The 57,671-nt window shown below is 53.6% G+C and carries 49 protein-coding genes and 1 tRNA gene (2 of these 50 cut by a window edge); 30 read left to right on the top strand and 20 right to left on the bottom strand.

Features of this window, described 5'->3' with window-relative positions; translation table 11 throughout:
- Positions 1 to 1,467, top strand: partial view of an efflux RND transporter permease subunit gene (locus HBA55_RS24490; RefSeq protein WP_166996833.1) — the 3' end only. It extends 1,653 nt beyond the left edge of the window; the window shows 1,467 of its 3,120 coding nt (coding positions 1,654-3,120); its start codon lies off the left edge, out of view; the stop codon is at positions 1,465 to 1,467.
- A 9-nt stretch (positions 1,468 to 1,476) separates the two neighbouring features.
- Here the strand turns inward: HBA55_RS24490 and HBA55_RS24485 are convergent, their stop codons facing one another.
- Both HBA55_RS24485 and pyrE read right to left on the bottom strand, forming a co-directional pair.
- Complete coding sequence (locus HBA55_RS24485) at positions 1,477 to 2,082, bottom strand: hypothetical protein (RefSeq protein WP_166996831.1); 606 nt, start codon at positions 2,080 to 2,082, stop codon at positions 1,477 to 1,479.
- Between the two features lie 122 nt (positions 2,083 to 2,204).
- Positions 2,205 to 2,846 (bottom strand): orotate phosphoribosyltransferase, encoded by a 642-nt coding sequence (gene pyrE / locus HBA55_RS24480; RefSeq protein WP_166996829.1) that lies wholly within the window; start codon positions 2,844 to 2,846, stop codon positions 2,205 to 2,207.
- Between the two features lie 262 nt (positions 2,847 to 3,108).
- Between pyrE and HBA55_RS24475 the strand changes: the two genes are divergently transcribed.
- Positions 3,109 to 3,882: an exodeoxyribonuclease III gene (locus HBA55_RS24475; protein WP_166996827.1), complete on the top strand. Its 774-nt coding sequence runs from the start codon at positions 3,109 to 3,111 to the stop codon at positions 3,880 to 3,882.
- 128 nt (positions 3,883 to 4,010) lie between these two features.
- On the opposite strand, the gene HBA55_RS24470 is transcribed toward HBA55_RS24475, so the two are convergent.
- Positions 4,011 to 4,454, bottom strand: coding sequence for a c-type cytochrome (locus tag HBA55_RS24470; protein WP_166996825.1), 444 nt, complete (start codon positions 4,452 to 4,454; stop codon positions 4,011 to 4,013).
- Positions 4,455 to 4,879: 425 nt separating this feature from the next.
- Between HBA55_RS24470 and HBA55_RS24465 the strand changes: the two genes are divergently transcribed.
- From HBA55_RS24465 to HBA55_RS24445, 5 genes are all read left to right on the top strand, one after another.
- A tRNA-Arg gene (locus HBA55_RS24465) sits at positions 4,880 to 4,956 on the top strand.
- Between the two features lie 245 nt (positions 4,957 to 5,201).
- On the top strand, positions 5,202 to 6,338 hold the full coding sequence (locus tag HBA55_RS38075) for a helix-turn-helix domain-containing protein (RefSeq protein WP_166996823.1): 1,137 nt from the start codon (positions 5,202 to 5,204) through the stop codon (positions 6,336 to 6,338).
- 149 nt (positions 6,339 to 6,487) lie between these two features.
- Positions 6,488 to 7,468, top strand: a complete 981-nt coding sequence (gene surE, locus HBA55_RS24455; protein ID WP_166996821.1) for a 5'/3'-nucleotidase SurE — start codon at positions 6,488 to 6,490, stop codon at positions 7,466 to 7,468.
- A gap of 224 nt (positions 7,469 to 7,692) precedes the next feature.
- Positions 7,693 to 9,168 (top strand): arylsulfatase B, encoded by a 1,476-nt coding sequence (locus HBA55_RS24450; protein WP_166996819.1) that lies wholly within the window; start codon positions 7,693 to 7,695, stop codon positions 9,166 to 9,168.
- Positions 9,165 to 10,349 carry an MFS transporter gene (locus HBA55_RS24445; RefSeq protein WP_166996817.1) on the top strand — a complete coding sequence of 395 codons (1,185 nt, stop codon included), beginning with the start codon at positions 9,165 to 9,167 and terminating at the stop codon, positions 10,347 to 10,349. Before HBA55_RS24450 ends, HBA55_RS24445 begins: the two co-directional genes overlap by 4 nt.
- 18 nt (positions 10,350 to 10,367) lie before the next feature.
- Here HBA55_RS24445 and HBA55_RS24440 read toward each other — a convergent pair whose 3' ends face one another.
- Positions 10,368 to 11,039, bottom strand: a complete 672-nt coding sequence (locus tag HBA55_RS24440) for a TetR/AcrR family transcriptional regulator (protein ID WP_166996815.1) — start codon at positions 11,037 to 11,039, stop codon at positions 10,368 to 10,370.
- Positions 11,040 to 11,161: 122 nt separating this feature from the next.
- Here HBA55_RS24440 and HBA55_RS24435 point away from each other — a divergent pair, with 122 nt between their 5' ends.
- The gene (locus tag HBA55_RS24435; protein WP_166996813.1) at positions 11,162 to 11,797 is read left to right on the top strand and encodes a redoxin family protein; all 636 of its coding nucleotides are present in this window, start codon (positions 11,162 to 11,164) and stop codon (positions 11,795 to 11,797) included.
- Complete coding sequence (locus HBA55_RS24430; RefSeq protein ID WP_166996811.1) at positions 11,794 to 12,348, top strand: TlpA family protein disulfide reductase; 555 nt, start codon at positions 11,794 to 11,796, stop codon at positions 12,346 to 12,348. The genes HBA55_RS24435 and HBA55_RS24430 overlap by 4 nt, the downstream gene beginning before the upstream one ends.
- Positions 12,349 to 12,393: 45 nt before the next feature.
- Here the strand turns inward: HBA55_RS24430 and HBA55_RS24425 are convergent, their stop codons facing one another.
- Positions 12,394 to 12,693 carry a DUF2834 domain-containing protein gene (locus tag HBA55_RS24425; RefSeq protein WP_166996809.1) on the bottom strand — a complete coding sequence of 100 codons (300 nt, stop codon included), beginning with the start codon at positions 12,691 to 12,693 and terminating at the stop codon, positions 12,394 to 12,396.
- A gap of 135 nt (positions 12,694 to 12,828) precedes the next feature.
- Here HBA55_RS24425 and HBA55_RS24420 point away from each other — a divergent pair, with 135 nt between their 5' ends.
- A complete protein-coding gene (locus HBA55_RS24420) occupies positions 12,829 to 13,644 on the top strand; it encodes a helix-turn-helix domain-containing protein (RefSeq protein WP_166996807.1) in 816 nt (271 codons plus the stop codon).
- A 22-nt stretch (positions 13,645 to 13,666) separates the two neighbouring features.
- Here the strand turns inward: HBA55_RS24420 and tmpT are convergent, their stop codons facing one another.
- On the bottom strand, positions 13,667 to 14,302 hold the full coding sequence (gene tmpT / locus HBA55_RS24415) for a thiopurine S-methyltransferase (protein ID WP_166996805.1): 636 nt from the start codon (positions 14,300 to 14,302) through the stop codon (positions 13,667 to 13,669).
- A gap of 124 nt (positions 14,303 to 14,426) precedes the next feature.
- Between tmpT and HBA55_RS24410 the strand changes: the two genes are divergently transcribed.
- A complete protein-coding gene (locus HBA55_RS24410) occupies positions 14,427 to 14,840 on the top strand; it encodes a helix-turn-helix domain-containing protein (protein ID WP_166996803.1) in 414 nt (137 codons plus the stop codon).
- Here HBA55_RS24410 and HBA55_RS24405 read toward each other — a convergent pair.
- The 6 genes from HBA55_RS24405 to HBA55_RS24380 form a co-directional block, all read right to left on the bottom strand.
- Positions 14,837 to 15,103, bottom strand: coding sequence for a hypothetical protein (locus tag HBA55_RS24405; protein ID WP_166996801.1), 267 nt, complete (start codon positions 15,101 to 15,103; stop codon positions 14,837 to 14,839). The two genes, HBA55_RS24410 and HBA55_RS24405, sit on opposite strands and share 4 nt — an antisense overlap.
- A 120-nt stretch (positions 15,104 to 15,223) precedes the next feature.
- The gene (locus tag HBA55_RS24400; protein WP_166996799.1) at positions 15,224 to 15,976 is read right to left on the bottom strand and encodes a peptidylprolyl isomerase; all 753 of its coding nucleotides are present in this window, start codon (positions 15,974 to 15,976) and stop codon (positions 15,224 to 15,226) included.
- Between the two features lie 6 nt (positions 15,977 to 15,982).
- Positions 15,983 to 16,666 carry a respiratory nitrate reductase subunit gamma gene (narI, locus tag HBA55_RS24395; RefSeq protein ID WP_166996797.1) on the bottom strand — a complete coding sequence of 228 codons (684 nt, stop codon included), beginning with the start codon at positions 16,664 to 16,666 and terminating at the stop codon, positions 15,983 to 15,985.
- A complete protein-coding gene (narJ, locus tag HBA55_RS24390) occupies positions 16,663 to 17,397 on the bottom strand; it encodes a nitrate reductase molybdenum cofactor assembly chaperone (protein WP_166996795.1) in 735 nt (244 codons plus the stop codon). The genes narI and narJ overlap by 4 nt, the downstream gene beginning before the upstream one ends.
- Complete coding sequence (narH, locus tag HBA55_RS24385) at positions 17,397 to 18,953, bottom strand: nitrate reductase subunit beta (RefSeq protein ID WP_166996793.1); 1,557 nt, start codon at positions 18,951 to 18,953, stop codon at positions 17,397 to 17,399. Before narH ends, narJ begins: the two co-directional genes overlap by 1 nt.
- Positions 18,953 to 22,735 carry a nitrate reductase subunit alpha gene (locus tag HBA55_RS24380; protein ID WP_166996791.1) on the bottom strand — a complete coding sequence of 1,261 codons (3,783 nt, stop codon included), beginning with the start codon at positions 22,733 to 22,735 and terminating at the stop codon, positions 18,953 to 18,955. Before HBA55_RS24380 ends, narH begins: the two co-directional genes overlap by 1 nt.
- Positions 22,736 to 23,053: 318 nt before the next feature.
- Between HBA55_RS24380 and HBA55_RS24375 the strand changes: the two genes are divergently transcribed.
- A complete protein-coding gene (locus HBA55_RS24375; protein ID WP_166996789.1) occupies positions 23,054 to 24,883 on the top strand; it encodes an ATP-binding protein in 1,830 nt (609 codons plus the stop codon).
- Between the two features lie 35 nt (positions 24,884 to 24,918).
- Here HBA55_RS24375 and HBA55_RS24370 read toward each other — a convergent pair whose 3' ends face one another.
- Positions 24,919 to 27,963, bottom strand: coding sequence for a TonB-dependent receptor (locus tag HBA55_RS24370; protein WP_166996787.1), 3,045 nt, complete (start codon positions 27,961 to 27,963; stop codon positions 24,919 to 24,921).
- Between the two features lie 329 nt (positions 27,964 to 28,292).
- Here HBA55_RS24370 and HBA55_RS24365 point away from each other — a divergent pair, with 329 nt between their 5' ends.
- On the top strand, positions 28,293 to 29,597 hold the full coding sequence (locus HBA55_RS24365) for a glycoside hydrolase family 2 TIM barrel-domain containing protein (RefSeq protein ID WP_166996785.1): 1,305 nt from the start codon (positions 28,293 to 28,295) through the stop codon (positions 29,595 to 29,597).
- A 147-nt stretch (positions 29,598 to 29,744) separates the two neighbouring features.
- Here HBA55_RS24365 and HBA55_RS24360 read toward each other — a convergent pair whose 3' ends face one another.
- Positions 29,745 to 30,035 carry a type II toxin-antitoxin system RelE/ParE family toxin gene (locus HBA55_RS24360; RefSeq protein WP_166996783.1) on the bottom strand — a complete coding sequence of 97 codons (291 nt, stop codon included), beginning with the start codon at positions 30,033 to 30,035 and terminating at the stop codon, positions 29,745 to 29,747.
- 449 nt (positions 30,036 to 30,484) lie between these two features.
- Here HBA55_RS24360 and HBA55_RS24355 point away from each other — a divergent pair, with 449 nt between their 5' ends.
- Together HBA55_RS24355 and HBA55_RS24350 are read left to right on the top strand one after the other, a co-directional pair.
- Positions 30,485 to 30,733 (top strand): hypothetical protein, encoded by a 249-nt coding sequence (locus HBA55_RS24355; protein ID WP_166996781.1) that lies wholly within the window; start codon positions 30,485 to 30,487, stop codon positions 30,731 to 30,733.
- Positions 30,734 to 31,099: 366 nt separating this feature from the next.
- On the top strand, positions 31,100 to 31,585 hold the full coding sequence (locus tag HBA55_RS24350; protein ID WP_166996779.1) for a hypothetical protein: 486 nt from the start codon (positions 31,100 to 31,102) through the stop codon (positions 31,583 to 31,585).
- Positions 31,586 to 32,772: 1,187 nt separating this feature from the next.
- On the opposite strand, the gene HBA55_RS24345 is transcribed toward HBA55_RS24350, so the two are convergent.
- Entirely contained in the window at positions 32,773 to 34,440 is a 1,668-nt protein-coding gene (locus tag HBA55_RS24345) for an MFS transporter (RefSeq protein WP_166996777.1), read from the bottom strand.
- Between the two features lie 339 nt (positions 34,441 to 34,779).
- Between HBA55_RS24345 and narL the strand changes: the two genes are divergently transcribed.
- Entirely contained in the window at positions 34,780 to 35,448 is a 669-nt protein-coding gene (gene narL, locus HBA55_RS24340) for a two-component system response regulator NarL (RefSeq protein ID WP_338109451.1), read from the top strand.
- A 23-nt stretch (positions 35,449 to 35,471) separates the two neighbouring features.
- Here narL and ubiM read toward each other — a convergent pair whose 3' ends face one another.
- Positions 35,472 to 36,659: a 5-demethoxyubiquinol-8 5-hydroxylase UbiM gene (ubiM, locus tag HBA55_RS24335; protein WP_166996775.1), complete on the bottom strand. Its 1,188-nt coding sequence runs from the start codon at positions 36,657 to 36,659 to the stop codon at positions 35,472 to 35,474.
- Positions 36,660 to 36,928: 269 nt separating this feature from the next.
- Between ubiM and HBA55_RS24330 the strand changes: the two genes are divergently transcribed.
- Positions 36,929 to 37,408 (top strand): CBS domain-containing protein, encoded by a 480-nt coding sequence (locus HBA55_RS24330; protein WP_166996773.1) that lies wholly within the window; start codon positions 36,929 to 36,931, stop codon positions 37,406 to 37,408.
- 94 nt (positions 37,409 to 37,502) lie between these two features.
- On the opposite strand, the gene HBA55_RS24325 is transcribed toward HBA55_RS24330, so the two are convergent.
- Complete coding sequence (locus tag HBA55_RS24325) at positions 37,503 to 39,251, bottom strand: bifunctional protein-serine/threonine kinase/phosphatase (RefSeq protein ID WP_166996771.1); 1,749 nt, start codon at positions 39,249 to 39,251, stop codon at positions 37,503 to 37,505.
- Between the two features lie 8 nt (positions 39,252 to 39,259).
- The gene (locus HBA55_RS24320; protein WP_166996769.1) at positions 39,260 to 40,735 is read right to left on the bottom strand and encodes a NarK family nitrate/nitrite MFS transporter; all 1,476 of its coding nucleotides are present in this window, start codon (positions 40,733 to 40,735) and stop codon (positions 39,260 to 39,262) included.
- Between the two features lie 303 nt (positions 40,736 to 41,038).
- Here HBA55_RS24320 and HBA55_RS24315 point away from each other — a divergent pair, with 303 nt between their 5' ends.
- From HBA55_RS24315 to HBA55_RS24295, 5 genes are all read left to right on the top strand, one after another.
- Positions 41,039 to 42,343 carry an MFS transporter gene (locus tag HBA55_RS24315; RefSeq protein ID WP_338109450.1) on the top strand — a complete coding sequence of 435 codons (1,305 nt, stop codon included), beginning with the start codon at positions 41,039 to 41,041 and terminating at the stop codon, positions 42,341 to 42,343.
- 173 nt (positions 42,344 to 42,516) lie between these two features.
- The gene (locus tag HBA55_RS24310; RefSeq protein WP_166996767.1) at positions 42,517 to 43,779 is read left to right on the top strand and encodes an alginate export family protein; all 1,263 of its coding nucleotides are present in this window, start codon (positions 42,517 to 42,519) and stop codon (positions 43,777 to 43,779) included.
- Positions 43,780 to 43,944: 165 nt separating this feature from the next.
- Positions 43,945 to 46,110, top strand: a complete 2,166-nt coding sequence (locus tag HBA55_RS24305; RefSeq protein ID WP_166996765.1) for an adenosylcobalamin-dependent ribonucleoside-diphosphate reductase — start codon at positions 43,945 to 43,947, stop codon at positions 46,108 to 46,110.
- Between the two features lie 21 nt (positions 46,111 to 46,131).
- Entirely contained in the window at positions 46,132 to 46,845 is a 714-nt protein-coding gene (locus HBA55_RS24300; RefSeq protein ID WP_166996755.1) for a TSCPD domain-containing protein, read from the top strand.
- Positions 46,846 to 46,981: 136 nt separating this feature from the next.
- Positions 46,982 to 49,072 (top strand): EAL domain-containing protein, encoded by a 2,091-nt coding sequence (locus HBA55_RS24295; RefSeq protein ID WP_166996753.1) that lies wholly within the window; start codon positions 46,982 to 46,984, stop codon positions 49,070 to 49,072.
- A 57-nt stretch (positions 49,073 to 49,129) separates the two neighbouring features.
- Here the strand turns inward: HBA55_RS24295 and HBA55_RS24290 are convergent, their stop codons facing one another.
- Positions 49,130 to 49,564, bottom strand: coding sequence for a hypothetical protein (locus HBA55_RS24290; RefSeq protein ID WP_166996751.1), 435 nt, complete (start codon positions 49,562 to 49,564; stop codon positions 49,130 to 49,132).
- Positions 49,564 to 50,763, bottom strand: a complete 1,200-nt coding sequence (locus tag HBA55_RS24285; protein ID WP_166996749.1) for a porin — start codon at positions 50,761 to 50,763, stop codon at positions 49,564 to 49,566. The genes HBA55_RS24290 and HBA55_RS24285 overlap by 1 nt, the downstream gene beginning before the upstream one ends.
- Before the next feature lie 158 nt (positions 50,764 to 50,921).
- Between HBA55_RS24285 and HBA55_RS24280 the strand changes: the two genes are divergently transcribed.
- The 8 genes from HBA55_RS24280 to HBA55_RS24245 form a co-directional block, all read left to right on the top strand.
- Positions 50,922 to 51,539, top strand: coding sequence for a chemotaxis protein (locus HBA55_RS24280; protein WP_166996747.1), 618 nt, complete (start codon positions 50,922 to 50,924; stop codon positions 51,537 to 51,539).
- A 15-nt stretch (positions 51,540 to 51,554) separates the two neighbouring features.
- Positions 51,555 to 52,289: an oxygen-binding di-iron domain-containing protein gene (locus HBA55_RS24275; protein WP_166996745.1), complete on the top strand. Its 735-nt coding sequence runs from the start codon at positions 51,555 to 51,557 to the stop codon at positions 52,287 to 52,289.
- Between the two features lie 503 nt (positions 52,290 to 52,792).
- Positions 52,793 to 53,581, top strand: coding sequence for a putative hydro-lyase (locus tag HBA55_RS24270; protein WP_166996743.1), 789 nt, complete (start codon positions 52,793 to 52,795; stop codon positions 53,579 to 53,581).
- Between the two features lie 13 nt (positions 53,582 to 53,594).
- Positions 53,595 to 54,329 carry a 5-oxoprolinase subunit PxpA gene (locus tag HBA55_RS24265; protein ID WP_166996741.1) on the top strand — a complete coding sequence of 245 codons (735 nt, stop codon included), beginning with the start codon at positions 53,595 to 53,597 and terminating at the stop codon, positions 54,327 to 54,329.
- The gene (pxpB, locus tag HBA55_RS24260; protein WP_166996735.1) at positions 54,326 to 55,021 is read left to right on the top strand and encodes a 5-oxoprolinase subunit PxpB; all 696 of its coding nucleotides are present in this window, start codon (positions 54,326 to 54,328) and stop codon (positions 55,019 to 55,021) included. Before HBA55_RS24265 ends, pxpB begins: the two co-directional genes overlap by 4 nt.
- Positions 55,018 to 55,959, top strand: coding sequence for a 5-oxoprolinase subunit C family protein (locus HBA55_RS24255; RefSeq protein WP_166996726.1), 942 nt, complete (start codon positions 55,018 to 55,020; stop codon positions 55,957 to 55,959). The genes pxpB and HBA55_RS24255 overlap by 4 nt, the downstream gene beginning before the upstream one ends.
- A 9-nt stretch (positions 55,960 to 55,968) precedes the next feature.
- On the top strand, positions 55,969 to 56,835 hold the full coding sequence (locus HBA55_RS24250; RefSeq protein WP_166996724.1) for a DUF4392 domain-containing protein: 867 nt from the start codon (positions 55,969 to 55,971) through the stop codon (positions 56,833 to 56,835).
- Between the two features lie 77 nt (positions 56,836 to 56,912).
- Positions 56,913 to 57,671, top strand: partial view of a LysR family transcriptional regulator gene (locus tag HBA55_RS24245; protein WP_166996722.1) — the 5' portion only. Its footprint extends 135 nt past the window's final position; the window shows 759 of its 894 coding nt (coding positions 1-759); the start codon lies at positions 56,913 to 56,915; the stop codon falls past the right edge of the window.

The raw sequence follows: 57,671 nt of genomic DNA, 5'->3' as shown, positions 1-57,671 counted from the left end.
TTGCAAAAAACGTTTATGCCCGTTGTTCCTTCGGACTTTGTGCAAATTAAAGTCACGGTTCCGGAAGGTACCCACTTCAGCGTGCAGTCATCTATCATTGAGCGCCTGGAACAGGGCATCGAAGACCTGAAACAGGATCCGCTGTTCGACGGTGATCACCGCGGATTACTCCACAATGTGCAATCGTGGGCCTGGGAAAACAACGCACTGGTCTCGGTCTCACTGAATGACAAATCCGAACACAACGTCAGCGCAGATGCACTGGTCAAACGCTGGGCGCAACTGGTGGGGCCGATTCATGAAGCGGAGACCTATAAACAGGACGCCACCATCAATGAAATCAGTGAAGCCATTAATCTTCGAATCACGCTGGAGGATGAAGAGCTGCTGGCCCAGGCCGTCGAGGAAACCAAGCAAGCCCTGGCTCGCTATCCGGGAGTCTACGATGTGCGCGACTCACTGACAGCCGCACGAACCGAGATCGAATTATCGCTCAAACCCCACGCGGAAACTCTGGGTCTGGGACTTGCCGATATCGCCAGGCAAGTAAGGCAGGGATTTTATGGCGAAGAAGCCCAGCGCATTCCCAGAGGCAAAGAAGATGTCAAAGTCATGGTGCGCTACACCCGTGATGAACGCAAAGACATCGAACAACTGGGAGAAATGCGAATACGTACCTCCGACGGCCGCGAAATCCCTCTGGAAAGCGTAGCTGAAATTCGCTTCGTGCCTGGCTACAGCAAAATTACCCGTGTCGACCGCAAGCGGGCGATCACCGTCACCTCAGAGGTGGAAATCGGCCGCACAGACCCCGGTGCGATTGTGGGCGAAATTCTGGAGAACAATCTTCCACAATGGCAACAACGCTTTCCCGGGCTGCAGATAACCGTCGGTGGCGACATGGAAAGCGAAAGCGACTTTATGACCTCGGCGCTGCGGAACTTCGGTTTTGCCCTGTTGGTGATTTACGGTCTGATGGCGGTGGCGTTTCGCTCTTACTGGCAGCCGCTGCTGATTTTGACCGCCATCCCCTTTGGTTTTATGGGGGCGGTTATTGGACACATTCTGATGGGGCGCGAGGTCAGCATGATGTCGATGCTCGGTTTCTTTGCCTGCGCCGGTGTGGTGGTAAACGATAATCTGGTGCTGCTCGATAGAATCAACCAGCTTCGTCATCAGGGGATGGAAGTGTTTGCAGCAGTGGTACAGGCCGGGCGCGATCGATTCCGTCCCATCGTCCTGACGTCAGTCACCACTTTTATCGGCCTGGTGCCAATTATGGCTGAAACCAGCACCCAGGCCCGCTTTCTGATTCCTATGGTGATCTCATTGTCTTTCGGGGTACTGTTTGCCACCACCGTCACCCTGATACTGGTGCCGGGGTTATACCTGTTAGGTGAGCGGGCGAAAGCCCGTTTGGCGGGCACCCGCGTGGATCGTGGGCCCCTGGAATTTGAACAAGCCTAACGTCGTGACTTAATTGCGGCCGGGGCGGATAATGCGAAAACGGTCCTTGTCCCGTTCAAATTTCTGGACAATTTCCTGATACTGCTGCTCGCGCTGAGCGACTTGCTCTTCAGTGAGTTTCAGCTCCTTCTCCAGCCCCGCAAGGGTATCCAATACCATTTTGGGGACTTCCCGGCCCAGACGTTCGCTGTTAGCCGCCCGGGCATGCTGTTCCGAGATCTGAGCCTTGATTGTACGAATGTTGCTTCTGAGGATGGAAATATTGCTGTTTACCTGCACCAGCTTACGCTGCTTGGCCGCTTCGATATCGGAGACGCTACTGTAGCGCCGCTTGAGCTCGGCATCCCACTTAGCCAGCTCCTCTTCTCGCATCATCTGCCGCTCCATTTTGGCAGCTTCTTCAGGCGAGGGCGCCGGAGGAACCACCTTGAGTACCTCGCCACGGGCGGTCACAATTTCATAGCCTCTTTGAGCATACTCCGGCGGAATCTGGTGATTTATGACCTTGACTCCCTGGTCATTAACATAGCGGTAAAAGTTACGGGCGGTCGCCGCTTCGGCCAGAGAAAAACACAGGATACCAACGAGCCACCCTGTCCTCAGAGCAGTTGACATCTTTCGTCCGCTAGCTGTGTGTTTTTTGTCCATACTCGGTCTTTGCTGCCTATTGTCTAACCTCAAGTGTAGATGCTGGCCGTGAACCGCACCTGAACAGTTGGACGCTGTCACCCGGAGCCTCAAACCCCATAAGTTTGGCGGTATTCGCGAATTTTCTCGACCATTTGTTGAGGATCACCCTGCTCCTGCAAGAAGGTGATGATGTCTTCCAGATTCACAATACTGACCACCGGAATGCCATAATCCCTCTCAACTTCCTGAATCGCCGACAGCTCACCCTGGCCCTTCTCCTGACGATTGAGACCGATCAGTACGGCAGCCGGTTCCGCTCCCTCAGCCTTAATTATGGACATAACCTCGCGAACTGCCGTTCCCGCAGTGATAACGTCGTCCACAATCAGGATTTTACCCTTCAGCGGAGCGCCCACCAGGCTGCCGCCCTCACCATGATCCTTGGCCTCTTTGCGGTTGAAACAATAGGGCAGGTCCCGACCGTGTTGGTCCGCCAACGCAACCGACGTGGTCGCTGCCAGGGGAATGCCCTTGTAGGCCGGGCCAAAAACAACATCAAACTCAACCCCTGAGTTAACCAGGGCATCAGCATAGAAACGGCCAAGAGCGGCAAGTGCCACACCGGTCTGAAATTTGCCTGCATTAAAGAAATAGGGGCTGGTACGACCGGACTTAAGGGTAAATTGCCCAAAACAGAGGGCTTGGTGGTCAATGGCCAGTTGAATAAAGTCGCGCTGATACTGCTGCATGCTCAAATCTCGTGCATTCCGGTGATAGTGGGCATTAATTTGGACTCGATGATGAGCCCCGGGATCAGGGCGCTATGATACACAGCCGCCCCCCACCCTGTCACACTGCTGCAGCAATTGTTCGGTGACAATGGGTTAAAAATGATCTAGTTTAAATAAATCCTCGTATTATCAGACAGATAAATCCCCTGTTTGACAATTAGAGTTAACAAAAATAACGAAAGCTCGGGTATCATACGCAGCCTGTTATCAAGGGGCTATCATGCGAATCATCAGTCTTTGTGTGGACGGTATACATCAAGCGGCTCAGCGAGGTTTATATGAGTGGCTGGCCGACCAGGACGCAGACATTATCTGCCTACAGGATCTAAGGGCATTGGAGTACGAGCTGGACGGCGATCCGTTTCAGCTGGACGGCTATTTCGCCTACTTTTTTGACTCCGGCGAGAAGCACTACAACGGCGTTGCCATCTATACACGCCTGCAACCCAAGGCCCTTATTTTTGGTCTCGGCTTCAGCAGCGGTGTCGATATGGAAGGGCGCTACCTGCAGGCGGACTTCGAACAGATCAGTATTGGCTCACTGCTGGCGCCCACCGCCAGCTCGGAAATGGAATCCCAGGAAGTCAAAATCCAGTTCTTCGACGATATGCAGGCACACCTGCATAAGATTACCCGCAAGCGTCGCGAGTTTATCTTCTGCGGCAATTGGGCAATGGCTCACAGGCGCGGCGATGTGCAGAACTGGCAGGATAACGACAGCGTCTCAGGCTTTTTACCCCACGAACAGCAGTGGATGGACCAGCTGTTCAATCAGGTGGGCTACGCGGATGCTTTCCGGCTCGGCAACACCGACAAGGACGAATACACCCACTGGCCCAGTGGCATTATCGGTGAAGGGGACGGCTGGCGTACGGATTATCAGGTTGTTTCAGAGACCCTGGCCAACCGCGTGGAGTACGCCACCACCTACAAGACCAAACACTTTTCCAGCCACCTGCCGATCATTATCGACTACGACCTGGAGGTCTACTAAACCAGAGCCATGTGGCAACTGGCCATAGAAGATCAGGTAATGGAAAGCCACCCAATAAAAAAGCCGCTATTGAAGCGGCTTTTTTATTGGGTGGCCAGAAACGGCTCTGGCCGGCGTGGCAACCGAACTTACTTGGAGCCATCCACCATGTGATCAACGGCGGCTTTGATCTCGTCGTCAGAGCAATCCATGCACAGGCCTTTGGCAGGCATGCCGTTGAAACCGCTGATCGCGTTGGTGTAGAGGGTATCGATACCCTTGCCCACGCGGTTACTCCAGTCGGCCGCATCGCCAAGCTTGGGAGCACCGGCAGCACCTGAAGCATGACAAGTGAAGCACTTGGTCTCATATACCTGGGCTCCGCTGCGAGGCTCGGCGGCAGCGGCGGCTACAGGAGCAGCGGCGCAATCATCACCAGACATGCACAACTCACCAACGGGCTTGAGACGCTCTTCAATTGCTTTGTTCAGGTCAGCGCTGACAGCTGCGGCTGATACCATCAGGCCCAGACCGGCAGCGGCCAGCAGGCTGATTGTCTTGTTTACATGACTCACGGTATAAGTCCTCTCCATTATCGGCATTGGCCCGGTTGGCCAGAAGCGCCGCATTATAGCCAAAAACCTTGGCAAGAGAAAAACCTTATGCCAGTTGGGGTAAAAATGGGGGAAATTGTCGCTCGCGCAATCAGTCATATTGGGCCAGCCGCGCAAAAAACGCCCAATGGCTACCGTTCTTGAATTCCTTTATGGAAATCGTGGACGTTATGCAGTTTGATGAGTATTATTGCGCCCTCTGCGATATCCGGTATTCATAGTGGTATTGCTCGTTACCCGCCCTTAGCTCAGCTGGGCGGAAGCGGATTAAGCGAACACTGCTTCGCCCGCTGAAGCGGCTTGAAGCTGTGCTTCAAGACCGGCCCCGAAGGGGAGCGTTGCGGAAGCCGAAGGCTTCCCAGAACGTCACGCTGGCATTTGAGCAATTTGGTATTGCTCTCTACCCGCCCTTAGCTCAGCTGGATAGAGCGTTGCCCTCCGGAGGCAAAGGTCAGAGGTTCGAATCCTCTAGGGCGGGCCATTCCGCTTCGCTACATGTCCCTGAGGATTTCCGGCCACCAAGCATAGCTTGGCGTCGTTCGCCCGCACGTGAAGCTGCGCTTCACAAACGTTTGACTCACCCTCTAGGGCGGGCCATCTCTATAGGGTGCATACCACCCAGTCTCCTCGCACAATTTATCATTCTGTATAATTATCCTCGTTATTGATCTCGCCTAACCTCTACGTGTTGACGCCGGAGGAGATAATGCTGAAACGGAGCGACTGGTGCAGTTTTTAAGCTATCTGGCAATTGCAGCAATACTGATGGGCATGCTGCTCATTGCCGCATTAATAATTCACAACGGACCACGCGGGGGCGCGCATCGCTGGCTGGCTGCCTCTTTGGCTTGCGGTCTGGGTTACTTCATCAATCTTGTGCTGTTAACCGAAGGGCTAACAAAATCCTCAACCGGCACCTTGTTGGTTTCCCACCTACTCTATCTAAGCCCGGCCGCTCTCTACTTCTATGTCCGACAACTCGTCAACAACACCCCCCAACGGCGCTGGCAGTATTTTGTCCATTTACTGCCATTCTTAGTTCTTGCCGGCTGCATGATATGGATTAGTACCGGCCCCCGCCAAGCCGACTGGTTCAATCTGGAGGATGCCCAGGGCGGTTGGCCTCCCAATGGTGCCGCCATTTACGGCATGCTCTACTACCTGATTTGCGTCAGCTACCTGTTTCTGTCGCTACGCTGGTTGAGATTTGAAACACCTCCCCCCATTAAACCCAGCGCCAAAGCCCTGACCTTGCTATTGAGCGTACACCTGCTGCTGTCTTTTACCGGTTTGGTTATCGCTCTGTTACGACTGATACCGGATGTGGCCCTATGGCCCAGAGGTTTCTACAGCACCAGCGCGACCCTGGTTATCTACTACACCATCGCCCTGATAGGCCTGCTTGACCCGGACATGCTGACCTCAGGCGAGAATATCAAACCGACAGAACCAAAACCCGGAAAAGAAAACCAAGAACCACCGATTAAATACCGAACCAGTGCACTGACGCCTGAGGTCGCGAAAACATACTGGGAAAACCTGCAGCAATTAATGGTTAAAGAACGACCATTTCTGAACAACAAGCTCCGAATCGCAGACTTGTCCAAGCAACTTGACGTCCCTGAAAATCACCTCAGCCAGATTATCAATCAGTTCTCGAGGAACAGCTTTTTTGAATTTGTTAACGGCTACCGAGTGGAAGAAGCCAAACACCTGTTAAACGACCGCGATCTCAATATTGGCCATGTTGCCATGGAATCCGGCTTTAATTCCCAGTCAGCGTTCTATCGATGCTTCAAACAGGCCACTGGCCTTACCCCCCGTCAATACCAACAAAGCTCAGACAAACTGACCACTTCTTAAACAAAAACACCCTTTTTTCCATCTATTTTGTCCTTTTTTAGAAAGCTGGAAGATAGCTGGAGGCCACATTTTATAGTTTTCGGGTTCGAATCGCCTCACAGCGCGGTTCGAAACGATCAATAAAACGATAACTTTTAGTGGACACCACAATGACTATCAAAGCTTCAACCCGAAAAACTCTTTCGAAAGGTCTCCTGGGCTCAATATTGGGTTCAGCGCTGATCTGCAGCAGCTTCTCCGCTTCGGCACTCAATATCGCGTTAACCAATGACGATGGCTGGACCTCCGTCGGTATTCATGCCTTAAAATCCGCCCTTGAGGCCGACGGCCATCAGGTCACCCTGGTAGCATCATCCACTCAACAAAGTGGCAGCAGTGCCGGCCTGAATGTCGGCCCGGTTGCTGTCACCAAACAAGCCGCGGGCGTATTCTCCGTTGCACGGGCAGACGGTTCCGACGGCGCCGAACCAGCCACCTGTGCTCTGATAGCGATTGATGTTGCGGGTGACCCCGATCTGTTGATCAGTGGCATTAACGATGGTGCCAATATCGGCTCGTTCACCCAGATTTCGGGGACGGTCGGGGCCAGCGTCGCGGCATTGAGTTCCACGCTGAATGGCTCCGTGCCCGCCATCGCCGTCAGCACCGATGAAATGGATTGCGACGAAACCGAGGATCCGGAGACCTGCCAACAACAACACTTTAATCGTGTGGCGCGCTTTACAGCCGACCTGGTGGCTCACCTGGAACGTAAGCCCGGATTCCTGCGCAAAGAAGAGAAACTATTGCCTCCCGGCGTGGGATTAAACGTCAATTACCCCCCCGTGGAATTACCTCTGGGCATCAAACTCAGTCGCCAGGGCCAGACCGCCAGCTTGCCGGGCTTGCCTTTTGCAGCACAGCTGAAGCTGGGCTGTAATGACTGTGCCACCCTCCAAGTAGGAGAAACCACCAGCGCAGGATTGGACTTTGGCGCCACAGTCCCCGACTCCAACAAGGAAGCCAGAGACAGCGATACCAAAAACTACAACGCCGGTTACATTACCATCGTTCCCACCCAGCCCGATTACACTTACCCACTTTATCGCCGCTTCAGCGGTGCTTTGCACCTTTTGTCGGCTGATTTGTAACCTTGGATAGACGTGGGCGGGACAGTTATCTCGCCTCCGTCGAAGCTATTTTTCAGTTGTTGTGCGTCAGAGCGAAATAAGATCCTGGTTTTTTATTACTTTTTAACATCGAGCAGCGCTCTTTAATTGCTGCAGCACAATTGCATGGATTATTCATTATTGAGAGCAATCTCATTTATGGTATATTGAGAACATTCTTCTTGATAACCGTGGCTACCCCTGAAATGAGAAAGCTTCTGACGCTATGTGGTGTTTTGATAGCAGCAGCGCTGTCTGACGCTCACGCTGATCAATCAACACCTCCGAATATCGTCCTGATTTTGGCGGATGACCTTGGCTGGAATGACGTCGGCTACCATGGCAGCGAGGTGGCAACGCCCAATATGGACCTACTGGCCAACGAGGGCGTCACGCTCAAACGCTTTTATGTGCAACCCACCTGCAGCCCCACCCGGGCTTCGCTGATGACGGGGCAGGCAGCCATAAAGCTGGGAGTGGTGCAGCCCATGTCAAAGATCAATCCTGCCGGACTGCCGCTGGAGTATCCCCTGTTGCCGCAGCTATTGAAGGAAAAAGACTACCAGACCGCTCTGGTGGGCAAGTGGCATCTGGGCTACCGTCAGCAAGCCTATGGCCCCAGGGCGCGGGGTTTCGATCATTTCTATGGTCACCTCACCGGAGGGATCGGATATTGGGACCACGTCCACGGAGGTGGTCTCGACTGGCAACGCAATGGCAAAACACGGCGTGAAGAAGGCTACAGCACCCACCTGCTGGCCGACGAAGCGATACGGGTTATTAAGTCGCGGGAAAGAAGCAAACCCCTGTTTTTATACGCCTCTTTTAACGCCCCCCATTTGCCCAACGAAGCCCCTGAAGAGAGCGTAGAGCAATACGCGCACCTGCCTGACCCCAGGCGCAGGATCCACGCGGCCATGGTCACGGAACTGGACACTGCTATCGGTCGAATCGTAGCCAGCCTGGAAAAAGAAGGCATACTCGACAATACCTTGATCTGGTTTATGAGTGACAATGGCGGGCTGAATCCTTCCTCCTATTCCGATAATACCGTTGCCATAGCGGAAACCATTGATGACTGGTTTGCTCCGGGCGAAGCGCCTCTGACGGTTCTTGAATTTTTGCGCGTTAACGTGTTGGAAGGGGCTGCAGACAATACTCCATTGCGAAAAGGCAAACAGTCTATTTACGAAGGTGGCGTCCGGGTACCTTCCTTTGTGTACTGGCGAGGAAAACTATCTGCCAACGAAATATCAGGCATGATGACCGTAGAGGATGTCACACCGACGCTGCTTACCATTGCTCAAACAACGCATACCGAAGATCAATTTGACGGCAAGAATCGCTGGAACGATCTTCAATCTGCAAGGACAGATCCGACTACTGAAGAAAGCGGTTATGTTGTCAAATCGACAGAGGGTGAAGCAATCTATCTGTATCCCTGGAAGCTGCTGCGCCTGTCTTCGGGAGAGATTGAACTTTACGATATAGAAACAGACCCGACCGAAAGCACAAATCTCACCCAAAACCATCCTGAAAAAGCCTTTGCAATGCAACAAAAGCTGGACGCGGTCGAACGTGGCGAAAGCATCCATGTGCCGATATACCGGGCTGTTTTTAATATGGATTTTTTCGGTGGTGAAGAAATATACCCTCCCTGGGCGGAACAAGTCGAACCATGAAAATACTCTTTCGCAACCTGACCGTCTTGCTGGGCGGCACCTGTTCCGTGCTCGCCGCCATCATGATTTCTCCCGCTCTGCCCGGCATGGCTGACGCCTTTGCTGAGGTTCCGAACGCCGACTTTCTGGTCAAACTTGTGCTCACCACTCCTGCGCTTTTCGTTGCTGTTGGCGCACTATTGGTGGGGCCCTTGCTTGATCACTGGGGTCGCAAGCCTGTGTTGATCGCCACGCTCATTCTTTATTCCGCAGCCGGTAGCGCCGGTTTTTTTCTCGACTCACTATCCGCCATTCTGGTCAGTCGCGCATTACTGGGGCTGGCCGTTGCCGGCATTATGAGCGGATTTATGGCGTTGATATTTGACTACTTTGAAGGCGATGCACTCAATCGGTTTTTAGGGTTAAACGGCGCCTGTGTCTGCCTGGGTGGAATCGTTGGGCTTGTGGCGGCAGGGGTTCTGGCCGATTTTGGTTGGCGCTACCCCTTTTTGATTCACCTTATCGCATTGATTATTTTGCCCGGTGTTGTCTTCGCTATTCAAGATCCCCGAAGAGCAACAAACTCGACAACTGAACCGGTTACTTCAAATCACCTGCCCTGGAAAAGGCTGACACCAGTTTACGTTACGGCGTTCACCTGTACTGTGCTGTTTTTTATCCTGCCTGCGCAATTGCCTTTTTATTTGATGGACAATAATAATGTCGGTGCGTCTCAAGTGGGAATGGCGTTGGCCCTGCCAACCGTTGTGGGCTTAGTGTTTGCGTTGCTGTATCAACCGTTACGGGCCAGGTTATCTTTTATCGCCATTGCTGGCATCATTTTTCTGGCCTATAGCGTGAATCATTTGATTCTTTCGGTTTCCGGCAGTTACTGGATCGTGATTTTCGGTTTGATTTTTGGGGGAATCGGTATGGGTCTGCTTTCACCAAACAACTCCGGTTGGCTGGCGAGCCTGGCGCCCGAAAGAGTACGAGGCAAGGCTGTGGGAATATTGACCTGCTCAATTTTCCTGGGACAGTTCTTATCTCCTATTCTTCTTCAACCCTTTATTCAAAATCTGGGGTTGGTCGAGAGTTTTCGACTCATGTTTGGACTATCCCTGACAATCTCGATATTGTTCTTTGCCATTGAGGTTAAACAAACCCGCAACGAGCCTGACCTGTTGGCAACGAACAAATAAGTTCCGTCTGCCGGTGGGCTATAAGAGCTCATTCAGCTTTTTGATAAGGCGGGAGACATCTTCACGTTTAACGTCTTCCGTACCCGCGGAGATTCCCTCAAATACCAAATTGGTTAAGTCTGCGGCAACAGCATCAATATCCGTATCTACCCCACCACCGACCAGATCCCACAGATAGTGCTCAATGGTGCCAAAAATCGTATTGCGAACCAGCGTTGCCGACGTATCCGCCTGAATGTCACCCTGCTCAATGCCCTCGCGAATCACTTCCACGACGATGTGGGTATAGCGCTTATTGAGTTCGTGCACCTGTTGCGCCAACTCAATATCCAAACCTCGTGACTCACGGAGGATAACGCCACACAAGGCACTGTTATTTGCAACAATGTTAAGGTGATTCCAAATAACATAATGCAGACGGTTGCGGGTGCCCTCTACACCCTTGATTCCGCTCTCAATCAGCTCGGTGATTTGTTCGTAGAATTGCTCCATCACCTTCAACACCAAGGTGCGCTTGGAGCTGAAGTAGCTGAATACGGTGCCTTCCACCACGTCGATCTTTTCGGCGATTTCAGCAACGGTGGCTTTATCATAGCCGCGCTCTTCAAACACCTCCCGGGCGGCCTCCAGAATAGCCTTGATTCGAACCTCTCTCGATTGGCGGGTAACCTTTTTGCGCGCTGCGGCCATCAAAAACCTCAAGTTAGTGGAGTGACAGCTCGGGATTCTAACGGGTTTGGGAAGATTCTTCGAGTTGAGTCTGACTCAGCTATACTCAATGGCATCACTTTCACAACCTGAGGAGCCGGGAAATGCGACCAACAAAACATGCAGTGACCTTACTGGGGCTACTGTTGCTGTGGCTGTCTGCCGCGACCCATAGCGGTGCCTACAACAAGGTATTGAATATTGGCGACACCATGCCGGACTTTCACCAGCTGCCAAGCACTGAAGATACCCGGATATCCTCGTCTGATCTCACAGAATCGGTGGTGGTGCTGGTCTCGCTCGCCAACCACTGCCCCTGGGTCAAGGGCATGGACGCTGAGCTGGTCGCCCTGGTGGACTCCTTTAAGGACGCCGATGTGCGAATCCTCGGCTTTGGCGTCAATCATCGTGAAGATGATCGCCTTCCGGCAATGAAAGAGCATGCCCGCCACAACGGTTACAATTTCAGTTATGTCTTTGATGAAAGCCAGCAACTGGGACGGCAACTGGGCGCCACCCGTACACCGGAATATTTCGTCTTTAACCGTCATCGCAAGCTGGTTTACATGGGACTGTTAACCAACTCTCCCGCAATGAAGCGAGGGGGCAAGATTCGCCACATCAACGGCGAACCGAGCGAATTTTATGTCAGCGACGCGATCAAAAATACCCTGCAAGGCGAACCGGTGGACCCACAAGAAACCCGCGCCCACGGCTGCACGGTCAAATACGAGTCATGATCATCCGATGGTTTCTGGCGGCAGCGCTGACCGCGATACTTGGCTGCGACAGCCCCGACAATACGGAGACAGAGGTTAACCCGGCATCCCCCAAACTGATGAAGGTTGTGGATTTTGGCGGCTGGGACTCAGTGCGCCGTGAACACCAGAGCCAGGTCCTGGTGGTGGATATCTGGGCCATGTGGTGCGTGTCCTGTATTGAACGCTTCCCGGAAATGGTGAGCCTTCACCAGCAGTTTAAGGATCAGGGCATCACTTTTGTTTCCCTGAATGTGGACCCCACCGACGATAACGAAGCCCTGGCAGAAGCGGAGACGTTTTTGCGACAATCCGGTGCCGCCTTTGAGCACTACCACTTGCAAGAGAACATGATGGCGGCGTTTGAGCACTTTAATCTGCTGGGCATTCCAGCGATTATTTTCTATGGCCGGGAGGGCGAAGAGCTACTCCGATTAACCGGGGATGATCCCAACAACCAATACGATGAGGCTGCCATCCGACGCACCTTGTTGAGGCTCCTTCAATCCGGACAACCTGAAGGGGCCTCATAGACGGCCGAAAGTCTTTGAAGCGTCGGCACAGGGACGGCAAGGCCATCAGGCTCCCGAGCCTTCACTCTTGTCAAACAACAGATAAAACAGGGGGCCAAAAGAGCCCGTCAACAATGTCGCCACCACCCATGGCCAGGGGTTACGGCCTTTTTTGCGGGCATCCGCCACCAGCCACACCAATACCAGCAGTAGTGCTATCACCAGGTCCGCAATCACCTGCCAGCCCGCCGGGCTATGGCGATGGTAGTCAAAAATCCCCAGGTAACCCACCTGCGCAAGCGTATACAAAGTAAGCAGGCCAAAGGGAAGCAACAGCAGTATCAACATGGGTTTGAAGAGTTTCATTGTGATTTCCTCGTAGTGATGACGAGGTTTATGCTGCGACTTCGGCTGACTACCCGCAATAACCTCAGAGGTTATTGAATGGTGATGGTGGCAAGGTGATACTGACAGCTACCCCATTGGACTGGAGAGTTGCCCATGACATCCGCTGCCAGCAGCTTCCCCGATCTGTGCCGGGAATGGCGCAACTACCGCCAGTTGTCACAACTGGACCTGGCACTGGCGGCAGAGGTTTCCCAAAGACACGTCAGCTGGCTGGAAACCGGTCGCAGCCAACCGAGCCGCACCATGGTACTGCGGTTGTCAGAGGCCCTGCAGATTCCACTGCGCGAACGTAACAAACTGCTGCAAGCGGCCGGTTTTGCGCCGGCCTACCGGGAATCGGAACTGGATGCCCCCACCATGGCCCCCGTGCTGGAGGCCCTGAAACAGGTACTGGATAACCACGAACCGCTACCAGCAGTGGTGCTGGACAGGTTCTGGAACGTCAAGATGCAGAACAACGCCGCCGGTCTGATGATGGCCCTGGGAGAAGGCATTGATCAGTCGCAATTTATCGGTACCGGCGGTGAACTCAACCTGGCCCTGATGACCCTGCATCCACAGGGCTTTCGGCGCTATATCAGTAACTGGGCGGAGGCCGCACCGCCCTTTGTGCAGCGACTCAAGGCGGACGCAGCCGCCTCGGGTGATCGCGAGGTAAAAGACATGATTCAGCAGCTGCTGAGCCTCACGGAAATGGATCATATTACGGCGTCCCCGTCCTCATCCTTGCTGCCGATATTGCCTTTGGAACTGGATTTGGGTGACTTGCACCTGAGCCTGTTTTCCGTGATATCCACCTTTGGCACACCACAGGACATCACCACCGACGAGCTGCGTATCGAGGCCTTTTACCCCACCGACGACGCCACCCGGGCGTTTTTCCAGATGCAGCCGTCCGCGAGTGGCTAGCACCCAATCCGGAGCAGACCCTTTAGGCCCGGAGCAGCCAAACCTGCTCCAGGGCTTCGCACTGGCCTTTCAACTTCCCTTTGACGGGTTCGCTGTCCAAAGGGGTTATCTCAAAGTTCTGATCGTAGTACCCCCTGACCATGGCCTCCGAAATTGAAAACGGCGGGCCCGCCATCGCGTTCTGGTCATAATCAAATACCAGCAGTAACTGGGGCCGGCAGGAGGTTATCTCCATAAGGTGTCTGGTATATCGGCTACGCATCTCCTCCGGCAGAGCCACCAGCGCCGCCCGGTCATAGACTGCATCCACGGGGCCCAATTGTTCTGCGGACAACGCGAAGATATCCCCTTGGAAAATGTCGATATTGGGGCCTTGATAGTGGACGATTCCGCCTGCTTCAGTGATCTCCGGAGAGACGCCCAGCTCCTCAAACAGCTGCTGGACGGCAAGCTCGCTCAACTCAGCTCCCGCGACCCGAAAACCCTTCGAAAGCAGCCAGGCGATGTCCAGCGTTTTGCCACACAAGGGCAAAAACAGGCGGCTGCCCGGCTCAAGCCCCAATTGATCAATATACTTTACCAGCATCGGGTTGGCCTGGGATTCGTGAAACCCCAGCTCGTTACTCTCCCAAATCTCATGCCAGAATTCGGCTTCCATAGTGCATCCTCAACATCAGTCAACAATCGATCACCCCCTTCGAACAGCAGTTTGCCATTGTCCCAGGGGCAGTGTCAGGGTTAGCATACGACTTAAAGTCCACTTCAAGTCAAGGAGAGCCGCCATGGATATCGCCGTAGTTGCCAGGGAGTCTGGCCTGCCGCCCTCTACCTTGCGGTACTACGAGAAAAAAGGTCTAATCAGGTCCAACGGCCGCAACGGCCTGCGCAGAACCTTCGATTCCGGAGTGCTTGAGCGCCTGGCCCTGATTTCGCTGGGGCGCAGCGCCGGGTTTTCGCTGGACGAAATCGGAGCCATGTTTACGCCCCAGGGACCTGACATCGACAAGCAATTGTTGACCCGGAAGGCCGATGAACTGGACAGGAAAATCAAACAGTTAACGACGATGCGTAACGGCCTTCGGCACGCCGCCGCATGCCCGGCTCCAAGCCATATGGAGTGCCCGACGTTTCGGCGCCTGTTACGGTTAACGACAAAACACGTTAGCAGAACGTCTCATGAGCTGGACAATCACTAGTCCAGTATCTCAATACCGATACCGACACCCACACCAATCATCAATCCGATCATAAAGAAGAACAGGAACAGGTAATAAATCCAGACCGCCCCTTTGGGGTGACCAAAGTTGATCGTCCAACCCTGACGGGGGTCACGTTTGGGAACCGTGGACCTGGAATCGCGCTTACTGAAGTAAATAGTGCTCCAGTTGTTGGGATCCTCCCATTCGCTTTGGTTTTTGGCATCCTGGCTTTCGTGGCTCGGAGCCTTGTCGTTTTGCATAACCGGTATCAACCCCCTGCACAGACACTGCATAGGAATATGATAGGCCGATAGACGAAAGGATAGAACTGGTGCCCTGTCTGGTTAATTCGTTGAATAAGCCAGGCAGGGCACCGGAGATTACTGCAGCAGCGGCCCCTGAGGCTGTTCAAAATCAAACCCCTCGATATCCGCCTCTGCAATCAAGGTCTGGATGTACTGGGCCACCGCTTTGCGCTTGACCCGATCATGCAGATAATCGTGAATGCGCTGACTGACCAGTTCGTAGGGCAGCTGTCGCCCATCCACCTTTTGGTCAACCATGGCGACATGAAAGCCGTAACGACTGGGGATGGGATCGGGCACTAGCCCGGGCTCACAGCGAAACAACTGCTGCTCAAATTCCGGGACCGTCTGGCCCCGTGACAGCTGCCCGAGTTCGCCCCCGGTTTCTTTTGACGGGCAACTGGAATGCTGCCGCGCCAGTTCCGCAAACAACTCCGGCGAGTTTTTCAGCTGTTCCAGAATGGCCTTTGCCTTATCCTCGGCCTGTAATCGTTCGGTTTCATCATCCTTGGCGGCGACAATCAAGATATGCCGCGCGGCCACCAGGGGGCTGGAGCAAAACCGCTCGGGATTCTGCTCATAGTAACGGCGGCAGTCCTCTTCGCTGGCTTCAGGCACAGTGACTTCTGCATCCAACAATGCGTCCAGAAACTCGCCGTCGGCACCTGCTTCCAGCCCCAGCTCGGCAGCGCGCTGGCGAACCAGTTCGCCAATGACCAGAGACTCACCGGCCCTGATCATGGCTTCACGCTGATCAGCGCCCTGGTGATACTGCATTTCCTGCAGTATCGCCTCTTCCTCCAGGGTTATGCCATTCACTCGTATCATCGTGGCTTACCCCCTGGCCCGTACAACCTGATAGTTACGGCTGACGTACTTCACTGGCACGCTCCAGATATGCACCAGGCGGCTGAATGGAAACACCGCAAACAGAACCATGCCCAGGAATACATGCAACTTAAAGATGATATGCACTGAAGCAATGCTAGCGGCCGCTTCGGTCCCGTCCAGAGTGACAATGTTCTGGGCCCAGCTCATCAGCTTAAGCATCTCCTGACCATCCAAGTGACCGAAGGAAACAAAAATGGAGATCAACCCCAGCAACAGTTGCGCCAACAGCAGGAACAACAGAGTAATGTCCATGCGGGAACTGGTTGCCCTCACGCGATCGTTGTTGAGCCGGCGGTTGATCAGTATCACCAGGCCATAGAGACAGACCAGACCAAAGAAGCCACCCATGGCCATGGCGAACACCTGCTTCATGGGAGCGGTAATACCCAGGAAATCCCAAACCTGATGAGGCGTCAACAGGCCAACAAAATGCCCCAGCAGCACCATAATAATGCCAACGTGAAACGGCAGGCTGCCCTTTCTCAACTGTTTGCTTTCCAGCATCTGGCTGGAGCCGGTCTTCCAGGTGTATTGTTCGCGGTCATAGCGCACCAGAGACCCCAATACAAAAATGGTCAGCGCGATATAGGGAAAGAGACCGAAAAGAAAATGATTAATGCCGCTCATTGTGACACTCCTTCTGAGATTGCCGGGGCCATGTCAAAACCCACCCAGTTCACTGGTACCTCCTGATCCCGACGCTGGGATTCCGAGGGTTTGCGATTGAGTCCGCAGCTATCGCTGGCGGATTGCGCGCCGAAGGTAATTTCTTCTTCCTGCCACTCTTTGTCGATCGCCTTTACGGTATTGTCCGGCTTCTCACCGGAAACCTGATAGCGGGTTTCGGAAAGATCCAGTTCGCTACCGGCAATTCGCAACAACGCTTGAAACAGTACTGCGTAATCGCTGTCGCGTTTTTCCAATCGGCATTGCAGTAACGCCAGAATATGCTCCACCTCCAGCAGCCATTGCCGTGCATTGTCCTCGCCCTGAGTCGAGAGGAACTCCAGGAACAAGGGAATATAATCCGGCAGCTGATGTTGTGACAGCTCCAAACCTGCCTCGCGATACTTTTCGGTCAGATCCACCATGGCCTGGCCTCGATCGCGTGATTCACCGTGCACGTGTTCGAACAGCCATAAACCCAACGAACGCCCACGCTCAAACATGGCATCGTACTGCGCCTGCCAATCGAGCAGATCCTGATCCATGCGCTGGCAGAGAAACTTCAGCAGCTTGTCTTTAAGATCGGCGTCGATGTGAGCACTGGAGATGATATGAATGATATCCGCTTCCAGTTTTTGCAAATCCTCGCCCGGGTAGTCCAGCAGGCGGGAGATAACAGCTAATACTTCCATCACTCTTCCTCCAACTGAACCACTTTGATTTCACGGGCCAGCTCACCCTGTTGGCGGTAGCCGTGCTTAGGGTGCCCAAAAAGGCTGGTTTCATTGTTGCCATCGCTGCAGCCATTACCAAAGCTGAAACCACAGCTGCTCTTCATGCTGTAGGCTTCCTCGGCATAGGCTTTGTGGCTGGTTGGAATCACGAAACGGTCTTCGTAATTGGCAATCGCCATATAGCGATACATTTCCTCCACCTGATGCTGAGTCAATCCCGCTTTCTGCAATACTTCCAGGTTTTCCTCGCCGTCAACCTGCTGGGAACGTTTGTAGGAACGCATGGCCAGCATCCGCTCCAGTGCCGACAGTACCGGCGCTTCGTCACCGGCAGTTAACAGGTTGGCCAGGTAGCGAATGGGGATACGCAGAGACTTCAGGTCAGGGATAACGCCATCCATGCCGATATGGCCTTTTTCCGCCGCATTCTGAATCGGAGACAGGGGCGGGATGTACCAAACCATGGGCAGAGTGCGATATTCAGGGTGCAGTGGCAACGCCACCTTCCAATCCATCGCCATCTTATACACCGGTGATTCCTGCGCGGCATCTATCCACGCCTGTGGAATTCCTTCGGCACGAGCCGCCTGTTGGACGGCCGGATCATTGGGGTCCAGGAAGATATCCAGCTGAGACTGGTACAAGTCTTTTTCCAGGTTGGTACTGGCGGCAGTTTCGATTTTGTCCGCGTCATAAAGCAACACACCCAAATAGCGAATACGCCCTACACAGGTTTCTGAACACACAGTGGGCTGCCCGGATTCGATCCGTGGGTAACAGAATATACATTTCTCAGACTTGCCGGTTTTCCAGTTGTAGTAAATCTTTTTGTAGGGGCAACCGGAAACACACATACGCCAGCCACGACACTTGTCCTGGTCGATCAGCACAATACCGTCTTCTTCGCGCTTGTAGATCGCACCGCTGGGGCAACTGGCCACACAGGCTGGATTGAGACAATGTTCACAAAGACGCGGCAAGTACATCATAAAGGTCTTTTCGAACTCGCCGTAGATTTCCTTCTGCGCCACCTCGTCAAAGTTCTTGTCGGCCTTGCGCTTTTCGAACTCGGTACCCAGGATCTCTTCCCAGTTGGGGCCCCAGTGAATTTTCTCCATACGCTTGCCGGTCACCAGCGAACGCGGGCGCGCCACCGGCTGATGCTTCGACTCGGGCGCGTTGTGCAGGTGCTCGTAGTCGTAGTCAAACGGCTCGTAGTAGTCATCGATCTCGGGCAGATCCGGGTTGGCGAAAATGTTCGCCAACACCCGCAGCTTACTACCCTGGCGCGGTTCCAGCTTGCCGTTCTTGCGTACCCAGCCGCCGTTCCACTTGTCCTGATTCTCCCACTCTTTGGGATAACCGACACCGGGCTTGGATTCCACATTGTTAAACCAGGCGTATTCCACACCATCGCGACTGGTCCAAACGTTTTTACAGGTGATGGAGCAGGTGTGACAACCAATACACTTGTCCAGGTTCAACACCATGCCAATTTGCGCGCGAACTTTCATTATTTTGCCCCCTCCTGCTCGGTAACATAAGTTTGGGCTGCTTCATGCTCCTGGTCGAGCCAGTCCACTTTATCCATCTTGCGTACGATGACGAATTCATCGCGGTTACAACCCACGGTGCCGTAGTAGTTAAAGCCGTAGGCCTGTTGAGCGTAGCCACCGATCATATGAGTGGGTTTCATAATTGCCCGGGTCACCGAGTTGTGCATACCACCGCGGGTTTTGGTCACTTCACTGCCAGGTACGTTCACGATGCGCTCCTGGGCGTGGTACATCATGCTCATACCCTCAGGGACACGCTGGGAAACAACGGCCCGCGCTGCAATCGCACCGTTAACGTTAAACACCTCGATCCAGTCGTTGTCTTCGATACCGGCGGTTTTGGCGTCCACCTCACTGATCCAGACAATCGGCCCGCCTCGTGACAAGGTCAGCATCAACAGGTTGTCCGAATAGGTGGAGTGAATGCCCCACTTCTGGTGCGGGGTAATCCAATTGAGCACCAACTCGGTATTGCCATTAGACTTTTTGCCCAACACAGGCGCCACAGTTTTGAGATTGACCGGCGGCTTATAGAGACACTGAGTCTCACCAAAGTCCCGCATCCATTCGTGATCCTGATAGAACTGCTGACGGCCGGTGAGCGTCCTCCAGGGAATCAACTCGTGCACGTTGGTGTAACCGGCGTTGTACGACACGTGCTCATCTTCCAACCCGGACCAGGTGGGCGAACTGATAATCTTGCGCGGCTGTGCCTGGATATCCCGGAAGCGGATCTTCTCTTCCTCTTTCGGCTTGGCCAAATGAGTGTGATCGCGACCGGTGACTTTGCTCAGCGCCTCCCAGGCTTTCACGGCCACGTGCCCATTGGTTTCCGGTGCCAGGGACAGAATCACTTCCGCGGCGTCTATAGCAGACTCAATTTTGGGCCGACCTTTGTGGGGCCCTTCCTCATGGTGGCGATAATTCAGTTTGCCGAGGAAGTCGACTTCCTCCTCAGTATTCCAGTTAATGCCCTTGCCGCCGTTACCCAGTTTTTCCATCAATGGGCCCAGTGAGGTAAAGCGGTTATAGGTGTTGGGATAGTCCCGCTCTACCACCACCATGTTGGGAGCGGTCTTGCCGGGAATCAGTTCGCACTCGCCCTTCCACCAGGCTTTAACGCCATCTGGCTGCGCCAACTCTGCGGGGGTATCGTGTAGCAATGGCAGGGTCACCAGGTCTTTTTCCACACCCAGATGGCCAGGCACCAACTCCGAGAAGCGCTTGGCGATGCCTTTAAAAATTTCCCAGTCGCTGCGGGATTCCCACACGGGATCCACCGCCTTGGACAGGGGATGAATAAAGGGATGCATGTCTGAGGTATTCATATCGTCTTTTTCGTACCAGGTAGCGGTCGGCAAGACGATGTCTGAATAGATACAGGTGGACGACATGCGGAAGTCCAGGGTCACGACCAGATCAATTTTGCCCTCAGGCGCGTCGTCGTGCCAGGTTACGTCTTCGGGTTTCTTGCTGCCGCTTTCACCCAGATCCTTGCCCTGCAAACCGTGCTTGGTACCGAGCAGGTGGCGGAGCATATACTCGTGCCCCTTACCGGACGACCCCAGAAGGTTCGAGCGCCAAATAAACAGATTGCGCGGAAAGTTTTGGGGATCATCCGGATCTTCACAAGCAAATTTCAGGTCACCGTTTTTCAGCAGCTTGACGGCGTAATCTTTCGGATCCATCTCCATCTTTTCGGCGGACTTGCACAGTTTCAGTGGATTGGTGCCCAACTGAGGTGCTGAGGGCAGCCAGCCCATACGTTCCGCGCGGGTGTTGTAATCGATGATGGAGCCGGACCACTTGGACTTGTCCGCCAGCGGAGACACCACCTCTTCCATCTCCAGCTTTTCGTAGCGCCATTGGTCGGCGTGGTTGTAAAAGAAGGAGGTACCGTTCATCTGCCGTGGCGGACGCTGCCAATCGAGACCAAAGGCCAGAGGCAGCCAGCCACACTGAGGACGCAGTTTCTCCTGCCCCACATAGTGCGCCCAACCGCCGCCGGACTGGCCCACACAACCGCACATCATCAGCATATTGATGACGCCCCGGTAGTTCATATCCATGTTGTACCAGTGGTTCATGGCCGCGCCGATAATGATCATGCTGCGACCGTGAGTTTTGTCCGCATTGGTGGCAAATTCACGGGCGATTTTGATGATCTGATCCCTTGGCACCCCTGTGATTTTTTCCTGCCAGGCTGGGGTGTAAGGCGCATCATCGTCAAAACTGGTAGCGCAGCTGGCACAATCCAGGCCGTTGTCGACACCATAGTTGGCGAGAGTCAGATCAAATACAGTGGCAACCAACGCCTCGCTGCCATCGGCAAGGGTGATCTTTTTGACCGGTACCTTACGCGCCTGCAACTGATCATGTTCAGTGTGATTGAAGTAATCGTATTCGTGTTTCTGGCCGCCAAAATACGGGAACAACACCTCAGCAACATCGTCACTGCAGCCCTTAAGCGACAATTGCAGTTGTACCTCTTCTCCATTGCCGCCGTCTCGCTGCTCGATATTCCACTTGCCACGCTGGTCGGAGCTTTCTCCCCAGCGATAGCCGATAGAGCCATTGGGAGAAATCAGGCTATTGGTGGCACTGTCCAGAGCGATGGTTTTCCACTCTGGGTTGTTTTCCTGGCCCAGATTGTTCGCCAGATCCGAGGCGCGCAGGAAGCGCCCTTGAACCAGCCCCTCTTTGCTCTGATCCAGTTTAACCAGATACGGGAAATCGGTTTTGGTGCGGACATAGTTGTTGAAGTACTCACTGGGCTTGTCCACGTGGAATTCTTTCAGAATCACGTGCCCCATGGCCATGGCCACCGCAGAGTCGGTACCCTGCTTCGCCGCTACCCATTCATCGGTGAGTTTGGCCACTTCGGAATAATCCGGAGTGATGGCCACGGTTTTGGTGCCCTTGTAACGGACTTCGGTAAAGAAGTGGGCATCCGGCGTACGAGTCTGGGGAACGTTTGAGCCCCAGGCAATGATATAACCGGAGTTGTACCAGTCTGCGGATTCGGGCACGTCGGTTTGCTCACCCCAGATCTGAGGTGAAGCCGGTGGCAAGTCACAATACCAGTCGTAAAAGCTCAGGCAGTTACCGCCGATCAGAGACAGGTAACGAGCACCAGCGGCGTAGGACACCATGGACATGGCCGGAATCGGCGAGAAACCGGTAACGCGGTCGGGGCCGTAAGTTTTGGCGGTGTAAATATTCGAGGCGGCGATCAGTTCGTTGACCTCACTCCAGTCCGAACGCACCATGCCGCCAAGGCCACGACTGGACTTGTAGGACTTGGCCTTGACCGGATCGGAAACAATCGAGCCCCAGGCGTCCACGGGATCAGCGTGCTGGGCGCGGGCCTCACGCCAAAGCTTCAGCAGGGATTTGCGAACCTTCGGGTACTTGAGTCGGTTGGCACTGTAGATATACCAGGAGTAGCTGGCACCTCGCGGGCAGCCGCGCGGCTCATGGTTGGGCAGGTCCGGGCGGGTTCGGGGGTAATCGGTCTGCTGGGTCTCCCAAGTCACCAGGCCGTCTTTGACGTAGATCTTCCAGCTACAGGAGCCGGTACAGTTGACGCCATGGGTCGAACGCACAACTTTGTCGTGTTGCCAACGGCGGCGGTAACCCTCTTCCCAGCTACGGTCTTCGTCAGTGGTGACCCCGTGGCCTCCGGCAAAGTCTTGTTTTTTCACATTGAAAAAACGCAACTTATCCAAGAATTGACTCATTTTCGTATCCTCACCTTTGCAGTCTCACTGCGGTGTTTTATGGCCTGTAATCACGGTCGGAGAACGGCCTGCCGGTAAGGCGATGCCGTTGTGTGGACCAATTTCGTAAACTCTGCAGCCAATATAGAAGCCTGAGTTTCCGCGGACTTGACGCAGGTCAATTCGCTCAGGGGGGTAAATGGCGTTTAATAGACCGTCTACCCCATTGTGGGTACTCCGTAGTTTTTCCTAACTTGCTGTTATATAAAGAAATTCTGAAATCCAGTGGTTCAATACCGGCCTCCACCGGCAACCCACAGTTATTGGAGGTAGACCCTTATGGAACAGATCAAGCAGCGCTATTCCTTCTCAGTGATGAACTACATCACCAGCTCGCTGGCCTCGATTATTGGCGTGGGGCTGCTGACGATCTTTATTTCCTTCTGGGTGACGGAGCTGGCCGACAAGGATGCCCAGGCTATCAACCTGTCCGGCTCCATGCGCATGCAGACCTACCATATCGGTCTGGCGCTGAGCCAGAATCAACACGAGCAGGCCAGCCAATATATAGAGGCATTGGACGACACCTGGAACCACACTCTGTTTGCCAAGCAGCGGCTGGAAGACAATTCCCAAGCTCTGAACGAGCACTTTGATCAAGCCCACCGCCATTGGCTCGAGCTGCTGCGCCCCCAGCTGCTGGCATTAGCTGCTGATCCCGAAAACCCCACTCCTCTCCCCACCGAGGCGCTGGAAACCCAGGTGGATCTGACCGACCGACTGGTTAACCAGTTTCAAAAAGACGCGGAGAACAAAATCCGTAACCTGCGTGCATTTCAACTGTTTGCCCTGTTTATTACCGTAGGTGTGGGCAGCATTATTTTTTACCTGATCAAAAACCGCGTGGAAAAACCGCTGTTGCAGCTGACTTACGCCTCCCATCGCATAGGCAAGGGGGAGTTCGGGCATCAGGTTGAGGTGGACGGGCGCGATGAATTGGCCCTGCTGGGGGCCGTGATCAACCAGATGAGCCAATCCATCTCGCGTATGTATGATGAGATGGACGAACGAGTCCGGCAACGCACCCAGGAACTCAGGCGCAACAACCTGACTCTGGAGTTCTTGTTTAACACCGCCCGAAAAATTCTTGACAGCCATAATAATCCACTGGATTTTCATGCTCTGCTGGACGAATTATCCCGCTCGATCAGCGGCAAGTTCCGAATGGAGCTGTGTCTGTTTACCGCTCAAGGCGATCGTCCCTATTTGCAGATCGCTCCCCGTGATAACGCCACCACCGACTGCTCCAACCGCTCCTGCGAAAACTGCCACGGCAATGCCCCCTTTGCCCTGATCAACACCGTCAGTCTCAACGAAAAATTTCCCATCGTGCGGGACGAAACCCACTATGGTGTCATCAATGTCCGCTCAGAGAACATGGAGCCGCTTGAGCCCTGGCAGGAACAATTACTGAGTTCGGTGGCAGACCAGTTTGCACTGGCCTTGTCACTCGAGGCGCAGAAAGACCAGGAACATCGCCTGGCCATGCTGAGTGAACGCACTGTGATCGCCCGTGAGCTGCACGACTCGTTAGCGCAATCACTGTCCTACCTGAAGATCCAGGTTACCCGCCTGCAGAAATCCAAGGACAAGGAACGCTATGACCTGCAACAGCCCATCATCGACGAATTGCGCGAAGGTCTCTCCTCGGCCTACCGCCAACTGCGGGAGCTACTGACCACCTTCCGCCTGAAGATGGACACCGGTGGGCTTCGCACAGCATTGGAGAGTACGGTAGAACAGCTCAGCCAACGCACGGACATGCGGGTGGATCTGCATTACCAACTTTCCAACCTGCCACTCAATCCCAACGAAGAGATTCATTTACTGCAGATCGTACGCGAAGCTACACAGAATGCGGTGAATCACTCCCAGGGCTCGCAGGTATCCATTACCTTGCAACAGCTTGCGGACAAATCTGTGGAGTTAACCATTGAGGATGATGGCATCGGTATTCCGGAGTCGCCGGAGAAACTCAACCACTACGGTTTGGCGATTATGAACGAACGCAGCCGACAATTGGGGGGAGAGGTAAAAATTGCGCCCCGTGCCAGCCGTGGCACGCGGGTGAGCTTTAGCTTTCAGCCGATGTTTTTGCAGAGTGCATAACACTCTGCAATTTCATCGAATGGATTGGACAGCCCTTAGAAATTGGCACGCAGTCCAAGTTTGTAAACGGGGCCGTGATCCTGAGACAGGAACAACATTTCTGAATTTCGCACAAACAACCGCGTTTCTTCATCGGTAACATTCATCGCATCGATAAAGAAGGACACCTTGTCGGAGTAACGGAACTGATAGGAAATATCGTACTGTTTACGCTCATCGACATAGACGGGCTGGTGATAGTTGGCAAACCCCTGCGCGGTTTCACCACGGTAATTCAACGCCAGCCGCAGCGTGTGGCGCTCGTCTTCGTAGAAGACGGAGAAGTTACCAGAGTCCCCAAGGCCAGGCAGCAGGAATTGCTCACCGATCACATTCCTGTCTGGCTCCACATCACCACCATTAACAATGGTGAAATTAAACTGGACGCCGTAAGGTGTACCCGCAAACAAATGCTGCCAGTTAACCTCAATGCCATCCACCACGCCGGAGTTCATATTGTAGGGCTGGGTGATATCAAACAGAGCAGCGGGATCTTGAGCGGTGCCATCGATATAGCCCGGCTCACAACGCCACCAGCCATCTGACTCACACACACCCCAAGGGAACCCCTCGGACAGGTCAGTGCCCCTACTCGCGGCCAGTGCCACCCAACCCATATGCTGCTGATCGTTCATCCAGGGTTGTGCCCACAGCGCCTGCTGAGAGACACAGTGGCCGGTGGCACCCTCGTCACCCGGGAACAGCGTATCCGGGCGACCGGCATCCACCCACTCCTGTACACAAGCCAGCGCCTGCTGACCAATGGCGGAGCGGAACGGATCAGTCAGGCCATCAATAGGTTGATCGTTACTGGTCCTCGAACCGATAAAGCCTGAGATCTTCTTGCGGAAGTAATTGACGCCGAAGTAAGAACCCTCGGCGTAGTAGTTCTCATAGGCGATATCAAAATTGGTTGACATCAAGGGGTCAAGATCGGAATTGCCACCGTCGGCAGTCAGGTTAAAAAAGTCCTTGGAGCCGATATCCAATTGAGCACTCAGATCCCCCAAGCTGGGGCGAGCCATGGATTTGCCCCAGGACGCGCGCAATACCTGGTTTTCCGTCAGGTTCAATGCCACAGCGATGTTAGGCAGGATGTCGCTGCTGTCACCGTGTCTGGGTGTATCAACCGACTCTCCGCCAACACCGATCAAACCGGCAATCATGTCCCAGCGAATGGTATCGGGTGCCGGGTAATAGCTGATGGATTCCGTTTCACTTTTCTCGTAACGCAATCCGGCATTGATACGCAGCGGCATATTCCAGACTTCGGTATCGATATTTATCTGGAGAAAGGCCGAATCCAATTTTTCATTAACCCGCTCATTGGTGTCCAGGCTGCCTGCCGTGCAACAGATATTGCCGTCCTGTGCGTCGACAACCCCCGGATTGGCCTGGGCGAAGGCAGCCATGGCCGCCGCGGGATCAATATGAAAATAGTAGTCGGTGCCCAAGTCCGGATTGAATGAGTTCATGAAATCGCCGCCCAGGCGCGTACGCCGGAACATGGCATCCTGATAGTCATCAACGGAAGGCGAAAGCGAACTGAAAGACGATTCCATTTCCTGATTGGTGTAGGAGTTGTCCATGGTCGAAATGCCAAAATTGACAGAGGATATGATGCTATCACCGGAATTGGTCCAGGTTCCCTTGATTTGGAACTGATCGATTTCGTTCTCTTGATCCCCTTCTCGCAAGAACAAAGACGTGCCCATCATATTCGAGGATTCGAACTGCTCATCGTACGCAAATGTGGATATACCGGAAGAGCCTCCGTTGAAAGCATGTATGTTCGTCTTGATATCAGTGGTGAACCCCGCTTCATTATCAAAAATATTGCCGCTCAGCTCCGCCGTGGAGTGATGGTAGTCAAACTCAAGGACAAGGCTGTCAGTCACGTCCCACAACACATTGAATCCAACCGACCTGTTTTCAGTGTCCAATTGAGACCAGATCGCCGTATGATCGTAGGCTCGATTACCCACAGTAACGTCGGTATAAGTACCATTCTCATTTATCGTCGCGGCTTCCGTATCCCAGCCCCCGAGCCAGGAACCAAACAGCATACCTTCGGAAGAAAAGTCTACAGACGAATAAGTGTAGTCCAGGGTTGTCTGAATCGTCTCAGTGGCCTGAAACTGCAAAGTCCCCTGCAAATTAATCCTTGTGCGGTCGTTGTCCTTGATCAGGTAACCGACGGGCTCCTGATAAAAGGTATTGCCGTCGGCGCGTTGATTGTTGTTTTCATAGGCGGGATTGGATGAGTCAACGCGAAGATAGCCTTCGCTGTCGGCGAGTACTTCAGGTGTTATCCAGTTGGACTCACGTGTTCCTGTTTCACGATTGGTGCGTTCGTGATAAACACCGGATAGTGAAAAGCCCCATCGATCCTGATTGGTCGCGAACAGGAAATCCACCTCTACGGGGTGATCGTCTGCCTCGCTGGTGGTATCGGACACATGGCTGATACCAATAAAGCGTTTGGTGCCTTCGACCTTCAAGGGTTTGGTCGTGACCATGTTAACCGTGGAACCGATACCACCGGAGGGCAGAGTGCTGTTACCGGACTTAAAAATCTCCAGGGCAGAAACACCGGGGGAGGCAATATCACCAAAGTTAAACGAGCGTCCGCCGCCGAATCGCCCTTTGGTGGTGGGCATCTGACGACCATTTAATGTGACCAGATTGAACTCAGGACCAAATCCACGCACAGCGATCTTTTGGCCTTCCACATTGCTTCGATCTATGGCGATACCTGGCGCGCGAGCCAGCGACTCGGCAAGATTGCCGTCCGGAAATTTACCGAAATCCTCGGCCGAAATCGCGTCCATCACCCCGACGGAATTGCGTTTCATCTCTATGGCATCCATCAAGCTGTTCTTGATGCCATAGGTAACCACTTCTTCCATCAGCTCTTCGTCTTCGGATTCCGTTGCCGCTTGATTTTCTTGCGCCAAAGCCGACAAACTCAGCAAATGGATGCCAATGGCAGAAGCCACCGCCACTGCCAGTCGATTTCTGTCTATACGACCTTTACTCATGACTCGTTCTCCACAGTACGACTTATTGTATTGATAATGCTGCTACTGGATTCAGTGCCGAGAGACCGCCAACACACATCGGCATGAATATCACCGTAATTGATCCCTCCTCTATTCGTCATGCCAAATTCGGCCAGATGGGCCTGGCGTGCGATCAACCGCCCGGTTCCGAGCAATAACTCAATATCAATTTGGAGCCCTGGTGTTTATGCTATTCATTGACGGCCTGCAGAGTTGAAAGGCCGCGCTCTTAAAGTATTAAGCAACGGAATTTGGTCCAAAGCGGCCACCACCAAGAACAACCTGATACCACTCCGGGAGACCGTCCGATGACATGGAGAACCGCCATTAGAATTTCGTCATTACCTCTTCTGATAGCCGCCTTGGGCGCATCGGCAAGTGCATCATCAAACGCCATTGAGGTAAAAATTGTTGAGAAAAACGGCACCTATCAACTCCTGCGCGGCGGCAAGCCCTACCACATTAAAGGGGCCGGTATTGACCACAGCGACCTTACGCAACTGGCCGCGCACGGCGGAAATTCGTTTAGAACCTGGGCGGTGGACGACGGCCCCATACCGGCACAACAACTGCTGGACCGAGCCCACCAACTCGGCCTTACTGTCTCCTTGTGCCTGGAGTTTGCCCGCGAGCGACACGGTTTCGACTACGACGACCCGCAAGCCGTCGCTCGCCAGTTTGAGGAAACCAAAGCGCGAGTACTGAAGTACAAAGACCATCCGGCGCTGCTGACCTGGATTATCGGCAATGAACTTAACTACGGTTTCAAAAACCCCAAGGTCTACGACGCCGTCAATGACGTCGCCGCAATGATCAAACAAATCGATCCCAATCACCCGGTAACAACCGCCTTGGCCGCCTTCGATCACAAAGCCTTGGCGGTCATTAGTGAGCGTGCCCCCAATTTAGACTTCGTTAGTTTTCAATCCTACGGCAGCCTCTATGATCTGCCGAAAGAAGTTGAAAAAACCAACTTCTCCCAGCCCTATTTTGTGACAGAGTGGGGCTCCATTGGCCATTGGGAAGTCGGTAAAACGGAATGGGGTGCGCCGATCGAGCAAACCAGCAGCGAAAAGGCTGAAAACTACAAAAAGAGTTACGAAACAATACTCGAACCTCAAGCCCATCAAGCCATCGGCAACTATGTGTTCTTGTGGGGCCAAAAACAGGAAAAAACCCCAACCTGGTACGGCATGTTTCTCGACAGTGGAGAAAAAACCGAAGCCGTGGATGTGATGCACTACATCTGGAACCATCGCTGGCCGGACAATCGCGCTCCCAAGGTCAGCCCCATCAAACTCAATGAAAAAACCGCTCCTGAAAACGTCAAGCTCCGCAGCGGCATGGAATACACTGCAAAGATCGACGTCGATGATCCTGACAACGACAAGCTCACGTACAAGTGGGAAATCCGATATGAAAGCACCGCCACGCAAGAGGGCGGTGACCGCGAAGAAATCCCGGCCGTGATTAACGGGTTGATCTCAGCGCCATCAAAGCAACAGGTTAAATTGGTGGCCCCGACTCAACCCGGCGCCTACCGTTTGTTCGCGTATATCTACGATGGCCACAACAACGCTGCCCATGCCAATATACCGTTTTATGTGAAGTAGCGTTATTTGTCTAAATAGCGGGCTGCTGAATTTGTGCCACAACGGGCGGCTGGGTATCCATAGGAGGGGCACCCAGCCGACCTACATAAAAGTGAGCCCAAGCTTGCTGACCAAGAGATAAGTGGTGGATAGGTGTTAGGTGAACGGCTATAGATCCTTTTCAATGTCCTTATTGTGCCAGATTCTTAGAATCTCAATCTGTTCGGGAGAGGAGATTTGGTACCTGATGCTATAGTCTCCGATGTATAAATCTTTTAGCAAGTAGGTATCCGTACTCCGAGAAACCGGAAGTCCTATTTTTGGAAAAACCTTAAGCTTCTCCGCAGCCTCCTGAATATCAATGGCAACTCTCCTTGCCGCCAGTGGGCTCTTTGGTGCTACAAAGTCATAAAGGCGCTTCAAGTCCTCGATAGCCTGAGGCGTGTACTTCAGCCTCATATGGAAGGCGGATCCTGGGGGTTGTCACTACCCCAGCTATTGAGACCTCGCCCTTATCCATTCCGAACCATTTCGTCGCCCCATAAGGGAATTTCTGACCTTCGGGGTGTATTTCAAAGGGAACACTGGCCTTTCTCGACCCCATACGGGTCTTTCCCTGGGGTGAGTAGACTCGCGGCAACGAATCAGTTCCAGCCTGTTAGCACTTTCAATTGGACGCATCTTTATTTACACATCTGCTTCGACGCTGACGCTATCGGTATTCCGGAGTCGCCGGAGAAACTCTACTACTATGGCTTGGCGATAATAAACAGACATAGTCGTCAATTGGGAGCACTCCAGCACGCGATGGCTGCCCCTGCGCCCTTGTCAGCGCGGTGCTGGCATTTTGACCATAGCTGAGCTAGTTTGCATATTTGATAAAAACAATTCTACCCGCAGGAAACCCTATGCTCACTGCCATTACACGCAGCCCCTACCTTAACATTCTCAGCGGCCTGATATTGCTGATCACTGCCGCCAGTGAAACCTTGGCCACCCTGGGAGAAACCTTTACCGACACGCAGGTTGGAGCCCACCATGGACTGCTGGTGTTTGCGCTTGTGCACGTTATTCGCGAAATCCCGGAACTGCTGCACGGTTTCAAGGAACTGAAAGAAGGGGAAGACGAACTGCGAAAAGACACGTCCTCCCCATGACAGTCCAATCCTGGCGCATTGACTTTCATCGGCCCGGGTAAATTGATGGTATTGAGTAGAGGCTGTACTAATTAGCGTCTGATAACTGTCTCGTGATAACCCGAAGCGGAATGTTAGCAACTTCTAATATAGGGCTGTCTGGGCGGTTAAGATTTGACCAAAACGTGCCCAAAGCCTCAGGGTTGTGGAAACAGACTACTGCGACGTGATATAACACTTCAAATTTATAGGGAATTAAGGTTTGTCATTGATGCAAAAGGATTTCGCTTCCTGCCCCAAACTCCCTTCAGTGTATATATGTCAAAGTGACGCGTCGAACCAAGTCATCGGGACGCTGTAGCACAGAACTAAATTTGCGGAGAGTGCGTGAAGTCACTTTTAACATTAATTGCGGCATATCTTTTGGTTTCTTGCACGAGTTCAACTCAAGCTATAGTTGGTGATCCGTGCTATGTAGTGTTTAACTCAGATGATAGCGATGTTTCTGAAGAGGATGCAAAGCAAATGGTTGTCACTTGTTTAGAGCAAGAGTCAATCGCGAGTGATGAGCTAGCGGAATATCTTAAGGCTGAATTTTTCCAAGATCACCAGCTCATTGTCAAACAAACTGAAGCTGAAGGTGAAACGCTCGTATTTGCAAAGGACTGGATCAAATGTCAGTCAGATGTATTCTTCTCCTCAAAGAAAGATTTAATTGATCTTATTGCAGTTGGTGCTGAAAAGTACTTCGAGAGCAGGTCAGATAGAAGTATGCAGGCGCACTGTGTATGTGAAGAGCAATTATCTGGCATGAAACCGGAATACAAGAAATTTTATGATAACCCTGAAAATAGAGCGTGCAAATGGCGTTAACGAATAGGAACATGTCTGCTCATGGCACGAGAGAGACTGACTAAGAGGCTCTGATTCTTGCAGGTCGTTTTCAGAGAAGGTAATCGGCAGCAAAATGCTTAGGCACTGATATGCGAATACGATTTAAGGAAGATTGGTTGATGATCATGGTGCTATCTTTAGGAGTGCTAGTTTCCTTTTCAATCGATTACAATGAGTTATGGGATTGGATCTTACCTGCTGGGTGGATTTTGGTGTGCTCAAACCTTTTAATCAATGTTTCGAAGGCGAGATGGTGCAGTAGATGTAAAGCCAATTGTAAACTTGTTGATACTGATGGATATGGACTTCGAACTTATCAGTGTCCGAAGTGCGGTTGTAAAACAAGCGTTTATTCATTTGGAAAAGGCAATGCTGGGGGCGGGTAAATCGGTAGAATTACATGGCACAAGTGCATTCTGTGTCTGTCATCAATACTGGCCGCTTTTGGCACAAAGGGTCTGCTTGAATCAATGATGGTTTCAGAAAATATATGCCCACTCCAGCGTTAATAAATAGGTTTTTGAATTCAGTAAAGCCTAATCGTGCGAAGATACTTATTATCGATTTATTGCCTTTTCTGGACTTATCGAAATATGGTTCCACCGAAGAATTCGTGGGTATAATTTACCCTGAACGATGGCCAACTTATTGATAGTCGAGCCATTCATGTCGAAGATCGAACTTTTCTAGATGAGCATTAATTACAAACGAGTGTTAGGTGGAATTGGATAGACAGCAAAGTACCAGGAGCGGAAGTTCATAATCCTGGTTCAGGGCACCATGGGCGTTCGATAATGTCTGCAACGGCCGCACGAATGTAGGCCGGATTAGAAGCGCATTGCGCTTCGTAATCCGGCGATCCGCCAAAGGTTTAAATTGGCGGCGGCAGCCTATAAACCGCCTGTTGCAGCAACATCCCAGGGTGTTAAAAATCGGGCCGCAGCCAACGAACAACACCAGCGGAACCGTCGGATTACGCTCCGCGAAGCGGAGCTAATCCGACCTACGCGGGAAGAAAATCCTGTCGTTTCGAACGGCAGCTCCTGGCACCAACTTGCCTCCCACTTCCTCGAAAGAATCCAGAATCCAAAGCTAAGACCAGCCCCTCAACAAAAAAACCCCCTACCGCAACAGTAGAGGGCTCACGAATTACACTGAAGAAACAATCAGGGGTTATAAAACTCCCCATCCTTCCTCAGGTAGAACCACCAGTTGATAAAGATACACACCGCATAGAAGCAAGCGAATCCAATCAACGCCACCTCAGGAGTGGTTGCCTTGATCTGCTCACCCAACACCTTGGGAATATAAAAGGCACCGTAGGCAGCAATGGCGGAAGTCCATCCCAGTACCGGGCCGGCCTGCTCTTTCGGGAACACCATTGCAATGGTGCGGAAAGTAGAGCCGTTACCAATACCAGTGGCTGCAAACAACACCAGGAAGAGGATGAAGAAAGGTACAAAGAACTCTTCCGGAGTCGCAGAGTTATAGGCCGCTTTCATGTAGTAAGCCACACCCAGGGCACTGGCCACCATCACTACGGAACACACCTGAGTCACCAAGGCACCGCCCAACTTATCGGAGATCCAGCCGCCCACTGGGCGAATCAGCGCGCCGATAAAGGGGCCCATCCAGGCGTACATCAGTGCGCTGGGGCCGTTGGGGTTGGCAGTGTCGTGGGTCATGACACCGTCTACCATCAAGTGCTGGTAACCGAAGATCACTTTGATCGACAGCGGGAACGACGCTGCAAAGCCAATGAAGGAGCCAAAAGTCATGGTGTAGATTACACTCATGGCCCAAGTGTGCTTGTTACCGAAGATCTGATATTGGCGGCTGAGGTTGGATTTGATTTGACCGGGAATCTGCTTAAGCAGGAACACGGTTGAGGCCACGACCAACACCAGTACGATCTCTTTGGGTACCCCAAAGCCAGAACCGTTGGCCGCTTCCGGCAGCAATAACCACAGACCAAAGGCTGCAGTCACAAAACCAATCAACAACATAAAGCTGACGATGGCAAAACTACCCACCGGATTGGGGATCTCGGGAGAGACATCGCTGGTACGAATATTATTCATGCCGAACCAACCCAGGAACGCCAATGGCACCAGCAACAACAGCCACACAAAGCCGGCGTTCTGAATATAAGTCTCGGAGCCCGCAGCGATCTTGCCGATCAGGGTACCCGAGCTGTTCTGCAATACCATGGAGTCACCACCCATGGCCCCGAACAACCCAAAAGTCATCGCCAGGGGCACCAGGATTTGCATGGTGGTGACACCAAAGTTACCCAGCCCGGCGTTAAGCCCCAGAGCCAACCCCTGTTGCTTCTTGGGGAAGAAGAAGCTGATGTTGGACATGGACGAGGCGAAGTTGCCGCCGCCCAGACCAGACAGCAGCGCCAGCACCTGGAACACCCACAGCGGAGTATCTTGGTTTTGCAGCGCAACTCCCGCCCCAAAGGCCGGAATCATCAGCAGCGCGGTGGTAAAGAAAATGGTGTTGCGCCCGCCGGCCAGGCGGATAAAGAAACTGCTGGGAATCCGCAAAGTGGCACCGGTCAAACCGGCAATGGCCATCAGAGTAAAGAGTTCAGACTTGGCAAAGGGAAACCCCAGATTCAACATCTGGACTGTGATTACCCCCCAATAAAGCCAGACCGCAAAACCACACAGCAAACTGGGAATCGAGATCCACAGGTTGCGATTGGCGATCTTCTTACCTTCTGCTTCCCAGAAGGCGGTATTTTCCGGATCCCAATTTTGGATGTCCGCCCCGCTGCCCTCGCGGGGAGATCCTCCGGCGGGATCCACAACGTGTGAATCAGACATAGGCCGCTCCCGTTCTATCGTTTAGTCGTTTGTCAGTGGCTTCACTATGGGCAGCACGCCGGTTGGTCTCAACCGATACTAGGGGGTAGCCGGCACCTGGATTCCCCTCCGGCTTTACTACCCCCATGGGAGTACAAACGCCCTCTGCTCCGCAGTATTGGAGGCTCGGGAGCAGGAGCTGTATACCTACTGTGGGATAACACGCTCAAACAGCGCGATACGCACTTCTGATGGGTAGATGATCCAGGTCAAGTGCCGGTTGATTGGGGCTTGTCATTTGCATCGCTATTGGCCAAGGTGTATCCGCCGAAATAAAAAGTCCCATCTCTGGAACAGACAATGACTATGTCAAACGCGCTCTCATCTGACCCGAACGTCACCACTCTGATGCTGGTTGACGACCACCCCTTGTTGCGCAAAGGGCTGGCCCAGCTGATGGAACTGGAAGATGACCTCGAAGTGGTGGCGGAAACCAACAATGGTAAAGACGCCTTACAGTTAGCCGGGCAACTGCAACCGGATGTGATCCTGCTCGACCTGAATATGCAGGGGATGGATGGCCTGGAGACACTCAAGGCCCTGCGCGAGGCGGAGATTGACGCCAAGATCATTATGCTGACGGTGTCTGACAATGACGAAGATGTGGTCTGTGCCATTACCTATGGAGCGGATGGCTATCTGCTCAAGGATATGGACCCGGAGGACATTCTCAATAAGGTCAAACAGGCCATTGACGGGCAGATGGTGATCAGCGACAAATTGACCCCCATCCTGGCCGGTGCCATTCGCAAGGGCACCGGTAACCGCACCAATCTGCTGGCCAAACTGACCAGCCGCGAGCACGAAATCCTTAAGCAGATTGCCAAGGGGCTGAGTAATAAGCTCATCGCCCGTGAGCTGGATATCTCTGACGGTACGGTCAAGGTTCACGTCAAACACATTCTCAAAAAGCTGGGCCTGCGTTCGCGGGTGGAAGCTGCCATCTGGATGGTCAATCAGGGGCAGTGAAGCCCCTGTTGCCCGAATAGAATCTATCGAATCTGCGTCAATCGGTGGGTGATCAGGCGCTTAAAGGGCGCAACATTGTTGCCTACTCGAATCGCTGCCTTACGCGCCAGTTTTGCGATGGGCTGATCATCCGTGTACAGGCGTACAATCATATTGGTGGCATCGTAGAGGGGTCTGGCCAGCAGCCGGTGGCGCAGTTGATAGGCATTGAGCACCTGTGGTGAACCGATATCCCGCCCCGCCGACGCTGCCTTGATCACTTGCGTCGCCAACGTGTCCGCCGAGCGCAGACCGAGATTGTAACCATGGGCGGTAACCGGGTGCATGCCAACCGCCGCGTCCCCGATCAGGGCAAAGCGCTGCCCCACAAACCGGTCAGAGAAAGCCCCTACCAGAGGATAGGAGAAGCGTTCACTGGTCAGCTCCATATCTCCCAGACGATGCTCCAGCATGCGTTTGGCTTCCTGAGCAAAGGCCTCCGGGCACAGTGATGTAAGCTCGGATGCCCGTGCCGCCGGCACCGTAATCACGATGGATGACTGCCCTTCTGCCAGGGGCAGGACCGCACAGGTTCTGCCGTAGTAGAAGCACTCCTGCGCGGTGTTGCGATGATCACCCTGGTGGTTCATATTGCAGACGATCATGACGCGACCAAAGTCTTTCATGCGAGCGCTGATTCCCATCATTCTGCGGGTCTCGGAGAAACGGCTATCCGCAGCGACAATCAGTGGGGCCTCCAGACGCTCACCACTGCCCAGGTCGACCCAGGCACGGTTGCCATCGCTGCCGACGGCGCTCACCTCCCGCTCCGGTAACAGCTCTATATCTTGTTGTTCACTGGCCTGCTCGAACAAGGCCCGACGAATATGATGGTTTGCCACCAGGTAGCCCAGAGGCGCTTCGGCATCGTCTGTACGCTCGAAGTGCAGGGCGTAGGGGGAATCGCCGTCCTGCACTGTGGCTTCCTTCAGGGGGTGTATGTGACTCTTTAAGAAACGCTGCCACACACCCAGCTCCGTGAGGATCGTGCGGGATAAGTGTGTCATGGCAATATCCCGACCGTCCATGGCAGGCGCCTTCAACGCGGATTCTGTTTGGCGGTCCACCAAGGCGATATTGAGGCCGTGACCACTGAGGGCACACGCGAGGCTAAGCCCTGCTGGACCGGCTCCTGCAATGACCACGTCTTTTTCCTGCGTCTTTTTGTTCACCGGATTTGCTCCAATTCTGTGCGATGGCAAACTCTAACATTTCACTGGTGGTCTACACTTGATAGTGATCAATCCAGACAGGATCGACACAGGAAAACAGCACCAAAACAGTGCCGTTTTCCGCCCCAAAAGGGGGCGCGGAATCGCCGGTTTGAGTCAAGTCAAACAAGTGATAACAAAGGGGGATATTCCCCTCTGATGAATATTCAAGTACGACGATTTCTGGGATAGTCTGGCGTAAACAAACATCAGCTTTTGGAGAAAATAACATGCAGACTTTAAACGCACAGGACATCATGAATTCCAACGTGATGTTTGCTTACGAAGGCTGGTCCATCAAATATCTGGCGACGTTTTTTAAGGAAAAAAATATTTCCGGCGCACCGGTTGTGGCACCGGACAACGAACTGGTGGGCGTTGTCAGTGTGACCGATATTTTCCAGTTCGAAAATCAAGACATGGACGCAAAGGTGGCGGCCCTGAGAGACTATTATCAAAGTGCCTATGGCGATGATCTGCATATTAATGATTTGCAGAGCTGGAGCCACAACGCGGAAGAAAACTGTACTGTGCACCAGATTATGAAAAACCGGGTAATTTCTGTTACTGGAAACACTTCGGTTTCAGAAGTCTGCCGGGTGATGCTTAACAATAAGATTCACCGGGTATTTGTCACCGATGAAGGCAAAGTCAAGGGTGTCATCACCACCTCCAATCTGCTGACCGTTCTTGCCGAAAGCGGGGAATAATTAATTGCCGATAAAGGTGGATTACGCCTTCGGCTAATCCACCCTACTGAATATGCAGAATACGTAGACAGGTTTCACTGTAGTAACGATAGAACTACTCCATTCGGGAAAACAAATAGATCAGCATCACAAACGAAAAAAACCAAAAACCGGAAAGCAACTTCCAAAACATCAAACTGCTGGTATTCTTTTCAACAACCGGATCCGTGCGCAGAAATTCAGGGTTGGGTTGTGTCAGGTCTTTCATCAAACCCTTAATGTTTCGATAACGCTCCTGCAAATCAAAAGACACCCCTTTTTCCAACGCCGCATCAAACCAGAGTGGAATCACCGGATTGTATTGCGAGGCCGACTGATAACGCAGCCGGTCATAGTCAAATGCCGTGCGGCACTCTTCCACCTCATCCCCATAGGGCAATTGACCACAGAACATCTCGTAGACGATGGTACTCAACGCGTAGACGTCACCCTGAATGCCGGGATTCTTGCCCATAAGATACAAAGGATCAGAGTAGGACGCCGTCCCCAGCGCCCCCTCGTGCACCAGTGGTCGCTGCATCTCCGCCAGACCGGCGACGTACACGGAGCCAAAATCAAGTATCACCGCTCTTCCGTCTTCCGTTAGCAGTATATTACCCGGTTTCAGGTCCTGGTGGATGGCCTCATTGTCGTGAAAGGCCTGCAATCCTTCGGCAATCTGTTTAACAATGGCGATGGCGTTTTTCGGGCTTGGAGGCTGTTGCCGGGCTATCCATTTATCCAGGCTTTCCCCTTGCAGATATTCCATCAGGTAATAGAGTGCGGTTCTCGGTCTCTGCTGTTGTATGACACGCACAACATGTGGACTGTTGATGCGCCGTCCAATCCATTCTTCCTGTATGAAGCGGTCGATATAGGAAAGGTCGTCCTCAAAATTACGCGACGGCGTTTTCATCGCGTAGTGGCTGCCGTCTTGCTCGTCCACTACCAGATAGAGCTGGCTGCGGCTGGAGGCAAAGATCTCCCGTTCGATACGGTAGCCGTCGAGCTTCATCCCCGGCTCCAGATCGGGCGGAAACGGCAGACGCGTCAGTTGGGCACTGACGTCTTCCAGGTTTTCTTCGGGGAGCGTTTCGACGATGGCGACCACGGCACTGAGATTGTCATCGCTGCGCCTCTCCCTGGCCAGGTCTTCCAACCGCGTGGCAATCTGTTGGGCGACTGCTTCGCCCTGCTCTTGCGCTATGAGGTTTTGTCCCAGGACTTCCTGCAGTTGTTCATGGGCAATAAAATCGTGAACGCCGTCCGTTGTCAGTAATAATCGATCGCCCACTTGCAAGTCCGTGTGCCCGTAATCGACGTTGAGCCGATTATCCATACCCATGGCACGAGCGAGGCAGGTACGGTTATCCGCAATCTTGGCCACATGATCCCGCGTCAACTGAACCAGTTCCCCGTCGCGCCAGCGATAGATCCGGCTGTCACCCACATGGAAGAAGTGCCCGGTGCAACCCTTGACCACCAGTGCACTGAAGGTACAAAGGTAGCCCTTGCTTTCTGTGTGATATTCGTGGCTTTTTCGAAACAGGCGCAGATTAACCGTGGACAGGATTTTCTCACCGCTGCGGGAAACCGACCAGGTATCCGGTGTCTGATAATACTCTTCAAGAAATCGCTGGATAACCGTCTGGCTGGCCTCCCGCCCCGCCTCTGCGGTGGAAACGCCATCCGCCACTGCCAGCGTGATGCCCTTACTCAATAACGGATAAGACTCCACCGGCTGACAACAGCCGACAGAGTCTTCGTTGATGGGTTTGATGCCCGCACTGGAGAAGCGGGCAACATCCAGTTTCAGTTCCGTCATAGGCGGAGTCAGCCGACGTCGATCATATGCACGGTACCGTCGGGCAGTACTTCCGAGATCTGACCTTTGGGTTCATCCATCATCATGGCGATGAAAAACACTACCAGAGCGGAGCAACCGATCGCCATAAAGAAGGTGCTGTAGTCCACAAAGCTTAACACAGTCAGATAAGTTACAGCCCCCACATTACCATAAGCACCAGTCATTCCCGCAATTTGCCCGGTCATGCGTCGCTTGATCAGGGGAACAATTGCAAACACCGCACCCTCACCCGCCTGTACAAAGAAGGAACAACACATAGTGGCTATCACTGCGGCAGGAATCCACCAGCCGGCATCAACCTGAGACAATACGAAGTAACCGATTGCAAGCCCACCAATCAATATCATCAGAGAACGGCGCCGGCCAAAGTTATCGGAGAACCAACCCCCGGTTGGTCGGGCTACCAGATTCATAAACGCGAAACCGGAAGCCAAGAGCCCAGCCTTGACGGGGTCAAGTCCGTCGAAAGTTTCCAGGAAGAACAACGGCAACATAGACACCACCGCCAGCTCCGAACCAAAGGTCACAAAGTAGGACCAATTCAGAATGGCAACTTGCTTGAACTTGTATTTATCCAGCTCCGGTACGCCATTGCGCAGATTTTCCTTGTTGACCTTCCAGATTTGACTGGTCTGAAAAACGTAGAGCCCGATCAGCATCGCCCAGATGGTGTACATGGCGGTTTCACTCAACAGTGCCACGCCGGTCGGTGACAATTTCCATGCAAGTACACCCAGGGCGACGTACATGGGAATGTTCATCAACAGGTACAGGTAGAAATCTTTGTAGCTGGTGACTTCCAGCCCGCCCGCTTTCTTCGGTTTGAAGTAGGTGGAACCCTTGGGAGTATTGCGAGCGACCATGTAGTAGAACACACCGTAAAGTCCTGCAACGATACCAGTGGTGGCAAGCGCGTAACGCCAGCCGTGTTCACCACCGTAGATCAGAGCCAATGTGGGCAGACTCATGGCCGCTGCAGCGGAACCAAAGTTACCCCAGCCACCATAGATACCTTCCGCCACACCGACAGAGCGGTGGGGGAACCATTCGCCCACCATACGGATGCCGATAACAAATCCGGCGCCGACAAAGCCCATCAGGAAGCGCAGCAGTGCCAGCTGCTGGTAACTGTCGGAAAAGGCAAACGCCAGACAGATAAAGGAAGATGCGATCAACAGACCGCTGTAGACCTTGCGCGGCCCAATTTTGTCCACCAGGATACCGATAACGATTCGCGCCGGAATCGTCAGCGCCACGTTCAGAATCATCAGCGCCTTGACCTGCTGCGATGTCATGTCAAAGGCTTCTTTCATAAACACCAGCAGGGGCGCGTGGTTAAACCACACCATAAAGGTGAGGAAGAACGCAAACCAGGTGATATGCAGGGTTTTTATTTTGGGATCGCCGAGGGCGAACAGGTTGATTTTGTGATCTCCAGACATAGCTCCTCCAAACGTCGCTATTGTTCCAGTTCGGATGCGGGCAGTCTGAGCCTTCGTGGTGTCAATCCTATTGACCTGTATCAATTTGAAACTCGACAAATACCGGTCCGATCCGCCATAAGACTGGGCGTCTACTCACTCCGGGCACTACCTGCATAGCGCACAGCCCGCGCCAACAGGTAACATCTACTCACTTGGGGGTAGAGGCCGATACTCCCGAAAACCATCAGGGGTAGAACGTGGTTTCTCCGGCGTCGATTGCATTAGAGTATCGAAATAGCAGTTAAACAACGGGAAGTGATAGTGAGCGATGCAGTGTTATCTATAGACGGTGATCGTAGCGGTGCAGGCCAGCGGGCGCTGATGATGGCCACTTTGGCCTTTGCTGCCAATTTTTCCGTCTGGGTTCTCTACGCCGTCATCGGGCTGGAGCTGCAACAAACGTTGGATCTCAGTGCCACCCAGTTGGGCTTTCTGTTTGCCGCGCCGATGTTAACCGGCGCTCTTATGCGGATTCCCGCCGGCTTGCTGGCCGACCGCTACAATCCCAAGCATCTGTTCACCCTGCAAATGCTGATCACTTGCCCGGCGTTGTTTTTTCTGCCCTGGATGCAAAGTGTCAGTGACTATACCTGGCTGGGTTTTTGGCTGGGCATCAGCGGTGCCTCCTTTACGATTGGCATTCGATATGTCAGCGATTGGTTCTCCCGTGACAGCCAGGGCACAGTGATGGGCATCTTTGGTGCCGGTAACGCCGGTGCAGCCATTACTCTGGCGCTGGCGCCGGTACTGATCGATCGGTGGGGTTGGGATGCCATGGGGCCCTTTTATGGGGTGGGGCTGTTACTGATGAGTGGCCTGTTCGCACTCTTTGCTCCGACCCAGCCGAGGTCTACGCGCTCATTGGAAGCCACTTCGGAAACAGTGGGCCTGCATTCGCTGGCGGAGCTTCGCCATTTGCGGGTCTGGCGCTTTGGGCTTTATTACTATTTTGTCTTCGGCAGCTTTCTCGCTCTGATTATGTGGTTACCCCAGTATTATGTTAACGCGTACCAATTGAGCTTTGACCAGGCCATGGCGTTTACCCTGGTGTTTGCCACCAGCTCCAGTATGGTGCGGGCACTGGGTGGCTGGTTTTCGGATCGCTATGGCGGCCGCGCGGTCAATTGGAGTGTGTTCTGGATCTGCATCGCCTGTCTGTTTTTTCTCAGTTATCCACCCACCACCATGACCATTCACGGAGTAGAGAAGGATGTTCACTTGCAGATCGAGGTCAATGTCTGGCTGTTCAGTTTTTTGATCTTTGTGATCGGCATTGCCCAGGGCTTCGGTCGCGCCAGCGTCTATAAAATCATTCATGACTATTACCCGCGGCAGATGGGGACCATTGGCGGCTTTGTGGCCGCCCTGGGCGCACTCGGCGGCTGTACCCTGCCCATCGCCTTTGGTCTGGCAGTGGATGCCATCGGTGTTCACAGCGCCTGCTTTATGCTGCTCTATGGCGTCTTGGCCTGTTGTATGGTGGTGATGTTCTTCGCCAACAAAGCGGACCGTTTTCACGATCGCCTCCAGTATGCCCGCGCCCACAACTTTCTCGAACAGGAATAGGCGGCGTCTTTAGTACCCCAAAAAGAGTAGCCGTGAAACAGAGGGATTATTGGACCTCGCAGCTTGATTCAGATCAACGGTGCTCCCCGGTTGCTACACTAGTCTCATCGGACAAGAGATTTACAAAGAAGTATCAGCATATCGGCAAGCGCCGAATTTAAGGGGAAGATCACATGAACAACATCAAGTCTACTGTCGTTCCATCACTGCTCCTGGCTGCCGCCCTGGGAGCGCCATCCGTTGCAGCGGACGAAGCGGACAAAGCGACAAATCTGGCAGAGGCGATCAAAGAGGGCGATGTGACATTGAGCCTGCGTCTGCGCTATGAAGATGTGGAACAAGAGACAAGCTCTGGTTCTGACAAAGAGGCTGACAGCTTCACGTTAAAAACCAGGTTGACATACAAGACTGCCGACTATCAGGGTTTCAGTGCGCTGGTGGAGATGGATGACGTCACCGAACTCGACAGTGTTGATTACAACACCGCACCCAATGACAGCAGTTTTCCGGATGCGGCGATTATTGCCGACCCCGAAGGAACCGAAGTCAATCAAGCCTGGCTCGCCTACAAATTTGGTAAAAACACGCTTACCTATGGCCGCCAGAGAATCCTGCTGGACAACCAGCGTTTTGTGGGCGGCGTAGGCTTTCGACAAAACGAGCAGACCTATGACGGCATCAGCTTTAAGAGCAAAGCGCTGAAAGACACCGAAATCTTTGTAGCCCATATCAATCGCGTTAATCGTATCTTTGGAGAGGATTCCGCACTGGGCGATCATGACAACAGCACGGTCTTGCTGAACGTCAGCTACAGCGGTTTGCCTATCGGCAAGCTTACAGGCTACCACTACAATATCGACAACGATAACGTTGCCAATATGTCCACCAAAACCACCGGTGTGCGCTTGGCGGGCAAACACAAACAACTGGGTTACAACCTGGAATATGCGACCCAGTCCGATGCTCATGACAATAGCCGCCGCTACGATGCGGACTATTTCCTGCTCGAAGGCAGCGCCAAACTCGGTGCCTTTAACTTCAAGCTCGGTCATGAAGTCCTGGGTGCGGATGGTGACGACGGCTACTTTATTACGCCGCTGGCCACTTTGCACAAATTCCAGGGCTGGTCGGACAAGTTTCTGAACAAGGGCGTCGGCAATGTCACCGGCGGCCTGACCGATACCTATGCCTCGGTGGGCACCAAAGTGGCCGGGGTCAAGCTGGCTTTGGTTTATCATATGATCAGTGCCGACGATGACAGTGCTGCTGGAACCGACGACTATGGCCGGGAGTTCGGCTTTGTCGCCACCAGGAAGTTTGGGCCCGTCACCCTCAACCTCAAATACGCCGACTTCAGCGAAGATGTCGACAGCACTGCACTGACCCAGGTCACCGATACCAGCAAGCTCTGGTTGACTGCCAGCGCCAAATTCTAGTACCGCTCTCTGGCGACAGTATGACCCATGCATACTGTCGCACCACCAACCATCCTGACCATTGTTTGATCGCCCAGCCGCCCGTGTTGACCTGAATCAATACCTCGCCGCGAGTGGCGGGTTATCAATAGCAGTTTCCCCCACCAGAACTTGCGAGCCCCGGGTATGACCACTGACTCATCCGCCGATACCTTCGCCACAAACATTACTGAGCAACCTCAAACCGAGCTGCCTTTGCAGAGCGCTTCCCTGGATATCTGGGACAAGAAGTACCGCCTCAAGGACAAACAGGCCCAAGCGGTCGACCTGGACCTGGACGAAACCTATCAACGGGTCGCCGCCGCCATTGCGGAGGTGGAGCCCAAACGTCGCAAACACTGGCAGCAGGAGTTTCTCTGGGCTCTGCGTAACGGCGCCATACCCGCGGGTCGCATTATCTCCAACGCCGGCGCCGGCGAACACAAGCCCGCTACCTCCACCATCAATTGCACCGTCTCCGGAACCATAGAGGACTCGATGCAGAGCATTCTGGAGAAAAACCTCGAAGCCGGCCTGACCTTAAAAGCCGGTTGCGGCATTGGTTACGAATTTTCCACCTTGCGCCCCAAGGGCGCTTATGTGTCGGGGGCCGGCGCCTACACGTCCGGGCCTTTGTCGTTTATGGATATTTTCGACAAGATGTGTTTTACCGTTTCCTCCGCCGGCGGTCGTCGCGGTGCCCAAATGGCCACCTTCGATGTGCATCATCCCGATGTGCAGGATTTTATCCGGGCCAAGCGTGAAGATGGGCGCCTGCGGCAGTTTAATCTCTCGCTGTTGATCACGGACGAATTTATCCAAGCGGTGAAGGACAAAGCCCCCTGGCCGTTGTCGTTTCCCATAACGCAGTCAGATCTGAAAAATCACCCGGTCTCGCTGACGGATTCTGACAAGGTGTGCTGGCGACAGCTGCCACACCTTGACGAAAACTATGTACGGAACGAACAGGGGCAGGTGGCCTGTCGAATCAGTAAATCCATTCCCGCCGATCGCCTGTGGAACCAGATTATGGCGTCCACCTACGACTACGCCGAACCGGGCTTTATCTTGATCGATCGAGTTAACCAACTGAACAACAACTGGTTCTGCGAGTCCATTCGCGCTACCAACCCCTGTGGCGAACAACCCTTGCCTCCCTATGGCAGCTGCCTGTTGGGCTCGGTCAACCTAACTCGCTTTGTGGATCATCCTTTTACCGAACAAGCGCGTTTTAATTGGGAAGGTTTCCGTAAGCTGGTGCGGATTTTTACCCGCATGCTCGACAATGTGGTGGAAATTAACGGGCTGGCCCTGGAGGGGCAGCGACAGGAGATCTTTGACAAACGCCGCCACGGTATGGGATTTCTGGGGTTGGGGTCTGCGTTAACCATGCTCAAAATTGCCTACGGCAGTGCCGCATCTGTCGCCTTTACAGAAGAAGTCAGCAAGGAGCTGGCACTGACTGGATGGCGAGAAGGGGTAGAACTGGCGAAGGAGAAAGGCGCCGCACCCGTGTTTGATCGTCAGTATCCCTTGAGTGCGGAAATGCTCAGCCAGAAACCGAAACTGGCCGACTCTCACTCGCTCGGCGAGAACGTCTCAGCAAAAGTGCTGCTGGCACACTACAGCGATTATATGCAAAAAATCGGTGAAGAAGACCCAGAGTTGATCGAGGCTATTGCACAACACGGCTGCCGCTTTACGCACCACAGTTCGATTGCGCCCACCGGTACCATTTCGCTGTCTCTGGCCAACAATGCCAGTAACGGCATTGAACCGAGTTTTGCCCACCACTATGCCCGCAACGTTATTCGCGAAGGCAAGAAGACCAAGGAGAAAGTCGATGTTTACTCCTACGAGCTGCTGGCCTATCGTGCACTGATCAACCCTGATGCGCAGCCCTACGCCAGCGAACCCGCCCAACAGCTGCCCGACTACTTCGTCGTCAGTGACCAGATCACCCCGGAGCAGCATATTGATGTCCAGGCAGCGGCACAAAAGTGGGTGGACTCCTCCATTTCCAAGACCATCAATGTTCCTACCGAAATACCATTTGAAGAGTTCAAAGATATTTATCTGTACGCGCATCAACAGGGGCTAAAAGGATGTACGACCTTCCGGTTTAACCCGGAGGCGTTCCAGGGTGTACTGGTCAAAGAAGAGGATCTGGCTAACACCACCTATCGCTTTGAGCTGGAAGATGGCAGCAGTATCAGTCTGAAAGGCAATGAGGAGGTGGAGTACGATGGCGAAGTCCATACCGCAGCCAATTTGTACGATGCCCTTAAAGAAGGCTACTACGGTAAGTTCTAAAAACCTATTCGCGAGATAATTATGTCCACCACCAAAATTGAAAAGAAAATTACCGGCTTTAGCATCGATTCTGACACTGGAAATACCAATACCACGGTTACCAGTACTGAACAGCAGCCCGCCCAAGAGCCCCAGACCTCCGCCATTGAGCATATGCACGAAAAGGTGGATCGGCCGGAAATGCTGATTGGTGCCACCTACAAAATCAAAACACCGCTTTCGGACCACGCACTCTATATCACTATAAACGATATCGTGCTCAATCCCGACACAGACCATGAACAACGGCGCCCGTTCGAGATATTTATCAATTCAAAGAACCTCGAACACTACCAGTGGGTTGTCGCCCTGACCCGGGTTATCTCTGCCGTGTTCCGCAAGGGTGGCGATGTTACCTTCCTGGTGGAGGAGCTTAAGGCCGTATTTGACCCTCAGGGGGGCTACTTTAAATCCGGCGGTCGCTTTATGCCCTCCCTGGTGGCGGAAATCGGGGATGCCATCGAATTGCATATGAAGAGCATCGGTTTGATTCAGACTGAAGAGCTGAGCGATATCCAGAAGCAGGTGTTGGCCGAGAAACTGGAGAAATACAACGAGCAAAACCAGTTGGAATCCAGCCACAGTGGTGGCTATCCCCCCAGCGCCCAGCTGTGTCTCAAGTGTCATACCAAGGCGGTGATTGTGATGGACGGCTGTAAAACCTGCCTGAGTTGCGGCGACTCCAAGTGCGGCTGACAATTCCGGATCTGAACTGCGAACTGGCACCATAGTGCTATTATTAAGAGTGTCCCGACGCTGAGCCTCCAAAAAAGGGGGCGAATCGGCTTTGTTGGCGTTTTTGCCTGGTTTTCGCCCTGGCTTGGTGCACTCGATGTTCAGCAGTATCAGCTCACGAATTATTGCTGCCACCATTGTATTGGTGGTGATTTGCTCTGGCTCATTCCTTTTGTTGAGTATGAAGGAACATGAGGCCATCTATAAAGACACCGTTATCGGTCATCTGGAAGCCCTGAGCGGCAACCTGGCCGAAGATCTGGTGCCTATTTTGGGTGATGAGGATGCGCCACTTGAGCTGGCCACCAAGTTACTCGACCTTGAGGTCTACGAACACGTCAAATACGCGCTGGTCTTTGACGACAAGGGGCAGTTGGTGCAGCGATACCTGGCACCGGCCTTTATGCGCGAAGCCCACCCAGGTCAGAAGCTACCCTCTTTTGATTTGGACGATGTCAGTCCGGGTGTACAAATTATTAAAGGCGAATTGGTTGCTTATCGCCCCATCGGTGACCTGGCATATACGCTCGGTTATTTACTGATCGTTAATGAATACCAAGAGCCGCTCGGCCAGAGCAATATGGCGCTGGTGGTCAGCTCTCTGCCCATCGCCCTGAGTATTCTGGTGGTGATGATTGCATTGACCGTGACACTCAACTGGCACTTGCTCTCTCCCCTGACGCAGCTTGCCCGCTTTACCAACTCGATTGATTCCAGCAGTAATTACCATTTGCGGGTGGAATGCCAGGGCGACGATGAAGTTTCCAATCTCGGCAAAAATATTAATGCGATGCTGTCACGCATTGAGGCCCAAAGCGATAAAAACCAGGAGTACACCGATGCTCTGGAGCAACAGCAACGAGCTCTGAAAAAGCTCGCCAACTACGACACCTTAACCAACCTGCCCAACCGCAAATTCTTGATGGAAGCCCTGCGAATCGATCTCGCACGCTCCAAGCGCAAGCAAACCAACCTGATGATTCTTTTCCTGGATCTGGATAACTTTAAAGGTATCAACGATTCACTTGGTCATGAAGCCGGAGACGCCTTACTGATTCGAGTCAGTAAACTCATCACCAAGCAACTGCGCGAGGGCGACGTTTTGGCCCGGCTCGGCGGCGATGAATTCCTGGTGTTGCTGAATGACATAGAAGATCAGGTGGTCAGCCTCGGCATCAAAGTCGCAGAACGTATTATTTCGGTTCTGGAAGATCCTATTATGCTGGGCGAATGGGAGGTGCAGACCGGAGTGAGCATCGGCATCGCCGATGCGATATCGTCCGACTACGACCCCGAGACCATTATTCGTAATGCAGACATGGCCATGTACCAGGCCAAGGAATCGGGCCGCAATACCTACGCGTTGTTTCAACAGGAGCTACAGGCGCAGACCATGCGCAAAATGGTTATCGCCAATTCATTGGGGAAAGCGATACAGGACAGCGAGTTCTGTGTGAATTATCACGTCAAAGTGGGATTGAATGGTCGCGTTAACGGCTTAGAAGCTCTGATTCGTTGGCCCAGCAGCGCTCACGGCATGATTTCGCCCGCCGAATTCATTCCCGTGGCGGAACACAGTGGCAAAATTACCGCCATCAGCCGTTGGGTTTTGCAACGGGTATTCTCTGATTCCGCTGAAATCTTTGCGATCACCAGCGAACCGCTTGTGGTGTCGATAAACCTGTCCGCCTACGACATCAAGGACCCTAACTTTATCGAATTTATCCGTGACCAGATCGTCATGCATAAGGTCAGTGCGAGTAACTTCGAATTCGAGATCACTGAGTCGGCTTACCTGGATAATTTTGACGAAGCTATCGAGTTTATTCGGCAACTGCGAGAAATGGGGTTCAGTATCGCGTTGGATGACTTCGGTACAGGTTACTCTTCTCTGAGTTACCTGACGCAGCTGGCTATCGATACCCTCAAAGTCGACCAGAAATTTGTTCGTGTCATGGAGCAATCACCCCGAGACCGAATGATCATTGAGGCCATTATCAGCCTGGCCCATCGATTGGAATTAAATGTATGCGCCGAGGGTGTGGAAACTGCGCAACAGATGGACTTTCTGGCTGAGCAGGGTGTGCATCAATTACAGGGATACTACTTTTCCAAACCCTGCCCACTGGATGACATGGCGAATTGTATTATGGATTTACACCGGAGTCGCAAACTGGCCATTCATTAACACTGAAGCAGCCATTTGGAAGTAACAATTGAAAATCAACACCCCATAACAAACAACTTAGTAATCAAAACTGTAGACCACCTCCAGCGTCTCTGGTAACGACACCGAATCCGGCAAGTACGCCAGGTAGCCGCTATTGGTTTCCAAAAATTGCATCAACGCCTCTATGCTCTCGAATTCCATGGGCGGTGAAGAACGCCCTGTGAAGCGACGTTGAGCCCAATAGGCCTGGATTCTGGATTCCGTCAAACCAATAATACGCGCGTTAAAGATACTGCGAATTTTGGCGCCCGCTGCCAGGTTTATCGGTTTGACCGGATAACCGGTACTGCTCTCCAGATAGATTTGTTTGATCTGCTTGCGGCTAAGAGGACCTATTCCCTGGGTACTGGTGACCACCAGCAGGCGAGTTCCCTCTCCCCATACCGCGGGTGACAATGGCAGTACTAACAGCCAGCAAATCGCAAGCAAGAGCTGAAGCCGTTTTCGCATCAAAACACCCACTCCAGCGCGACAGAAAAAAACTTCGCGTCGCCGTCAAAGGATCGACTGTCACTGCTATACAGCGTGGCAGAACGGCGATGCTCCGATTCCAGCCACTTATACTCTGCCTTTAAGGCCATGTCCGAACGAAAATCCCAACGTACACCCAAACCGTAGCTGTCGATATCGTCCTCGACCCGACTGGCGAATAACTGCTGATAACCCAAAGCCAATTGCTGCAGTTGCGGAGCGAATCCCAATGGAATTTCACCACTGACCGGCCGCGGCAATGTATCGCGACGATTGCCATACGTGATCAGAAATGTCCACTTGTCGTAATAACGCCCATAGGTCAGGTAATAGCTCTGAATTTCCGCAAAGTAATCGGTATCGTTGGCGATTTTGATCCATTCGCCCTTCAGAAAATAGGACAGGGAGTCGTAATCGGTACTGAACTGATAGAAGTCCGCCACAGCTTCCGTCGTCAGAGTGGCTGCGCTGCGGGGAAAACCACTGTTAGCCAGCAAGTCCGCGAACCGGTTTAACTCGGGTAGATCCAGGAAAATATCGCCCGTGTGATAAGACGCCCTAAAGCTGAGGTTCTCAATCCGCAGCTCAGCAATAATTCCTGTGAGATCCTCCACCTCCGTCCCCACACTGGAACCGTTAACCGTAATGTCATCGTCGAACTCTCCATAGTAAGCCTCAATGTGCGCACTGTAGTCTTCGGTGGTGTGTGAATAACGGACATCAATTCCCTGAAACTTGTTGAAGACAAATTCGTTATAGACCTCTGATGGCGCGATCACCCAGGGATAGGAATAACCGACATCGAGACTGTCGCTCAGCGAATAAAATGGGGTCTGCATCTGCCCCAGTTTGATATTGAACGAATCGTTGGGGCGATAGCTGGCGTAGAGCCATTCGATACCTGAATCCAGATCCGAGTCAGTCCGCCCAACAAGCAGGGCCGTAGCGGAAAACTTGTCACTGATATCCAGGCGACCCTGCAGACCCAATAAGGTATCCTGATCGAATCTCCAGCTGTCTTCATAGCCCTGATAAGAAACATCAGACTCATCGTGCAGGCCACCGACCAAACGGGCAAACCCGGAAACATCACCGCCAAGTTCGGCGAACGCGGGTGGTCCATATAGAAACGGCAATACGCACAACAGCAGTCCTTTGACAGTAAGTGGTCGCTTCATTACTTTATTCGTCACCCGTATCCCCTGACCTTAATGGTTATAGACAACGACCGACCATTGCACAAATCAGATTAGTCGTTGATGGGGGTCAAGAAAATTCAGCGAAGGTCGTTATATCTTTCTACACTGTGTTTTAGCCGAAAAAACGAAGCCTGACCATGGCAAAGACCGAAACCTATGTCCTGGCTGCCAAAATCGCAGCCCACCTACACTACGCCACCAAGGTGGCGGAGCAGCTGTCACTGACGGCTAAAAATGCCCATGCCGTCAGCGCTCGGGCCGGCCAACAAGCATCCGGTTTCCGTGCCATTACCAGCTTTATTGAAGACCTGGCCTCCACAACCATTACCCAGGCCAGCCTGATCAGCAACAATGCGGTTAATATCTCCATGCTGGCCACCAATCGCGAGCGCACCAACAGGGCCTTGCAGCACTTTCTGAAAGTACGCCGCTCGGCCCACGACGCCGCACACATCCAATCCATTGACGGTCCCACGGCAATCACCCAAAAGCAGTTGCGCCAACTCGACGAGGCCTTTCGGGACCAACTTTGGCAACTGGAATTGCAGCTGGAAGAAACCCAACAGCAAATTCGAGCGGCGGCCATCATCTCCAGCACCTCCAAGGTGGAAGCCTCCCAGGCGGGCAGCTTTAAACCGCAGCTCGAAGTGATCGCCACCAACATTGCCAACGCCGCGGACCAAATCAAACAACACCTGCAGTCCGCCCAGCAGCTGCTGGTGGAAGCCACCGACGACCTGCACCACCACTATTAAGGAAGATTGACACTCATGAAAGTGCACAAACTCGCCTCCAGCGCCAAAACCCAGTGGCTGATGTTTGGGCGCGACCCCAACAAGCCCGATAAAATTATCGATACCAACCAATACCTCCTGCGAGCGGGGCAGCGGGCGCTGCTGATGGACCCGGGTGGCATCGAACTGTTTGCCCCCATGCTTGCCGCGGTATTGCGGGAAGTCTCCCTGGAAGAGCTCACCGATCTGTTCGCCTCCCACCAGGACCCGGACATCATCTCCTCCCTGGGCCTCTGGGACCAGGCACTGCCCGAAGCCACACTCCACTCCCCCTGGCTGTGGGAAGGCTTTATTCGCCACTTCGGCATGAACAACATCACCTACAACCCGATTGCCGACACCGGTGGCGTCATCAACCTCGGCGGTGTCGAAATCGAAATGGTGCCCGCTCACTACCTGCACTCCTCCGGCAACTTCCATATCTACGATCCCCACGCCAAGGTCCTGATGAGCGGTGATGTGGGAGCGGCACTGGAAGACATCAACGCCCCCATGGAAGTGGACAACTTTGACCAGCATATCCCCAAGATGCGCAAATTCCACCAGCGCTGGATGCCCTCCAACCGGGCCAAACTGGATTGGATCAACCGGGTCCGGCAGATGGATATTGACATCATGGCGCCCCAGCACGGGCGTATTTTTACAGGGGATAATATTCAGCGGTTCCTGGATTGGTTTGAGGGGTTGGAAGTGGGAGTCGCGGTTTCCTAAGACCAAGGAGTCTGACCCCATGACCTTTAGGGCACCACACCCAACGCCTCACAAAAGCCAAGGTGGCTGGGGGAGTTATTTTCGGAGCGTAAAAGGAGAGCGCCGAAGGCACGAAAAAGACAAGCGCCGTTTGCTTGGCTTTTTCGTAACTGAGGGAAGCCCGGAGGGCCGCCGACCAGCTCCGAAAATGACTCCCCCAGCCACCGATTGAGGCACCCAACAAGAAGCTCCCCAGATACCCCACAACAACCTCTAATGGCACCGAACAGAAAGCTCTTTTCCCGCTCTCACCCCCAAAACTGATAAACAAAACCAACAACCTGTCCACAACCACTCACAAAAAACCTCAGAATTTGGACAAATTTCCGCCCAACAACTACCCTTGATAAAAGAAAATTATCAATTTGGGCAAAAACCTGAATTGGACACCACCATCGACGCCCTCGAAAATAGCCGGCCAAATAGACCGCGACCGACCGTGAATCGACTTGAGAGGATGATAGATGTCTGCACCACTGACCCCCAGCGAGCTGCGCGCCCGGATCCGCAGCGGAGAACACACCGGTAACACCTCCGGTTACTGCGATGGATATGTACAGTGCAACGTCGCAATCCTGCCCAAAGACTGGGCCGCAGAATTCCTCCAATTCTGCCAACTCAACCCCAAGCCCTGCCCCGTTGTAGCCATGGCCGCAGAACCCGGCCAAACCAACATCGGCACCATCGGCCCCGATTTTGACATCCGCACCGACGTACCCAGCTACCGCATCTGGGAAAACGGCGAACTCGCCCGGGAAGTTACCGACATCTCCGACGTCTGGCGTGACGACCTCGTCACCTTCCTGATTGGCTGCTCCTTCTCCTTCGAAGAAGCACTGCAGGCCGACGGCCTCGAAATTCGCAACATCGCCGAAGGGGTTAACGTCCCCATGTACGACACCAACATCGCCTGCCAGCCCGCCGGTCGCTTCAAAGGCAACATGGTTGTCAGCATGCGTCCGTTCGTGCCGGCCGACGCCATCCGCATGATCCAGATCTGCTCGCGCTTCCCGTCAGTACACGGAGCGCCGGTACACTTTGGCAGCCCGGAAGATATAGGTATTCCTGATGTAGGCCGTCCCGACTATGGCGACGCTGTCACCATCAAAGACGGCGAAGTTCCCGTCTTTACCGCCTGCGGTGTTACTCCACAGGCCGCCATCATGGAAGCCAAGCCCCCCTTCTGCATCACCCACAGCCCCGGCTGCATGGTGGTATCCGATTTGCCCAATAGCCGCCTGGCAATCCTGTAAGGAGACGAGACTTATGGCACTGTTACTCAACTGCGACCTGGGCGAGAGCTTCGGCTCCTGGAAAATGGGCATGGACGAGGCCGTTATGCCTCACATAGACCAGGCCAATATCGCCTGTGGCTTTCACGGTGGCGATCCTCTGGTGATCAACAAAACCCTGACCCTGGCCAAACAACACGAAGTTACCGTCGGTGCTCACCCCAGCTACCCGGACCTTGTGGGTTTCGGCCGCCGCTCCATGAACTGCTCTGGCGACGAGATCAAAGCATTTATTACCTACCAGATCTCCGCACTCGATGGCATGGCCCGCAGCCAGGGCCTGGAGCTGGCCTACGCCAAACCCCACGGTGCGCTCTACAACGACATGATGGCCAAGGACGCTGTTCGCCACGCCATCATGGACGCCATGGCCGCTTACCACCGCCCCATCCGTCTGATGCTGCAAGCCACCCCCAATGCCGACCTGCATCGGGAAGAAGCCGCCAACCGAGGCCTGAAACTATACTTTGAAGCCTTTGCCGACCGCTGTTACGACGATGATGGCCGCCTGTTGGCCCGTTCCAAGCCCGGTGCCGTGCACACGCGCGAAAAAATGCTGGCTCAGGTCAAGCAGCTCAATGACGAAGGCACCATCACTACCGTCAGTGGCCACACCCTCAACCTGCAGGCTGATACCCTGTGCGTACATGGCGACAATATGGAAGGCGTGCAAGCAATTGAAGCCATCCGGGAGCTGATCACGGCATGAAGATTCACGTCGCGGGCGAAAACGCCCTGATCATTTATTTCGGGGAGGAGACCAGTCCCACCATCTCCGCGCGGGTTCAACAGACTGCCCAGCGTCTGCCCGGCTTGCTGGGTGACGGTCTGATTGATCTGGTACCTTCTTACGCCTCGCTATTGGTGCTGTTTAATCCATTGCTGACCGACCATTTGGCCGTGCGTCAAGCAATACACAGCGCCGCCGGTGATGATAACGATGCTGTGGTAGGCGAAGGTCGCCTGGTAGAACTGCCCGTGTATTACTCTGAAGAATCCGGTCCCGATCTGGCCGCACTGGCAGACCGCGCACAAATGAGCGTGCAAGAGGTGATCGATCTGCACCAGGGCGATGAATATCGCGTATACGCGATTGGCTTTGCGCCTGGTTTCGCCTATCTGGGTCAGGTTAACGAGCGCATTGCCGCACCCCGCTTAAGCACTCCCCGTCAGAAGGTTCCCAAAGGCGCCGTTGCCATTGCCGACCAACAAACTGCTGTATACCCAGCGGTCTCTCCTGGTGGCTGGAATCTGATTGGTCTTTGCCCCACGCCCATGTTCGATCCCCAGGCTGAACCCACCATGCCGGTCACCGTGGGTGATCGGGTACGTTTCAAATCCATTGAACGGGAGGAGTTTTTAGCGCTGGGCGGTGAACTGCCCGAGGGAGGTATCGAATGAGTGTGAAGATTATCAACCCCGGCATTCTGGCCCTGCTGCAGGACGCCGGTCGTTTCGGTAAACACCAGATCGGTCTCACCAATGGCGGCCCTATGGATCCGCTGGCGTTTCACTGGGCCAACCGGCTCTGCGAAAACGAGCCCGGTGCTACCGCCATCGAAGTCAGCGTGGGTGGACTCAAGCTCCAGGTCAATGTCGATACCCGCGTCGCCGTCACCGGCGGTGAAATGCCGCTAAAGATCAACGGCGCGGAAGCGGAACGCTGGCAGACCCATATTCTTAAGTCCGGCGACACATTGGAGCTTGGCTACACCACCAACGGTTGCAGAGCTTATATTGCAGTCGCGGGCGGCTTCCAGGTGGACCCCAGCTTTGGCAGTACCGCAACCGTTGTGCGCGAAAGCCTGGGCGGTTTTGACGGCGCCCCCCTGAAAGCAGGTGATGAGATTGCCTGTAACCCCGACACCAGCGAGTCTCTCTGGCAAGTCCCCGAAGACGAGCGCCCCGAGTACAGCAACGAGATCACCCTGCGAGTCATTCCCGGCTATCAGGAACACACCTTCGATCGGGTGCAACAGCGTCTGTTTTTCCACAACACCTTTGAGGTGAGCGAGCGCTGTGACCGTATGGGTTATCGCCTGACCGGACCGCAGGTGGTTTCCAGTATCGAGGGAATCCTGTCCGAGGGAATTTGCCTGGGTGCCATCCAGGTTCCCGCCGACGGGCAACCCATCGTATTAATGAATGACCGCCAGACCATTGGTGGCTACCCCAAGATTGGTTCCGTGCTGTCTCTGGATCTGGCCAAACTGGCCCAGCTGATGCCCGGCGGCAAAGTCAACTTTAGTGCCATCACCATCGATTGCGCTCACAACGCCCTGAACCTGGCGCACAGTCGCTTTGGTGCAGCGCAACTGGAAGCGGTTGAAGAGAATTAGAGAAGTCTTATGAGCAATACCAGCATTAACGAACAGGACCTGAGCCAACAGATCGAAGACATTCTGGTGGCCCGCAATCCGCGCGGCATGAAAGACGTGCAGCCGGCACTGGAAGCCGGATACTATCGCCGTGCCGCACGTTTGATCAAAGCCGTTACGGATAAGCAAAAAGGCGCAACCGTTCTGATCGGTACCGGCTTCCCGGTTGTGGATACTTTTGAAACGGATGGCCCCGTGGGCGCTATCGCCCTCTATGATGCACTCGAAACCCTGGGCGCCAAACCGGTGATTGTCTGCGGTGCGCCCCTGTCTACTGCATTGGCAGATACCTATCGGATTCAGGAAATCATCGTTGGACCACACAGCGAGCGCGAGCAGGAAGCCAGATCGGCACTGACCGCCCTGCAACCTGAGTTGATTATCTCCATCGAACGTCCCGGCATGGCTGCCGATGGCAACTACTACAACATGCGTGGCGAAGACATCAGCCCTCGCGCCGCCTGCTTTGATACCTTCTTGCAGCAGGCGGATTGCCCCACCATTGCCATCGGCGACGGCGGCAACGAAATCGGCATGGGCAATATCTCCGATGCCCTGCAGAATTTGAACATTGTTCCCGCCGCCACTACTTGTACCGAACTGGTGATTGCGGACGTATCCAACTGGGCCGCTCATGGCCTGATCGCCATGCTCGGTTGGTGGGAACAGAAAGATCTGCTGGGCGAGATCGACAGCCTCAAAATTCTGCAGTACCTGTCAGAGCGCGGCAGTGTCGATGGCGTCAGCAGAGAGAACACCCTCACTGAGGACGGCATGCCCGCCTCCGAGGGGATTAGTGTGATTGAGGAACTGCGCAAAGCGACCGGGTTTGCCTGATCGTCCGCCGCAGTACTCAAAGATATAGATAAACGCTCCTTGCGGGCCTGGTTTAACGTGGATAACGGGATCGAACTATGCGAATTCGAAATTTGATGACCTTCGTTAAGGTGGCGCACCTGGAAAGCTTCCACGCCGCGGCCCGTCAACTGCACGCTACCCAGCCGGCGGTATCAGCACGGATTGCCGCCCTGGAATCAGAACTCGGCGTGAAGCTGTTTATTCGCGACACTGGCGGCACCCGTCTTACAGCCCGCGGCCAGCAGTTGCTGCCCTACGCCGAAAAACTGGTGGCCATCAGCCGTGAAATGAAAAACCAGATCAGCGAGGAAGTGCCCGAGACCGGCAACATTAAAGTTGGTATTGCCGATACCCTCGCCTATCTGTGGGTGGGGCCACTGCTCAGCCATTGGCGAGAGCAGTTCCCGCTGATCGAATTCGAGATCGCGGTGGATATCTCCACCAATCTGCAAAAGCAGCTGGAAAATCACCAACTGGACCTCGCCCTGATGGTCGCCCGTGAGCACTCCAATGCCATGGCCAGCCAACCATTGTGCAGTTATGAGCAATGCTGGGTAGCCGCTCCCATGTTACTCGATGAGCATAGCAGCCTGTCGGGTACATTGGAGCTGGACCAACTGGCGCGCTTTCCGGTACTCAGCTTCCCCCGCAACACCCGCCCCTGGCAGTACCTGCAAGACTTCTTCCGGCCCCTGGCCGACAGCCGGCCCATGCTGCACACCTGCAGCTCAGTGGAAAGCCTGCTGACCCTGGCAAGACAGGGTCTGGGTATAACCCTCCTGCCCAAACCGCTGGTGGCGGATTGTCTGGAACAG

Source organism: Pseudomaricurvus alkylphenolicus (assembly GCF_011683955.1).
In the GTDB taxonomy this organism is placed as follows: Bacteria; Pseudomonadota; Gammaproteobacteria; order Pseudomonadales; family Cellvibrionaceae; genus Pseudomaricurvus; species Pseudomaricurvus alkylphenolicus.
This window is presented reverse-complemented; position numbering and strand designations above follow the sequence as displayed.

Coding starts and splice junctions, on each gene's coding strand:
- HBA55_RS24295 (WP_166996753.1), top strand. CDS start 46,982: ATGTTCAGCAGTATCAGCTCACGAATTATTGCTGCCACCATTGTATTG.
- HBA55_RS24380 (WP_166996791.1), bottom strand. CDS start 22,735: ATGAGTCAATTCTTGGATAAGTTGCGTTTTTTCAATGTGAAAAAACAA.
- narJ (WP_166996795.1), bottom strand. CDS start 17,397: ATGGAAGTATTAGCTGTTATCTCCCGCCTGCTGGACTACCCGGGCGAG.
- HBA55_RS24255 (WP_166996726.1), top strand. CDS start 55,018: ATGAGTGTGAAGATTATCAACCCCGGCATTCTGGCCCTGCTGCAGGAC.
- HBA55_RS24275 (WP_166996745.1), top strand. CDS start 51,555: ATGAAAGTGCACAAACTCGCCTCCAGCGCCAAAACCCAGTGGCTGATG.
- HBA55_RS24445 (WP_166996817.1), top strand. CDS start 9,165: ATGAAAATACTCTTTCGCAACCTGACCGTCTTGCTGGGCGGCACCTGT.
- HBA55_RS24290 (WP_166996751.1), bottom strand. CDS start 49,564: ATGCGAAAACGGCTTCAGCTCTTGCTTGCGATTTGCTGGCTGTTAGTA.
- HBA55_RS24265 (WP_166996741.1), top strand. CDS start 53,595: ATGGCACTGTTACTCAACTGCGACCTGGGCGAGAGCTTCGGCTCCTGG.
- HBA55_RS24355 (WP_166996781.1), top strand. CDS start 30,485: ATGCTCACTGCCATTACACGCAGCCCCTACCTTAACATTCTCAGCGGC.
- pxpB (WP_166996735.1), top strand. CDS start 54,326: ATGAAGATTCACGTCGCGGGCGAAAACGCCCTGATCATTTATTTCGGG.
- HBA55_RS24330 (WP_166996773.1), top strand. CDS start 36,929: ATGCAGACTTTAAACGCACAGGACATCATGAATTCCAACGTGATGTTT.
- narH (WP_166996793.1), bottom strand. CDS start 18,953: ATGAAAGTTCGCGCGCAAATTGGCATGGTGTTGAACCTGGACAAGTGT.
- HBA55_RS24280 (WP_166996747.1), top strand. CDS start 50,922: ATGGCAAAGACCGAAACCTATGTCCTGGCTGCCAAAATCGCAGCCCAC.
- HBA55_RS24370 (WP_166996787.1), bottom strand. CDS start 27,963: ATGAGTAAAGGTCGTATAGACAGAAATCGACTGGCAGTGGCGGTGGCT.
- narI (WP_166996797.1), bottom strand. CDS start 16,666: ATGAGCGGCATTAATCATTTTCTTTTCGGTCTCTTTCCCTATATCGCG.
- tmpT (WP_166996805.1), bottom strand. CDS start 14,302: ATGGAAGCCGAATTCTGGCATGAGATTTGGGAGAGTAACGAGCTGGGG.
- HBA55_RS24470 (WP_166996825.1), bottom strand. CDS start 4,454: ATGGAGAGGACTTATACCGTGAGTCATGTAAACAAGACAATCAGCCTG.
- HBA55_RS24375 (WP_166996789.1), top strand. CDS start 23,054: ATGGAACAGATCAAGCAGCGCTATTCCTTCTCAGTGATGAACTACATC.
- HBA55_RS24325 (WP_166996771.1), bottom strand. CDS start 39,251: ATGACGGAACTGAAACTGGATGTTGCCCGCTTCTCCAGTGCGGGCATC.
- HBA55_RS24440 (WP_166996815.1), bottom strand. CDS start 11,039: ATGGCCGCAGCGCGCAAAAAGGTTACCCGCCAATCGAGAGAGGTTCGA.
- HBA55_RS24420 (WP_166996807.1), top strand. CDS start 12,829: ATGACATCCGCTGCCAGCAGCTTCCCCGATCTGTGCCGGGAATGGCGC.
- narL (WP_338109451.1), top strand. CDS start 34,780: ATGACTATGTCAAACGCGCTCTCATCTGACCCGAACGTCACCACTCTG.
- HBA55_RS24400 (WP_166996799.1), bottom strand. CDS start 15,976: ATGATACGAGTGAATGGCATAACCCTGGAGGAAGAGGCGATACTGCAG.
- HBA55_RS24285 (WP_166996749.1), bottom strand. CDS start 50,763: ATGAAGCGACCACTTACTGTCAAAGGACTGCTGTTGTGCGTATTGCCG.
- surE (WP_166996821.1), top strand. CDS start 6,488: ATGACTATCAAAGCTTCAACCCGAAAAACTCTTTCGAAAGGTCTCCTG.
- HBA55_RS24430 (WP_166996811.1), top strand. CDS start 11,794: ATGATCATCCGATGGTTTCTGGCGGCAGCGCTGACCGCGATACTTGGC.
- HBA55_RS24360 (WP_166996783.1), bottom strand. CDS start 30,035: ATGAGGCTGAAGTACACGCCTCAGGCTATCGAGGACTTGAAGCGCCTT.
- HBA55_RS24485 (WP_166996831.1), bottom strand. CDS start 2,082: ATGTCAACTGCTCTGAGGACAGGGTGGCTCGTTGGTATCCTGTGTTTT.
- HBA55_RS24435 (WP_166996813.1), top strand. CDS start 11,162: ATGCGACCAACAAAACATGCAGTGACCTTACTGGGGCTACTGTTGCTG.
- HBA55_RS24310 (WP_166996767.1), top strand. CDS start 42,517: ATGAACAACATCAAGTCTACTGTCGTTCCATCACTGCTCCTGGCTGCC.
- HBA55_RS24320 (WP_166996769.1), bottom strand. CDS start 40,735: ATGTCTGGAGATCACAAAATCAACCTGTTCGCCCTCGGCGATCCCAAA.
- HBA55_RS24410 (WP_166996803.1), top strand. CDS start 14,427: ATGGATATCGCCGTAGTTGCCAGGGAGTCTGGCCTGCCGCCCTCTACC.
- HBA55_RS24270 (WP_166996743.1), top strand. CDS start 52,793: ATGTCTGCACCACTGACCCCCAGCGAGCTGCGCGCCCGGATCCGCAGC.
- HBA55_RS24250 (WP_166996724.1), top strand. CDS start 55,969: ATGAGCAATACCAGCATTAACGAACAGGACCTGAGCCAACAGATCGAA.
- HBA55_RS24475 (WP_166996827.1), top strand. CDS start 3,109: ATGCGAATCATCAGTCTTTGTGTGGACGGTATACATCAAGCGGCTCAG.
- HBA55_RS24345 (WP_166996777.1), bottom strand. CDS start 34,440: ATGTCTGATTCACACGTTGTGGATCCCGCCGGAGGATCTCCCCGCGAG.
- HBA55_RS24450 (WP_166996819.1), top strand. CDS start 7,693: ATGAGAAAGCTTCTGACGCTATGTGGTGTTTTGATAGCAGCAGCGCTG.
- HBA55_RS24365 (WP_166996785.1), top strand. CDS start 28,293: ATGACATGGAGAACCGCCATTAGAATTTCGTCATTACCTCTTCTGATA.
- HBA55_RS24300 (WP_166996755.1), top strand. CDS start 46,132: ATGTCCACCACCAAAATTGAAAAGAAAATTACCGGCTTTAGCATCGAT.
- HBA55_RS24305 (WP_166996765.1), top strand. CDS start 43,945: ATGACCACTGACTCATCCGCCGATACCTTCGCCACAAACATTACTGAG.
- HBA55_RS24425 (WP_166996809.1), bottom strand. CDS start 12,693: ATGAAACTCTTCAAACCCATGTTGATACTGCTGTTGCTTCCCTTTGGC.
- HBA55_RS24405 (WP_166996801.1), bottom strand. CDS start 15,103: ATGCAAAACGACAAGGCTCCGAGCCACGAAAGCCAGGATGCCAAAAAC.
- pyrE (WP_166996829.1), bottom strand. CDS start 2,846: ATGCAGCAGTATCAGCGCGACTTTATTCAACTGGCCATTGACCACCAA.